At 42.1% G+C, this 57671-nt stretch carries 52 protein-coding genes, 4 tRNA genes and 1 riboswitch (1 of these 57 running past the window's edge); of the genes, 30 read left to right on the forward strand and 26 right to left on the reverse strand.

Annotated elements, in window-relative coordinates:
* Positions 1 to 274: 274 nt before the first annotated feature.
* The 3 genes from BMX50_RS25575 to BMX50_RS25585 all read left to right on the forward strand — a co-directional run bounded on the left by BMX50_RS25575 (position 275) and on the right by BMX50_RS25585 (position 1806).
* Complete coding sequence (locus BMX50_RS25575) at positions 275 to 850, forward strand: Crp/Fnr family transcriptional regulator (RefSeq protein ID WP_091216695.1); 576 nt, start codon at positions 275 to 277, stop codon at positions 848 to 850.
* Positions 851 to 915: 65 nt separating this feature from the next.
* Positions 916 to 1320 (forward strand): DUF4267 domain-containing protein, encoded by a 405-nt coding sequence (locus BMX50_RS25580; RefSeq protein WP_091216699.1) that lies wholly within the window; start codon positions 916 to 918, stop codon positions 1318 to 1320.
* A gap of 69 nt (positions 1321 to 1389) precedes the next feature.
* Positions 1390 to 1806 (forward strand): hypothetical protein, encoded by a 417-nt coding sequence (locus BMX50_RS25585; RefSeq protein ID WP_167668115.1) that lies wholly within the window; start codon positions 1390 to 1392, stop codon positions 1804 to 1806.
* Between the two features lie 214 nt (positions 1807 to 2020).
* Here the strand turns inward: BMX50_RS25585 and BMX50_RS25590 are convergent, their stop codons facing one another.
* The 5 genes from BMX50_RS25590 to BMX50_RS25610 all read right to left on the reverse strand — a co-directional run bounded on the left by BMX50_RS25590 (position 2021) and on the right by BMX50_RS25610 (position 7217).
* On the reverse strand, positions 2021 to 4471 hold the full coding sequence (locus BMX50_RS25590) for an FtsX-like permease family protein (RefSeq protein ID WP_091216709.1): 2451 nt from the start codon (positions 4469 to 4471) through the stop codon (positions 2021 to 2023).
* 586 nt (positions 4472 to 5057) lie between these two features.
* Positions 5058 to 5705 (reverse strand): HAD family hydrolase, encoded by a 648-nt coding sequence (locus BMX50_RS25595; protein WP_091216713.1) that lies wholly within the window; start codon positions 5703 to 5705, stop codon positions 5058 to 5060.
* On the reverse strand, positions 5698 to 6333 hold the full coding sequence (locus BMX50_RS25600) for a sugar O-acetyltransferase (RefSeq protein WP_091216715.1): 636 nt from the start codon (positions 6331 to 6333) through the stop codon (positions 5698 to 5700). The genes BMX50_RS25595 and BMX50_RS25600 overlap by 8 nt, the downstream gene beginning before the upstream one ends.
* A gap of 57 nt (positions 6334 to 6390) precedes the next feature.
* The gene (locus tag BMX50_RS25605) at positions 6391 to 6921 is read right to left on the reverse strand and encodes a Crp/Fnr family transcriptional regulator (protein WP_208864797.1); all 531 of its coding nucleotides are present in this window, start codon (positions 6919 to 6921) and stop codon (positions 6391 to 6393) included.
* A gap of 223 nt (positions 6922 to 7144) precedes the next feature.
* Positions 7145 to 7217, reverse strand: a tRNA-Met gene (locus BMX50_RS25610).
* Positions 7218 to 7437: 220 nt separating this feature from the next.
* On the opposite strand from BMX50_RS25610, the gene BMX50_RS25615 reads away from it, so the two are divergent.
* Positions 7438 to 7854 carry a nuclear transport factor 2 family protein gene (locus BMX50_RS25615; RefSeq protein ID WP_091216720.1) on the forward strand — a complete coding sequence of 139 codons (417 nt, stop codon included), beginning with the start codon at positions 7438 to 7440 and terminating at the stop codon, positions 7852 to 7854.
* A gap of 52 nt (positions 7855 to 7906) precedes the next feature.
* Here the strand turns inward: BMX50_RS25615 and BMX50_RS25620 are convergent, their stop codons facing one another.
* The 3 genes from BMX50_RS25620 to BMX50_RS25630 all read right to left on the reverse strand — a co-directional run bounded on the left by BMX50_RS25620 (position 7907) and on the right by BMX50_RS25630 (position 11981).
* Entirely contained in the window at positions 7907 to 8932 is a 1026-nt protein-coding gene (locus BMX50_RS25620; RefSeq protein ID WP_091216724.1) for a hypothetical protein, read from the reverse strand.
* 169 nt (positions 8933 to 9101) lie between these two features.
* On the reverse strand, positions 9102 to 11525 hold the full coding sequence (locus BMX50_RS25625) for an outer membrane beta-barrel family protein (protein WP_091216729.1): 2424 nt from the start codon (positions 11523 to 11525) through the stop codon (positions 9102 to 9104).
* Positions 11526 to 11648: 123 nt separating this feature from the next.
* Positions 11649 to 11981, reverse strand: a complete 333-nt coding sequence (locus tag BMX50_RS25630; RefSeq protein ID WP_091216734.1) for a DUF6249 domain-containing protein — start codon at positions 11979 to 11981, stop codon at positions 11649 to 11651.
* 124 nt (positions 11982 to 12105) lie between these two features.
* On the opposite strand from BMX50_RS25630, the gene BMX50_RS25635 reads away from it, so the two are divergent.
* Genes BMX50_RS25635 through BMX50_RS25645 form a run of 3 tightly spaced genes read left to right on the forward strand, consistent with a single transcriptional unit; the run spans position 12106 to position 13985 of the window.
* Positions 12106 to 12663, forward strand: a complete 558-nt coding sequence (locus BMX50_RS25635; protein WP_091216737.1) for an RNA polymerase sigma factor — start codon at positions 12106 to 12108, stop codon at positions 12661 to 12663.
* Complete coding sequence (locus BMX50_RS25640; RefSeq protein WP_091216740.1) at positions 12660 to 13073, forward strand: hypothetical protein; 414 nt, start codon at positions 12660 to 12662, stop codon at positions 13071 to 13073. Before BMX50_RS25635 ends, BMX50_RS25640 begins: the two co-directional genes overlap by 4 nt.
* 9 nt (positions 13074 to 13082) lie before the next feature.
* Positions 13083 to 13985 carry a hypothetical protein gene (locus BMX50_RS25645; RefSeq protein ID WP_091216744.1) on the forward strand — a complete coding sequence of 301 codons (903 nt, stop codon included), beginning with the start codon at positions 13083 to 13085 and terminating at the stop codon, positions 13983 to 13985.
* Here BMX50_RS25645 and BMX50_RS25650 read toward each other — a convergent pair.
* Positions 13982 to 14572 (reverse strand): C40 family peptidase, encoded by a 591-nt coding sequence (locus BMX50_RS25650; protein WP_167668116.1) that lies wholly within the window; start codon positions 14570 to 14572, stop codon positions 13982 to 13984. The two genes, BMX50_RS25645 and BMX50_RS25650, sit on opposite strands and share 4 nt — an antisense overlap.
* 226 nt (positions 14573 to 14798) lie before the next feature.
* Between BMX50_RS25650 and BMX50_RS25655 the strand changes: the two genes are divergently transcribed.
* Complete coding sequence (locus tag BMX50_RS25655) at positions 14799 to 16745, forward strand: glycoside hydrolase family 127 protein (protein ID WP_091216751.1); 1947 nt, start codon at positions 14799 to 14801, stop codon at positions 16743 to 16745.
* 45 nt (positions 16746 to 16790) lie between these two features.
* On the opposite strand, the gene BMX50_RS25660 is transcribed toward BMX50_RS25655, so the two are convergent.
* Complete coding sequence (locus BMX50_RS25660) at positions 16791 to 17654, reverse strand: LysR substrate-binding domain-containing protein (protein ID WP_091216754.1); 864 nt, start codon at positions 17652 to 17654, stop codon at positions 16791 to 16793.
* Positions 17655 to 17725: 71 nt separating this feature from the next.
* Between BMX50_RS25660 and BMX50_RS25665 the strand changes: the two genes are divergently transcribed.
* The 3 genes from BMX50_RS25665 (at position 17726) to BMX50_RS25675 (ending at position 20651) form a co-directional block, all read left to right on the forward strand.
* Complete coding sequence (locus tag BMX50_RS25665; RefSeq protein WP_091216757.1) at positions 17726 to 18253, forward strand: GNAT family N-acetyltransferase; 528 nt, start codon at positions 17726 to 17728, stop codon at positions 18251 to 18253.
* 1 nt (position 18254) lies between these two features.
* Complete coding sequence (locus BMX50_RS25670) at positions 18255 to 19148, forward strand: DMT family transporter (RefSeq protein ID WP_091216760.1); 894 nt, start codon at positions 18255 to 18257, stop codon at positions 19146 to 19148.
* Between the two features lie 66 nt (positions 19149 to 19214).
* Entirely contained in the window at positions 19215 to 20651 is a 1437-nt protein-coding gene (locus tag BMX50_RS25675; RefSeq protein WP_091216764.1) for a DUF3863 domain-containing protein, read from the forward strand.
* A gap of 48 nt (positions 20652 to 20699) precedes the next feature.
* Here BMX50_RS25675 and BMX50_RS25680 read toward each other — a convergent pair whose 3' ends face one another.
* Positions 20700 to 21227, reverse strand: a complete 528-nt coding sequence (locus tag BMX50_RS25680) for a VOC family protein (RefSeq protein ID WP_208864798.1) — start codon at positions 21225 to 21227, stop codon at positions 20700 to 20702.
* Positions 21228 to 21397: 170 nt separating this feature from the next.
* Entirely contained in the window at positions 21398 to 22681 is a 1284-nt protein-coding gene (locus BMX50_RS25685) for an MFS transporter (RefSeq protein ID WP_091217010.1), read from the reverse strand.
* A 284-nt stretch (positions 22682 to 22965) separates the two neighbouring features.
* Between BMX50_RS25685 and BMX50_RS25690 the strand changes: the two genes are divergently transcribed.
* Entirely contained in the window at positions 22966 to 24477 is a 1512-nt protein-coding gene (locus BMX50_RS25690) for a WG repeat-containing protein (protein WP_167668117.1), read from the forward strand.
* A gap of 77 nt (positions 24478 to 24554) precedes the next feature.
* Here BMX50_RS25690 and BMX50_RS25695 read toward each other — a convergent pair.
* Positions 24555 to 24627: transfer RNA gene (locus BMX50_RS25695), tRNA-Met, on the reverse strand.
* Positions 24628 to 24775: 148 nt separating this feature from the next.
* Here BMX50_RS25695 and era point away from each other — a divergent pair.
* The 4 genes from era (at position 24776) to BMX50_RS25715 (ending at position 29095) form a co-directional block, all read left to right on the forward strand.
* On the forward strand, positions 24776 to 25651 hold the full coding sequence (gene era, locus BMX50_RS25700) for a GTPase Era (RefSeq protein ID WP_091216770.1): 876 nt from the start codon (positions 24776 to 24778) through the stop codon (positions 25649 to 25651).
* 165 nt (positions 25652 to 25816) lie between these two features.
* Positions 25817 to 27118, forward strand: coding sequence for a ribosome biogenesis GTPase Der (gene der / locus BMX50_RS25705; protein ID WP_091216773.1), 1302 nt, complete (start codon positions 25817 to 25819; stop codon positions 27116 to 27118).
* Between the two features lie 237 nt (positions 27119 to 27355).
* Entirely contained in the window at positions 27356 to 28039 is a 684-nt protein-coding gene (locus tag BMX50_RS25710; protein WP_091216777.1) for a hypothetical protein, read from the forward strand.
* 144 nt (positions 28040 to 28183) lie between these two features.
* Positions 28184 to 29095 (forward strand): NAD(P)/FAD-dependent oxidoreductase, encoded by a 912-nt coding sequence (locus BMX50_RS25715; RefSeq protein ID WP_091216785.1) that lies wholly within the window; start codon positions 28184 to 28186, stop codon positions 29093 to 29095.
* A 51-nt stretch (positions 29096 to 29146) separates the two neighbouring features.
* Here the strand turns inward: BMX50_RS25715 and BMX50_RS25720 are convergent, their stop codons facing one another.
* On the reverse strand, positions 29147 to 29383 hold the full coding sequence (locus BMX50_RS25720) for a DUF7660 family protein (protein ID WP_091216788.1): 237 nt from the start codon (positions 29381 to 29383) through the stop codon (positions 29147 to 29149).
* Between the two features lie 64 nt (positions 29384 to 29447).
* Entirely contained in the window at positions 29448 to 31034 is a 1587-nt protein-coding gene (locus BMX50_RS25725) for a S41 family peptidase (protein ID WP_091216791.1), read from the reverse strand.
* 106 nt (positions 31035 to 31140) lie between these two features.
* Here BMX50_RS25725 and murQ point away from each other — a divergent pair, with 106 nt between their 5' ends.
* The 6 genes from murQ to BMX50_RS25755 all read left to right on the forward strand — a co-directional run bounded on the left by murQ (position 31141) and on the right by BMX50_RS25755 (position 39726).
* Entirely contained in the window at positions 31141 to 31950 is an 810-nt protein-coding gene (gene murQ / locus BMX50_RS25730; RefSeq protein WP_091216795.1) for an N-acetylmuramic acid 6-phosphate etherase, read from the forward strand.
* Between the two features lie 107 nt (positions 31951 to 32057).
* Positions 32058 to 32624 carry a hypothetical protein gene (locus BMX50_RS25735; protein WP_091216799.1) on the forward strand — a complete coding sequence of 189 codons (567 nt, stop codon included), beginning with the start codon at positions 32058 to 32060 and terminating at the stop codon, positions 32622 to 32624.
* Positions 32625 to 32776: 152 nt separating this feature from the next.
* Positions 32777 to 33508 (forward strand): Bax inhibitor-1/YccA family protein, encoded by a 732-nt coding sequence (locus tag BMX50_RS25740; protein WP_091216802.1) that lies wholly within the window; start codon positions 32777 to 32779, stop codon positions 33506 to 33508.
* A gap of 134 nt (positions 33509 to 33642) precedes the next feature.
* Positions 33643 to 33753: riboswitch (SAM riboswitch) on the forward strand.
* A 172-nt stretch (positions 33754 to 33925) separates the two neighbouring features.
* Positions 33926 to 37630, forward strand: coding sequence for a methionine synthase (gene metH / locus BMX50_RS25745; RefSeq protein WP_091217015.1), 3705 nt, complete (start codon positions 33926 to 33928; stop codon positions 37628 to 37630).
* A 383-nt stretch (positions 37631 to 38013) separates the two neighbouring features.
* Positions 38014 to 38970, forward strand: a complete 957-nt coding sequence (locus tag BMX50_RS25750) for a methylenetetrahydrofolate reductase (protein ID WP_091216806.1) — start codon at positions 38014 to 38016, stop codon at positions 38968 to 38970.
* A 198-nt stretch (positions 38971 to 39168) separates the two neighbouring features.
* A complete protein-coding gene (locus BMX50_RS25755; protein WP_091216811.1) occupies positions 39169 to 39726 on the forward strand; it encodes a hypothetical protein in 558 nt (185 codons plus the stop codon).
* Between the two features lie 59 nt (positions 39727 to 39785).
* Here the strand turns inward: BMX50_RS25755 and BMX50_RS25760 are convergent, their stop codons facing one another.
* Positions 39786 to 41624 carry a hypothetical protein gene (locus tag BMX50_RS25760; RefSeq protein WP_091216813.1) on the reverse strand — a complete coding sequence of 613 codons (1839 nt, stop codon included), beginning with the start codon at positions 41622 to 41624 and terminating at the stop codon, positions 39786 to 39788.
* Between the two features lie 285 nt (positions 41625 to 41909).
* Positions 41910 to 42851, reverse strand: coding sequence for a hypothetical protein (locus tag BMX50_RS25765; protein ID WP_143065267.1), 942 nt, complete (start codon positions 42849 to 42851; stop codon positions 41910 to 41912).
* A gap of 354 nt (positions 42852 to 43205) precedes the next feature.
* Between BMX50_RS25765 and BMX50_RS25770 the strand changes: the two genes are divergently transcribed.
* The 3 genes from BMX50_RS25770 (at position 43206) to BMX50_RS25785 (ending at position 45884) form a co-directional block, all read left to right on the forward strand.
* Positions 43206 to 43697 (forward strand): hypothetical protein, encoded by a 492-nt coding sequence (locus BMX50_RS25770; protein WP_091216821.1) that lies wholly within the window; start codon positions 43206 to 43208, stop codon positions 43695 to 43697.
* A gap of 678 nt (positions 43698 to 44375) precedes the next feature.
* The gene (locus tag BMX50_RS25780) at positions 44376 to 45176 is read left to right on the forward strand and encodes a sensor histidine kinase (RefSeq protein WP_091216829.1); all 801 of its coding nucleotides are present in this window, start codon (positions 44376 to 44378) and stop codon (positions 45174 to 45176) included.
* 51 nt (positions 45177 to 45227) lie between these two features.
* Entirely contained in the window at positions 45228 to 45884 is a 657-nt protein-coding gene (locus BMX50_RS25785; RefSeq protein WP_091216833.1) for a response regulator transcription factor, read from the forward strand.
* Between the two features lie 94 nt (positions 45885 to 45978).
* Here the strand turns inward: BMX50_RS25785 and BMX50_RS25790 are convergent, their stop codons facing one another.
* Positions 45979 to 46872 (reverse strand): AraC family transcriptional regulator, encoded by an 894-nt coding sequence (locus tag BMX50_RS25790; RefSeq protein WP_091216837.1) that lies wholly within the window; start codon positions 46870 to 46872, stop codon positions 45979 to 45981.
* Positions 46873 to 46996: 124 nt separating this feature from the next.
* Here BMX50_RS25790 and BMX50_RS25795 point away from each other — a divergent pair, with 124 nt between their 5' ends.
* Positions 46997 to 47818 (forward strand): phytanoyl-CoA dioxygenase family protein, encoded by an 822-nt coding sequence (locus BMX50_RS25795; RefSeq protein ID WP_091216841.1) that lies wholly within the window; start codon positions 46997 to 46999, stop codon positions 47816 to 47818.
* A 93-nt stretch (positions 47819 to 47911) separates the two neighbouring features.
* Here BMX50_RS25795 and BMX50_RS25800 read toward each other — a convergent pair whose 3' ends face one another.
* Genes BMX50_RS25800 through BMX50_RS25825 form a run of 6 tightly spaced genes read right to left on the reverse strand, consistent with a single transcriptional unit; the run spans position 47912 to position 54311 of the window.
* Complete coding sequence (locus BMX50_RS25800) at positions 47912 to 48901, reverse strand: L-histidine N(alpha)-methyltransferase (RefSeq protein ID WP_091216846.1); 990 nt, start codon at positions 48899 to 48901, stop codon at positions 47912 to 47914.
* 28 nt (positions 48902 to 48929) lie between these two features.
* Complete coding sequence (egtB, locus tag BMX50_RS25805) at positions 48930 to 50081, reverse strand: ergothioneine biosynthesis protein EgtB (protein WP_091216851.1); 1152 nt, start codon at positions 50079 to 50081, stop codon at positions 48930 to 48932.
* A gap of 5 nt (positions 50082 to 50086) precedes the next feature.
* Positions 50087 to 51658 (reverse strand): ABC transporter permease/substrate-binding protein, encoded by a 1572-nt coding sequence (locus BMX50_RS25810; RefSeq protein WP_091216854.1) that lies wholly within the window; start codon positions 51656 to 51658, stop codon positions 50087 to 50089.
* Positions 51651 to 52625, reverse strand: coding sequence for an ABC transporter ATP-binding protein (locus tag BMX50_RS25815; RefSeq protein ID WP_091216857.1), 975 nt, complete (start codon positions 52623 to 52625; stop codon positions 51651 to 51653). Before BMX50_RS25815 ends, BMX50_RS25810 begins: the two co-directional genes overlap by 8 nt.
* A gap of 11 nt (positions 52626 to 52636) precedes the next feature.
* The gene (locus tag BMX50_RS25820; RefSeq protein WP_091216859.1) at positions 52637 to 54022 is read right to left on the reverse strand and encodes a mercuric reductase; all 1386 of its coding nucleotides are present in this window, start codon (positions 54020 to 54022) and stop codon (positions 52637 to 52639) included.
* A gap of 7 nt (positions 54023 to 54029) precedes the next feature.
* On the reverse strand, positions 54030 to 54311 hold the full coding sequence (locus BMX50_RS25825; RefSeq protein ID WP_091216863.1) for a DUF427 domain-containing protein: 282 nt from the start codon (positions 54309 to 54311) through the stop codon (positions 54030 to 54032).
* A gap of 196 nt (positions 54312 to 54507) precedes the next feature.
* Here BMX50_RS25825 and BMX50_RS25830 point away from each other — a divergent pair.
* The 3 genes from BMX50_RS25830 to BMX50_RS25840 all read left to right on the forward strand — a co-directional run bounded on the left by BMX50_RS25830 (position 54508) and on the right by BMX50_RS25840 (position 55338).
* A tRNA-Glu gene (locus BMX50_RS25830) sits at positions 54508 to 54582 on the forward strand.
* A gap of 119 nt (positions 54583 to 54701) precedes the next feature.
* A tRNA-Glu gene (locus BMX50_RS25835) sits at positions 54702 to 54773 on the forward strand.
* Positions 54774 to 54849: 76 nt separating this feature from the next.
* Positions 54850 to 55338: a hypothetical protein gene (locus BMX50_RS25840; protein ID WP_091216866.1), complete on the forward strand. Its 489-nt coding sequence runs from the start codon at positions 54850 to 54852 to the stop codon at positions 55336 to 55338.
* Positions 55339 to 55434: 96 nt separating this feature from the next.
* Here BMX50_RS25840 and BMX50_RS25845 read toward each other — a convergent pair whose 3' ends face one another.
* Positions 55435 to 56415: a hypothetical protein gene (locus tag BMX50_RS25845; RefSeq protein ID WP_091216869.1), complete on the reverse strand. Its 981-nt coding sequence runs from the start codon at positions 56413 to 56415 to the stop codon at positions 55435 to 55437.
* Positions 56416 to 56561: 146 nt separating this feature from the next.
* Positions 56562 to 57452 carry a winged helix-turn-helix domain-containing protein gene (locus tag BMX50_RS25850; protein ID WP_091216871.1) on the reverse strand — a complete coding sequence of 297 codons (891 nt, stop codon included), beginning with the start codon at positions 57450 to 57452 and terminating at the stop codon, positions 56562 to 56564.
* A gap of 138 nt (positions 57453 to 57590) precedes the next feature.
* Here BMX50_RS25850 and BMX50_RS25855 point away from each other — a divergent pair, with 138 nt between their 5' ends.
* On the forward strand, positions 57591 to 57671 hold the 5' end (the start) of the coding sequence (locus tag BMX50_RS25855; RefSeq protein WP_244281103.1) for a ligand-binding sensor domain-containing protein. The gene runs 1068 nt beyond the window's last position; the window shows 81 of its 1149 coding nt (coding positions 1-81); it begins with the start codon at positions 57591 to 57593; its stop codon lies off the right edge, out of view.

Here is a 57671-nt window from a genome sequence, read left to right on the forward strand (position 1 = left end):
CCGTTTAAGGTTTTTTTATTTGAATGATGTTATCGCCTCATCAAAAGAGCTTGGAATTTAAGCCCAGTGGGACTAAAATTTATCCTGAAGCTTTATCTTGATGGAAACTCCGATCTTCCCGTGCGAATTAGTAACACTGTACAGCACGTGCAATATATTTTAAAACAAAACACCTTAAATCAAAAAATTTAGAATGTTTAGCAGGATGGCTTGGGCTTGACCATCAGGACAATACAAGTTTGGGTTTAACAATACGGTAATTTAATTTAGCGCAATGGAGTTGTTAATAGAAAAGATCAAGACTTATGTGCCGCTCTCTGTTGATGATGAAAGCATAGCGCGTACTTTATTTCACAAGAAAGCGCTAAAAAAGGGCGAACATCTACTAAAAGCGGGCGATGTTTGCCGTTACATTTTTTTTATCGAAACCGGGCTTGTGAGATATTATATCAACAATGATGGAGTAGAACAAACCAATTATTTTAACAAAGAAAACGAGTTTGTTTGTGACTATATGAGTTTTCTGCCCCAAACTCCCTCATACGTTAATATACAGACCTTAGAGGATACCACTATCTGGGTGATCAGTTACGTTGGTATACAGCAGTTTTATAAAGAGGTAACAGCAGGCGAAAGATTTGGCCGCCTGGCAATTGAACAGGTGTTTGTAAGTGTAATCAGCCAGATAGGTTCTTTATATACGGACCTGCCTGAAACCAGGTACACGAAATTTTTAAGTGATTATGCCGATATTGCACAGCGTATTCCTCAGTACTATATAGCCTCCTATGTTGGTATTAAACCACAATCGCTAAGCCGTATCCGTAAGCGGATCTCGGGCAAGCATTAATTAACCTGGGTGAATGAATGGAAGATTTCCATTGCCCAGTTTTGTACTGTTAAAAATAACAGTACATGAAAACAACACACGAAACACAACAATGGGGCATCCGGTCGGCATCCTTTTGGATGACCCTCTTCGTCGCAACGGGCATCATTTTTATCGGTGTCCGCTTTATAATAAACCCCGGTGCCGGCGCTATAGGCTATGGCATTCCCCTCATTAGCAACGATGATTTACCATTTGGAAGAATAAAAGGCATCCGCGACATTTTTTCGGGAGCCGTGCTACTGCCCCTCTTATTGTTACGTATGCGCAAGGCAACAGCCTGGGTATTTACATCGGCAATCATCGTTCCGGCAGCCGATTTCCTGATTGTGCTTTCAGCAAACGGACCTTCAGATATTTCTCATTTAATGATCCATGGGTTAACTGTAGCCTACATGACTATCACCAGTTTTTTATTATTTAAATCTTAATTAATTTTTATGAATTCCTACACACTTTTCCAAATATGCCTCCTTATGCACCTTTCTGGTCTCACGCTAATGGCAGGAACCGATATTGTTGAGTTCGTCGCTTTCAGGAATATTTTAAAAAACTATCAAACTAATAAAGATGCCGCAGTGCACCAAATTGGCATACTATCAAAGCTTTCCGTTTTACTACTTATCGGGGGTATACTATTAGTGCTTTCAGGCACAGGTTTTCTGATTATTACGCATAATGCCTTTGGAAGTCAGCTATGGTTTAAAATTAAGATCATATTTGTACTTGGGCTTGTACTTAACGGCATCCTAATGGGGCAAAAGAGCGAGAACCGGCTCAAACAAAGTTTGATGACAGGCAACATTGCGAAAACCCAGCAGACAGAAGATGCAATCCGTGCTATGATCAGGTTTCATTTCATTCAGCTTTGCATCTTCTTTATTGTGGTGTTAATGGCCGTTTTTAAGTTTAATTAAGTGGAAAACACGCAAAAACAAAAGCCACAAATTTTTCAATTTGTGGCTTTAACTTGCAGCCCCGATCAGGACTAAAATCGAACCGCCTGGCCGCAAGTATCGGACTTCTATCCGCAATAAATTAAACCTCTCAAGCCTGATCTATCAGCAGAGAATCTTAAAAATCGGGAACTTCTTAAAGATTATATCTTCCCTGTTAACCTTAACGGGTGCCCTAATTATTTCTTAAACTTTTAACCGGATTTGCTAAAGCAGCTCTTCCGGTTTGAAAAGCAGATGTCAAAAGAGCGGTGAAAAACATGATTGCTCCGCTCAACGCAAATATCCACCAGCTTATTGGGGTACGGTCGGCAAAGCTTTGCAGCCATTTGTTCATAGCAAACCACGCCAACGGCATAACCACAACAAAAGAAACTACAACAAGCCAGGTTATTTCTGATGATAACAGTTTTACAATTTGCATAGCAGATGCTCCAAGCACTTTACGTATACCTATTTCTTTTGTGCGCCTGTTGGTATTGAAAATAGTTAAGCCTACTAAACCAAGGCAACTGATCAGTATGGAAAGCCCTGTAGCCCATGAAAGCAGTTTAGAGGTACGTTGCTCATTTTCATAAAACCGGGCAACTTCATCATCAAAAAAATGATAGTCAAATGCTATGTCGGGATAAACTTCTTTCCAGGCGCTTTTCATACTATTGATGGCTTTATTCCAATCATCGCTTCCGGCAGCCTGTGGTTTTAAAAGTATATGGAAAAAGTTGTCATTAAAACGATAGTGAGGGGCTTGCATTGACATTGGCAAAATAGCATCCCGCAATGATTTTTGATAAAAATCGGCTACCACTCCCACAATAATCCTTTTATTACCTTCATAATCAAAAGCCTTGCCTATAGCGTCTGCCGGATCTTCCAAGCCTAAAATATGTATATATTTTTCATTTACCAGTACTGCGGTCATCGAATCGGCAGCAATAAGATTACGTCCTGCCAATAGTTTTATATGATAAACCTTAATATAGTTTTCATCCCCGTTTCTTTGTTGCAGGGAAGTTTTTATTTCCTTTTTTTCGTCTTTGTAGCTTACTTCCCAAGCCCTTATATTTTCGGCTGCCGGGGCTTCACTGCCTATGCTCATCATTTCAATTTGAGGGATGCGGCTTATTTTATCTTTAAATAACTGTTGCTTATTTGAGTTTATAGTACTGTGTGGTGTTTCAATATTGATGATAGCATCTTTATTAAACCCGAGGTCTTTATTTAGCGCATAAAAAATCTGTTTATTAACAAGTAACGTTGTCATTATAAAAAACTGCGCGATAACAAATTGTGTAACGGATAATGCTTTGCGTAACGCAATGCCGCTGCCGTTTCCGAAATCATTACCCGCCGGTTTGTTTAATACCACTATAGGCTTGTAACCTGAAAGTATTATAGCCGGGTATAAACCCGCCAGCAAGGTTACGACTATCAACAATGCCAATAAAAACGATAACAGACTGCCATCTAAATAATTAAGAGATAAACCAGGTGGTATAAAATCGGCAAACAATTGCAGAATTAGCGGAGTTAAAGCTACCCCTATACAGATGGCAAAAAATGTAACAATAAAAGTTTCGCTCAAAAATTGTACAACAAGCTGCCATCTGCTACTTCCCATTGTTTTTCGGATGCCTATTTCTTTGGCCCTTTGCGTAGCCTGGGCGGTAGAAAGATTGATGAAATTGATACATCCCAACAGTAAAAGGAAACCGGCAATAGCCAACAGGCTATAAATAGTTGTTTTGTTTGCCCTTCTCCCCTTGTTAAAATTGGCGTAATCCTGGTTAAAATGTAAATCTTTTAATGGCTGCAAGTGCTCCGTTTGGCCATCGCCTGGTCTAAATCCTTTGTTATATTTATTTACCAGTATATTGATTTGCTTTTCAACATTATGCATATTGGCCTGCTCATCAATCTTTATAAACAACTGCCAAACTACATTTGGCCATTCGGTTAACCGGGTCATATTTTTTAAATCGGCATTATTCAGGCATGTATTGTAGGATATGAAATCTTTAAAATAAAAATCAGTGTTATGGGCCGGTGCTTGAATTATGCCTGAAATTGCAGTTTTAATGCTGTCATATATCACTGTTCTACCCAATAACTCGCTGTAAGAAATGTTAGGAAAATATTTCTGTGCCTGATCTGAAGTCAGCACAACCTGGTAAGGTTTTTCAAGTGCTGTCTGCGATGACCCAGCTAACCACTTGTAATTAAACAGCGCGAAATATTCTTTATTGGCTAATACAATGTTACTTTCCTTTTTGAATTTTACAGGTAAATCCGTACTACCCGGAATCAATACATCTGTTTCTTTTATTTCAAGAAATGGAGCTACATTTTTTATCCCTGGAACCTCTGCTTTAATAGTTGCGGGCAGCGGACCATTAACAAGTCCAACACGGGCAACAACTTTGTCCATATAAGAAAGATCTGTTACCACCCGGTAAATTCTCTCGCTATCATGATGAAATTTATCGAAACTGAGATCAAAATTTACAATAACAAAAATTGCAAGGGCTGCGCTGATTCCGACAGACAGGCCAACGATGTTAATAAAAGTAAAAAATTTACGTATCCTCAAATTACGCAGCGCGATTTTGAAGTAATTTTTATTCATGGCTTTTCGGATAGGTGATTTGTGATAGATATGATTAGAAATAATAACGCCAGTAAGTTACAATATTAAATTCTACAATTTTGAACAAGGCGAAATTATATTTTATTTATCGTATAAAATCAATAGAATATATTGCAATGAGTATTGAAAATTATACCCAATAACGATTATCGGTATTTTTCATTTGCCCTCAGTTATTCTGCTTGCCCCCCAATTCTGTCAAAAAGATAAAAGTTTGAAACAAAAAAACCTCAAATCTTCCGACTTGAGGCTTTTAGCTTTTGAGGCAGCGGCAACTGGGGTAATATCGAACCGTCGGATTACAAGCATCTGGATTTTATCCATTAATATTTAGTTGATTTGAGCCCCGTCTCAGGGCGAATCAATGGTGTTCCCTGACTGGGTAGAATTCGAACTAATCACTTGAAAGCCTTAAATTACCTGGTGGCCTTGTTTACGATATGTAACCAGCTGTTAATTATTCTCCTGTCTTTGACAGGTATTCCAAAAGTTCGTAAGCCCCTTGTTCAAAACTTTAAAACATCCTGCCCGCCTTATCATCGTTCAATATTGTCGCAAAATAAACTTAACACATGGATAATATCCATTTGGAAAAATCTTGAACAGTGCAAAATATTTGGTCGGGTTTAAGTTCTTTTAATTCTTCCGGATCCGCAGTCTCTGCCCATGCTGCAGCAATTGCTTTGATACCTGCTTTCCGGCTGGCGGTAATATCACCTGGTGCATCACCCACATAAATTATTTCGTTACTCTTTATATTATCCAAACGGTTCAGAACTTGTTGTATGCCTTCCGCTTTTCTCGGCCCCTCTTTCGAACCGGTTTCAACAGCTTCAAAAAAACCGCTGAGCCCCAGGTAACTTAACGATATCGCAGCACTATGCTCACCTTTGCCGGTAACCATTGCTATATGAATGCCTTTGCTTTTTAAAATGTCTAAAAGGTTTGTAATGCCAGGGAAGGGAGCCGGGCACATGTCATGCAAAGCTTTATAATGCTTTAGGTATGCGGCGATACCTTGCTCATAATGATTTGGCGCCAGTGCCATTATGGTGCCTTCCTCAGAAGGCCCGAATGTAGCTATAATTTCCGCATCGGAAAGCGACTTGCCGATAAGCGGTTCAATGGATTGACGGAAGGCGCTGATGCATAATGGAAGCGTATCAGCGAGCGTACCATCAAGATCAAAAATGACTGTTTTTATTTTAGACATTGTGATTTAAAGGCTTTAATTCAACACCGGTAGCTTCCTTATTGATTTTGCGTACAACACGGCATGGATTACCAACAGCCACGCTATTTTCAGGAATAGAACGAGTGACGACACTGCCCGCACCAATAACAGCGTTTTTTCCGATAGTTACTCCGGGTAGAATTATAACGCCACCGCCAATCCAAACGTTATCTTCTATTTTCACAGGTAAAGCATAAGTGCGAAAATATGGCAAGTCCGATTCTTCATGCCAATCGGCAACTAATCGTTCTGCCGCATTTACCGGATGTGTAGCCGTATAAATCTGAACATTAGAGGCAATGAGTACGTTATTTCCAATCTCGATTTTATTACAATCAACTAATGTGCAGTTGATATTAATGATCACATTATTACCTATAGTAATGTGCCTGCCGTAATCACAATAGAACGGCGTATCAATATTAACGTTGTTGCCAATTTTCCCTAACAATGCAGTTAATATTTTTCCTCGTTCTTCTAAATTTGTACTGTCTGTTTGGTTGTAGGCTTTGGTAAATTTTCTTGCACTATGTATAATGCCTTGAATTTCAAGATCAGAAGTATTGAAAATTTCACCGTCCAGGCACTTTTGTATTTCCGATTTCATGAGTTACTAATAAAAAGCAAAGGTACTCGCAAAATCAAAATGAAATTTTCATCTATCTTAAATTCGTATTTCGGCCCGTAAACTACTCAGGTGTTGTTGGGTCATCCCCAGGTAAGAAGCGACATAGCCTAAGTTTACACGATTGATGAGATCAGGATTTTCGGCATTAAACTTATCATACCTTTCTTTAGCAGAAAGTGACAACCTGTCGAGTCGTAAAGTCTGCATTTTCAATAGTACTTCCTGATGAATAATCCGGGACCAGTTTACAACTTCGATGTTCGTTTCGTATAGTCTGTTAAGTGCATCAATAGGCATCAGGTAAACTGTGGCATCTTCTAAAAGCTGCACATATTCCGTAGCAGGAGCGCCGTGATATAAGGCGTTTGAAGAAAAAGTGATATCGCCCTGTCTGCTAAACCAGTTAGTTACCTCATTACCATCTAAAAAGAAGTAAGTTCGGGCACAACCTTTTTCTATAAAATATACATAATTGTTCCTTACACCGGCTTCGGCCAATAAATGATTTTTAGGTAGGCGCCTCATGGTGAAGTGCCTGGATAGTTCAGTGATAGCAGCATCTGACATCGGATAGCAATGTCGTATGCCCCTAATGATGTTTTCAATCTCGTTTAGTTCCACGTGCGCTATAGCTATATTGTAAGTGCGATATAACTGTTAGTACCTTTAAACCTGATCTGAAGCAGGGACTTGAATTTGTAAGTACTGATAAATATACCCAATACTTTGAAAACATAATTTAAACCCAACAAAAAAGCCTCAGTTTTAAAATCTGAGGCTTCTTACTTTGTAGCGGGAACAGGACTCGAACCTATGACCTTCGGGTTATGAGCCCGACGAGCTACCAACTGCTCCATCCCGCACTGTTTTGATAGTGCAAATGTACAATAAGTTATCACATCTGTATGTCACAAATTAGCCCAGGGTGTTAATAATAACTTAAACATCTCTTAACTAACCCATTAAATTCATTGACAAATATCAATTTCTTTTTTATGATACATCAATGTGAGGATTTAGGGCGCTTTGCACTTTTGTAATGTCCTGACAGATGAACACACAGGATCATAAAAACATAAGAAAATGAAAACCGCTAAACAATTATTGCTCGCATATCTTGAAAATATCAACAACCCCGATATAGCCATTGAACTTTTTGCCGATGACGCCGTTTTTGAGCTCCCCTACCTGGCAAGTTTAGGTTTACCCTGGCAATGGAAAGGCCGGGACGTGATCTACAATTTCCTTAAAAACCTACCAAAAACATTCAGCAACTTCAGGTTTCAAAACATCAGGATTCATATTGACACACCCGATCAGGCCTTTGGCGAATATGACGTAAACGCCATTGTTAACTCAACAGGCAGGGTTTACCCGCAAACCTATATGGGTCGCGTGGTTGCCGAAAACGGTAAAATCAAACTGATCCGTGAAGCGCTGGATATGGCTATAGTTGCAAAAGGGATGTTTCCCAACGGATTGGCTGATTTAACCAAATAACTCACAATCAATTAAAGCAAGAGAGCCGTTTCAAACACGGCTCTCTTGCTTTTTATATGTGCTTTTTGTCAGTTAAAACCTCTATAAACGCATCTCTTTCATCAATACTCAGCACCATTTGGCTGGTTTTTGCAGGTTTGCGGTAGAGGCGCTCAACAGTTACAGGCTCGCGAAAAGTGATCAATACATTAAAAGTGCTTTTCATTACCCCGCCTTTAAAGCAATGTTCACCTGGTTCAAAGCCCCCTCCAACTTTTTCTACGGAAGCCATGTTATCCAACTCAACCAATGCCCGCCAGCGTAATCCGGCGCGTAACAGCAACTTGTTTTCCAATAGCAGCACAGGGCTCTTTGTTAAGGCCGAAAAATCTCCGGTAATAAAAAGGCAGCCGTAAATACTTAATATAGTTATTATAGTAGCCGCTATCGGACTATAGCGATTTAAAAACAAATGGAAAGCCACCATCTCAATAACAGAGACAGCCATGATCACCCCAAATAAAGCTGCATAGCCCGACTCTTTATAAATGCTAAAGCGTTTGATCTCCGGCGCAATTTGTTTTTCCCGTTTAAAACAGAGCAGGCCAAACCGCACGATAGTTATTTCCGAAGCCATGATCTTTACCGCTATCCCATCGCCCAATACCATAGCCATACTTTTATGCAGATTAAAGGCAACATCCGGAAATTCGGCTTGCAACCTGTTATATGCCTTTTTGATATGCCTGATCTTACTGATACAATATATAAGCATCCCCAACTCCAGGCAGGCAGTTAATTTTCTTAGCTGAATGATATAGCCCCGCTGTTCTGCCGGCAAAATCAAATAGGCAACACCGCAGCAGCAGGTAACAATCAGCATGATGCGCCATAGTTTTTGCTTAAACGGCTTGATGATCAAAAAATAATAAGCTACCGGAAAAGTAACCACCAGATCTACCATAAAACCGGTTGCAGCAGCGCCGCCTTTTTGCGGATTAACATGATGCATTAAAAACAGGCCTGCTCCCAAAATGGCAAAAGCAGTTAAAATTATTAACCAGATATTTTTGTGGACGGAGGATAAAGATAAGGTCATGACAAAGAAGAGTTAAACAGAACGATCATCAAATATAGCTATATTGGGACCTAATAATGAACTCTTATTACCCTTTCTGACTTAAGTAAACTACCTTCGTTTTACATAGTTAAGGCTGAGACAGGAGGTGGATATAATCTCCTTTTGTTTAGTTATGTCAATGATGCCATTAGTTAGCCACATCATTATTCTCAATCCCCACCCTGTTTTTGCTGATCCGGTCTTTCAGGCCACCAAAGTTATAATTAAGGCTAATGCTGAATGACCTGTAATAGTTCATGCTTTGATAGGTTTGATTAAACTGCGGGCCAAAAGTTTTACTTACACTGTTGCGGTATTTGGTAAACGGATTTTTGATACCACCAGAAATACTGAACTTGTTTTTCACGATATCCTTATTGAAGTTAAAAGCGCTGTAAAAAAAACCGTTGGTATATCCCTGCAAACCTGTGGGATTACGACTGTTAACACCCAAGTCAGCATTCAGTGCCCAACCGTGAGCAAGGCGTACCACATTTGACAGGGTAACGCCATACATCAGCATGTTGTTGTTTACTGCTTTTCCGTCGGCCTGGCCTTGCAGCCATAGGTACATCGCGTTACCATTCAGGCTGGCATTGTATATGGAGGTAATCGGGTAGCTCAGGTTAAAATTTACACCAGCGCTTTGAGCTTTACCGGTGTTGGCATAAGTTACTTGTGTAATTTGGGTTGCCTTGTTAAAGTTTACTACCTGTACATCAAGGTTATTCATAAATGAGTAATCGAGCCCGATATTTACTGATAGTTTTTTATTACTGCTATAACCAAACTGGATATCATTCAACAAAACAGGCCCTAGGTTTGGGTTACCTGTAACTTCAATATTGGGGTTTGAAGTGTCGACAAAAGGGTTAAGCCTGTTGATACCCGGTCTTCTGATCCTTTGTGAAAACCCGAAGTTGATGCTGCTTTCGTCTTTAAACCTTTTACTCACCGCGATAGAAGGAACCACATTAAGATAATTCTGATCAGCTAAAGATGCAGTGTTCTTAAAATTGGCACGGATCACGGTTTCTTCAACCCGGACACCGGCATTGATGTTCCAGCTGTTTAAAGCAATTTGATATGAATTGTAGGCACTTAACACATTTTGCGTATTGGTAAAAACGTTTGACTGTGCCGCGTCATACTCATATAAACCGGTGCTACCATTAAATGTGTTGTAGCTGAAATCGCTGCTGTTATTCCTGAATATCGCTTTCAAACCGGCTTCAACAGTTACTTTGTTCACCGGTGTAACAAAATCAACCTGGGCAGTATGCTCTTTAAATTTTTGCCTGTCTATTTGCTGAAAATTGGGCGTAGTAAAATTTACGCGGTCAAAAAATTCCACATTGCCATTTTTATTATTTGTGTTGTTGCTGTACATGTATGAAAATATAAGCAACCTGTTTTTAACCCCTTTAAAACCTAATTCGTAATTGATACCTGCATCAATACCGAAGCCGGTAGCCTTGCTATTGTTTTGAAAACTATATTGCTCAAACTGGTTATCGCCGTTTAGCAGGGAGTTTTGTACGGCATAATCATTTCCGCGGCTGCCATTATAATTAAACTGGGCTGTTAATAAATTCAGGGTATCTATCTGCAGGCTCAATTCACTTCCGAAATAAGCAGTTTTATTATTTGAGTGTTGGTAACCGTTTTGCGCCAGTACTGTACCGGCAGTATCAACACGTTTATTGTTATTATAAGTTTGCGGCGAATTATTGATACTGCCACCACCAAAAGCAGAAACACCAAACTTCCCTTTTTTAGCGGTAAATGACCCGCCAACACCAGGACCGCCAGTGGGCAAACTTTCATTGATATTTACGGAACCGTTGATACCATCATTGATTTTTTTGCTGGTGATGATATTGATAATGCCAGCCAAACCTTCAGCATCATATTTTGACGGCGGATTAGTGATCACTTCTATCCGCTCAATAGTTGAAGCAGGAATGCTTTTCAAAACAGCTTTCAGGTTATTTTCTAAACTATTTGATGGTTTTCCATTAATGAACACCCTGAAGCTCGAATTGCCTTTGAGCAACAAGTTATCATTACCATCTAATGACAGGTAAGGAATCTTCCTCATCATACTTAATACGTTGTTTCCTTTACTTTCGGGGTCAGCTTTCAGGTCGTAAATAATCCTATCGGCCTTTTGCCTGATGATCGGTTTTTCGGCGGTGATGATAACCTCTTTCAAATTGGTCATCACATCGCTTAAATAAACCGGTTTAAGCTCCATTGTTTTTTGCTGATGAGTAAGATCAAGAATTATAGCTTTTGAGCTGTAGCCAATTGCATTCACCTGCAACGTATAATTGGCCGGTTGTACAGCAACAAAACTGTAAGAACCATCTTCTTGGGTAGCGGCAACCATTACAGTTTCATTGGCTGCATTTTTTAGCCTCACGGTTATCAGTGGCAGCGGTGCTTTACTTACCGAATCGGCAACAATGCCTTTTAATTGTATTGTGCTTTGAGCGTAAGTGTTTAGGTTATGCGCGATAAATACGGCTATCATCATGATGAAGCGTATTATTGATTGTTTAGTTTTCATATGTGTAAGGGTGTTAGATTTTTTAGGCAAAGGGATTCCATGAGAGAGCAATTTCTCTCTTAAAAATTGGGGGGGTGCGGGTAGCTAAACCGCCCGCTTAGTAAAATAAATTAAGCTGATGGTTTAATCCTTGCGGCGGCGTAGCAATAGGTAATAGATCAGGAAGCCCGCGGCAATAAAGATCATTTCAACGCCGTAAGGAACAGGCGAATCTTCGGCGCTGTAAGGGATAAATTGCATTACTATAAAACCGATGCCGGCGCAAAGCAGGATAAGTCCCCATTTTAAAGCTTCGTTGCCTGAATTTAACTCGGCCAGAAACTTAACACTGTTCTCATCCAGCGGGCCCGCTTTAATGATGCGTTTTTTCAGCATGTAGTTGTAAAGGGCAAGTATGAATATGGCGATCAGTATAAAGAATACTATGATGACGATGAATGGCATTAACTGTTTCATGATATTGTTTGTTTAAGTATTTGCTACAGTAGTCAACACTCGCTACAGTCCGGTTGCAATTATTTTAAAATATTTTTTATTTCTTTTTTGCAACCGATAAACCTTATATATTGACTACTGTAATATGTTTAATGAACACGAGGTTGTATCCAGGATATTAAATAAAGATCTCCGGGCATTTGAACTGCTGGTAAAGCAGTATGAAAAGCTGGTTTTCTTTGTGATAAACCGCCTGGTGAAAGACCAGCAAAGCAAAGAAGATATTTGCCAGGACGTTTTCATTAAGGTTCACCAAAGCCTGCACCGGTTTGAGTTTCAGTCAAAGCTATCAACCTGGATAGCCCGTATTGCCTATTTAACCGCTGTAAACTATTTAAAAAAGCACAAGAACAATTCCCCTTCCGAATATCCTGAAAATATTGATAATTATCATTTTACAGACGAAACACCGGAACAGGAACTGATAAAGAAGAATACTGCCGCCTACGTTAACCTCCTTATTGACCAAATGCCGCATCAATACAAAACAGTATTGACGCTGTACCACCTTAATGAGTTTTCATGTGCTGAGATTGAGGAGATCACCGGCATACCTGAGGGAACGGTAAAAAGTTATCTTTTCAGGGCGCGTAAACTATTGAAAGAAAAAATTGAAAAAGACCTTAAGAAAGAAAACATATGAAAGAGCTGGATGACGACGAATTACAGGAGCTGTTGAACAATGGCCTGGTTCCGGATAACAAAACACTTTCGGAAGAAGATAAGGACGATCTGCTTGCTTATCAAAACCTGTTTACTGTGTTAAGCACTGAACCGGAACAGGGTTTACCCATGAGCTTCGCAGCAAACGTTAGGCGCAAACTACAGGAACAGGCCAACCGCAAAAGCAATCTGCAATTTAACCTGCTGGCGCTGGGGATCTTTGCTGTGGGCTTAGCACTGGCCTATGGCCTGCTTACGGTGATGAGCCCCGAAAGCGGCGATATGTTTTTAAACGCTGTAGTCGGCTTTAAATGGATATTGTTAACATTAATTGCAGGCTTTGTAGGATACCTGTTTATCGACCAGCGATTGGTGAAGAGGAGTTATTAAATTGCATTTGTGAAAAAATTGATCCCGATCCTTTTTGTGGCAATTTCAAACCTTGTCATGGCGCAGCAACATCTAAACAGCTGGCGTTTAACCATTATAGACAGCGCTACACTAAAGGGTATTGACAGGGCGACTGCTACAGTTGATGATAAAGTATACATTACCGGAGCCCAGGGAATTGTTTTTATAAATAAGATACCGAAACTACAATCAACTGGTATCAAGATAACTTGTGTAGGTTACCGGGCGCTTGAATATAAAATAAAGGATAAATGCCCCGACACACTCAGATTATCTGCATCGATAAACAATTTGAAAGAAATATCAATCAATTCAGTTGTTAGAAAAGTGATTTTGGCCGATGTAGATAAAGTTTACGAAGGTGGATATTATCCTGGCCCAAATGAAGAAGTAGTTCAGTTTATTCCCAACGCCGATAAAATATCCGGCATTATAGCAAGTATTGAATGTAAATCGCTTCATAATAATGATAGTCGCGGGAAGGCTTTCAAAATAAACATTTACGCTAAAAGCGATGGCGATGTATATCCGGAAGGCGAGCTGATAAAAGATAGCATCATCGTTTATAACAATGCGAAGCTACCGGTTATTGAAGTTGATATTACTAAGTACAATATTCAGCTACCTGCAACCGGTTTCTTTATAGGTTTTGAAACTTTATCGCGCAACTGGTATGATACGCGATTGCTTAAGTCAAAAGGAATTGACCAGTATAGGATACCCGGTCTGCAGGGAACTTTTAAAAATAAAAAATGGACATCTTTATCTGATGCGTGGATCCCTCCTTCAAATACAACCTACGTTTTAACAAGAAAAACATCGGATTACAACACCTGGGTTATACAGAAGGATGTAAATTTTGCGTTAGGTGCTACAATAATTAAAGATTAACGGGCTTCTTCCAACGTATCAGGAACGGCATCTTCATCCTCTTCCTGTGATTGAGGATCTTCTTTAAACACCCGGATAGTTTTGATATACCTGCGCTGATAACGTTCGTTCATGGCAGTTTCTGTAACGCCATTTTCATCGCCGGATGTAGAGTGGATAAACACCAGCGGCTCTCCGGGTTGTGATATTACAATACCGATATGGCCTGCGCTGCGATAATTGTGGCTGCGGGTTCCGGTAAACAATATCAGATCGCCAAATTTGGCGTCTTTAATATCAATACCCTTAACCGGTGCAAAATCTGATGAACTGCGGGGGATAGAAATATTGAAATGGGTAAATACATAATTGACAAAGCCCGAGCAATCAAAGCCCCTTTCGGGGTTGCTTGATCCATACCGGTACCTGATACCTTTAAGGGTTTGGGCAAATTCAACCAGTTCGTCGGGCGTGGTTTCTCCTGTTTCATAATTGGCCTCAACCTCGGCATAATGATGCCTTAACCTTGTATGGCTGTGCGATTTTACCGTTCTGTTTGCCTTATGTTTTTTTGCTGCGTGAAGTACGGCAGGCTTCGCCGGCTTCATAAGTGATAAACAAGCTACAAGGAGGAGTTTGGAACCAATTACAAAATGCATGTTGTAATGATAGGCAAAAATTTCTACGGATAGCAATCAAATTGTAAAAAAGATAGTTGAGCACTGATACTATTATCTCATTTGCTTGATCAAAAAAATCAAAATGTGTGTTAAAATAACAATTATAAAAAACGTTGCTTATTTTAGTGCTGCTAACCAGATGTAGTACCCAACCATGACAATCAGGAAAATAACACGTCGTTGTTTAACGCTGTTTTCGATATTAGTTTGCTTTTATGTTCCTTTTTATACGCAGGCACAAACTGCGCTGCACTCATTTAAGCTGCAACAGGTTACACTGCTTCCCGGAGTGTTTAAAAACGCGCAATTAACAGACAAGGCATACATACTGGCTTTAGACCCCGACCGCTTGCTGGCGCCCTATCTTACCGAAGCTGGGATCAAACCTAAAAAGAAGAATTATGCAAACTGGGAAAACACCGGGTTGGACGGCCACATTGGCGGGCATTATTTATCGGCCTTGTCATTTATGTATGCCTCCACTCATGACCCTGAATTAAACCGCCGGCTTGATTATATGCTGGCCGAATTAAAACGCGCCCAGGATAAAACAGGAAGCGGCTACCTTGGCGGTACGCCAGGAGGCACGGCTATGTGGAAAGATATTGCCGCCGGTAAAATTGAAGCCGATACTTTCGCCCTTAATAAAAAATGGGTACCTCTTTATAACATCCATAAACTTTTTGCCGGTTTAAGGGACGCCTACACCATTGCCGGAAAAAATCAGGCAAAAGAAATACTGGTACGGTTAACAGATTATATCTATGGCGTTTCGCTCAAATTAACTGATGAGCAGATCCAAACCATGCTCATATCAGAACAAGGAGGACTAAACGAAGTATTTGCGGATGTATCAGTTATAACCGGCCAAAGTAAATATCTAACATTAGCCAAAAGGTTCTCGCATAAAGAAATACTAAACCCATTGATGCAGGGGCACGATGAGCTTAACGGTCTGCATGCCAATATGCAGATCCCGAAGGCGGTGGGTTTCCAACGCATTTCAGAAGTTGGCGGCGATGCCGATTATGGCAGGGCTGCGCAGTTTTTCTGGGAAACAGTGGTCAATAACCGCTCGGTTGTGATAGGCGGGAATAGCGTGAATGAGCACTTTAACCCAACAGGCAACTTCACTAAAATGATCACTGATATTGCCGGGCCCGAAACCTGTAACTCCTACAATATGCTTAAACTAACCCGTCACCTTTTTGAAAAAGGGGCCGATGTTAAGTATATGGATTTTTATGAGCGGGTTTTGTATAACCATATCCTTTCGAGCCAGCATCCAGGCCATGGCGGCTTTGTTTATTATACCTCCATGCGCCCGCGCCATTACCGGGTTTACTCGCAGCCCCAGGTTGATATGTGGTGCTGTGTAGGCTCAGGTATGGAAAACCATGGTAAATATGGCGAGCTGATTTACAGCTATCAGCAAAAAAACCTGTATGTAAACCTGTTCATTGCTTCGCGCTTAAACTGGGCGGCGCAAGGACTTATACTTTCGCAACAAACCAAATTTCCGGATACAGAAACTACCAAACTTTTAGTCGAATCGGTGAAGCCTGGTAAATTTGATATCAATATCCGCTATCCTCACTGGGTAAAGGCCGGCAAACTGCAAATCAGGATCAACGGCACCAATATACCTGTTGATGCGCAGCCCGGATCTTATGTAAAGCTTAACCGCGCCTGGAAAAAAGGTGATGAAATAGAAGTACGTTTGCCAATGGAGCTGAGCACCGAATCATTGCCGGATAGCTCGCACTACGTAGCATTTTTGAACGGGCCGATAGTATTAGCTGCCAAAACAGATACTACCGATCTTGACAACCTACTTGCCGATGGCGACCAGTTTGGCGGCTACCGTGCACGCGGCAAAATGTACCCGCTAAATGAAGCTCCTGTGCTGGCCAGCAACCAGGCCAATCTTCAAAATTACTTGAAACCTGTAGCCGGGAAGCCTCAAACCTTCGTAGCGCCGGAATTGATCAGTCCGGCAAAATTTAAAAACCTGCAACTGATCCCGTTTTACAAATTACACGATGCGCGATATATGATCTATTGGCACCAGGGTAGCCTGGATAGTACCGGAGGCAAATAAAAGTTATTGACTACCATTCGTAGCTAAATGTTACTCAAACAAACATCACTGCAGCACCAGTTTTAACACATTTGAAAGCACGGGATTATGGTCATCTGCCCGCCAGTTGATGTATAGGTCGGTTTTGAAAGGGAGCCGGATAAACCGGATCCCCGGGCTTTCATGATACATGTATGAGTCCGGCAATATCGCTATGCCCAGCCCTTTCTTAACCAGGGCAATAATGGTCGATCCAAATTCAGAATACAGGTAGTCGTCCGGAACAATATCGAACGACCTGAACATCTGCTGAATGATATCGCTGTAACTGCTTCCCTCATCCCTTATCGGCAGTATAAATTTTTGCCGGGAAAGGCTTTCTTTAGACAGGTCTTCGATAGTATGGAAAATGTGATCCTCAGGAACTACGATTGCCAAATAATCGCTGTAAATTTTTTCCGATTTAATTCCCTGGGCGGTATTAACATCCCTTGTAACAGAAAGATCTATCTTATAATTCCTCAAAAACTCCTGCTGGTTTTCATAGCGTAGTTGTACCAGCTCAACCTGGAGTTTTGGAAATGCGCTGGAAATACGGGCAATCATATCCGGCATTAACGAACCTGATATGGAATCGGGATGGGCGATTCTTATCGTACCGCTTTCGCCTAAATGGATTTGCCGGGCAAACTGATGAATAAATTCAAGCTCGCTCAACTCCATCTCCCACTTTTCCTTCAAAAACTTACCTGCAGGGGTCAGCTTCACATTACGCTTATTCCGCTCAAACAGCAGCAGCCCCAATTCGCTCTCTAATGATTGAATGTGCCTGCTGAGGGCCGATTGCGTAATGTTCATTTTTCCGGCCGTATTCCAAAAATGAAGCTCTTTCGCCAGGGCTAAAAAGTATTTGATCTGCTGCAAATCCATTAATGCAATATATGCATTAATGGATGATAAAATAGCATTTTACCGCATTTAACAGATAGATAAATTTGTATATGGATAACGTAAAGATTGTTGATGCAACACCTAACGATGTAGCACAACTTCAAAATATAAGCATACAAACTTTTTCCGAAACTTTTTCGGCAGTTAACACGCCCGAAGACATGACACAATACCTCAATGAAAGCCTTTCATTAAATAAGCTGAGGGATGAACTGAACAATAAATTATCGCAGTTCTATTTTGCTATACATAACGAAGAGGTTATCGGCTACCTGAAGCTGAACACGGGGCAGGCGCAAACAGATGTTAAAGACAATGATGCTCTTGAAATTGAGCGTATCTACGTATCACAGGCATTTCTTGGGAAAAACATCGGAAAGCTGCTATACGAAAAAGCAGTTCAGATAGCCCGGAAAACTGGTGCCAGGTACATATGGCTTGGTGTATGGGAAAAGAATTCCAGGGCAATCAGTTTCTACAAGAAAAACGGCTTCGTAGAGTTTGACCAGCATGTATTTATGTTAGGAACAGACAGGCAGATAGATATCATGATGAAAAAAGATTTAATGAACGACTGAGATGGAGAAAAAGAACGTTTTCCTTGTATTACTGATATTAGGCACAGCCTTTTGGGGCATATCATTTTCAATAACCAAACTGGCTATCGGTCACAACTCCCCGCTCATCTTTTTATGTTATCGTTTTTTGGCCGCGGCGGTGGTTTTGTCGGTCATCTTCTCAAAACATTTAAGGCAGATAAACCGGGATGCTGTTAAAACAGGCATAAGTTTGGCTGTACCACTTACGCTCGGAATTTATTTGCAAACCCTGGGCCTCAAACATAGTTCTGCTTCACAATGCTCGTTTGTTGCGGGCACCTGTGTGATTATCATTCCCATGTTAAAAGCAATTTTTTATAACACAGTTGCCCCTGCAAAAATTTGGCTGGCGGCAGTGATTGCTTTGGCTGGCTTATCAATTATTTCTATCAATGCTAATTTTTCGGTTAGTCTTGGCGATTTGTACACCATTGCCGGAGCGGTAGCCTTTGCTGTTTATCTGATCAAGGTTGAAAAACTATCCAAAGTACAGCATATTGCACACACTGTTGTTCCGATGTTTGCTGCGTGTGCAGTAATTACTTTTTGTTTAGCCTTAGGCGATAATACCAGCACAAACTGGCTGCCGCAAAACAATGAATTTTGGATGGGCGTTGTTTATTGCTCGCTGTTTTCTACCGCTTACGTGTACACCATTTCCAACATCACTCAGCGTTACCTGAGTGCCGAAAGGGTAGCCATCATTTACCTCTTTGAACCTGTGTTTGGCGCAATTGCAGCATGTTTCATTTTACATGAGCAGCTTACATGGCGATTATTGGTAGGCGGAAGCCTCATTTTTGTAGCCACGCTTATCTCCGAATTGAAATTTGATCGAAAAACAATGGCTCTTGAGGCAAACATAATTGAGTAGTTTTTATGCCCCCGCTGCCGGAAAAGAAACAAACTTGTTTTTACATTTGGGCAAAATGTAAACCTAATGGAAAGACGGGCTTTTTGTAAAAACTCCTTACTGGGCGGTGCCGCCGTATTGGCAAATCCTTTAATCGGCAAAGCCACTGCGCTGGATCTTTTTTCGGTTAACAAGCCTTTGCAGCTAATGGGCAATCGTTTTGTTACCTTTTGCATCATGATCCGTACTTCACCGTGGGAAGTATCGCGTGATGTAAAACTGATTAACAGGGACGAAGGCTTTGCCCACACTTTAGAAGTGGTACAGCGCTTAAGGGAAATTTTTGCAAAAAACGTACCGGGAGGCAAACTAACCTGGGGCTTTACCTTAAATGCGCTTGAAGATAAGCGCCCTAATTATGTTGACATCCGCAAATACGCGGCAGAATGCCAGCTCAAATATGGCGACGAGGTTTCTTATTTTCCGGGATATTTTCCGGCCATGTATCTCCCGCGCAAAAGGGTAAACCAGGAAATGACCGAGGCCTTGCAGCGCATAACCGCCATGGTTGGTAATGGCTACCGGCCTAAAGCTGTTATGGGAGGATTTTTATCGGCCGATAACCTGGCCTATTTAGCCGAAAAGGAAAACATTCATGTAGCACATGCTGTGATCTGGAGCCAGCATGAAACAGATGGTGGCGGGGCCGACGGCTCACCCTCCTATCCTTTTTATCCATCAAAACAACATTTTTGTAAACCAGCCCAGGGCAAAAGCGACTTTATTGACTGTGTGAACCTGGATGGCTGGAGTGTGGATTTTTTGTGCGCACTTCAAAGCGGGAATGTGTGGGGCACAACGCCTTTTAACGGGGCAGCAAGCCGCCGTGGTGTAGGCCCTATTGAAACCTATGGTGATTGGGGACTGGATATAGGCCATTATTCGGTGATGCATACACAGGCTATTCATTTTGACCGTGGTTTTGAATTGAACGGTTTTGGCTGGATCCCCAATATTTGGGAAGCCGCCCTGGTTAAAATAGCTGAGCGGAAAAACTGGGATGATACCCTCGCCTACCGGGCATTGGATAAATGGACTGGCGATACCGTAAAACGATGGCCGGATGTTAAATTCGTCACTTTTGGCGAGTATGGCGAGGCCTGGCGCAGTCACTATCGTGATAATAGCCAATGGAATTACCGTTTTGAAGAAAAGGGGCTCGGCATAGGTAACTCATGGGGCAATGAGGAGATCAAATGGTACATGAACAAGGAATTTCGTTTGGCTACCTTACGAAACTGGCACAAAAAAGGCCCGGAAATGGTGGTGGATTTTACACGCTATGACCTTCCCGCCCAGGAGCCTGCCGATCCATCGCCCGATAAACCGGTAAAAGACTGGAGCCTCATGAACCGCATCAATCAAAAAGGAGTAAGGCCACAGGATACCCCGGTATTATTGAGCGCACTCAACAATGATGACAAGGACCTGATAGCACGCCATTATTCCGAATTGCTTAAATAGAGATTGGGGCGACAACTGATTGTGATCTTCAATCAGCTTGATTATGCATTATTTGGTGGTCTGCGCGCCCATTTTTATACCTAATTTTTCATACGCGATATCGTTGGGTTCCCATAACTCAATTTTGTTACCCTCAATATCCATGATATGAACAAATTTGCCATAGTCAACGGTTTCTATCGTATCAACTATAGCTACACCTTCTTTTTTGAGCTGTGTTACAAGTGCGGTTAAATCTGCAACACGATAGTTGACCATAAAATCTTTATCAGAAGGTACAAAGTATTTGGTTTTTTCGTTAAAAGGGCTCCATTGGGTAAATCCCTTTTTTAGCGTATCGGCACCTTGCCTCCATTCAAACACAGCACCGTACTGGTTTGTCTGTAAACCCAGGTGCTCCTTATACCAGGCCCTAACCTTAGCAGGTTCTTTACATTTAAAAAAGATACCGCCAATGCCGGTTACCCTTTTGAGCCCGGCAGGTTGGTGGATTGATGCAGTCAGGGCAGCCTTAAAGGCAAACCCGGAGCCAAATGAGACAGCAATGAGCAGCAGGATAAGGATAGTTTTTTTCATGACCGATTATAGTTAAGCTTGTTTGCGTTTGCTTTAATTAGTTAATGAAATTTAAAGCATTTGAAAGGCAAAACAAAACGATAAATGAGAAAGCCCCTAAATCTTCCGATTTGAGGCTTTTCCAAAGTACTTGTCTTTAATAAGATTTAAAGTATCAGCATGCTCTCTACCTATTCAACTTGCTGTTTCATCAGTTTTTTAGCTCCAACTAAAGCTAACAACGTAACTATTGAAGCCGCTGTTAAATAGTAGCCCACATAGGCAAGTCCATAGTTATGCGCCAGCATAGTTGCCATGTATGGCGTAAGCGACGCGCCTAAAATACCGGCCAGTGTAAAGGCCAGCGAAGCGCCGGTATAACGTACTGCCGGTGGAAAGATACCGGCAAGCGCCGTACCTATCGGCCCGTAGGTGAGCCCCATCAAAAACATTCCTATCGACAAAAAGATTGCTGTTATACCTAAACTGCCTGTAGTAAATAATGGTGCGAAAACAAGACCAAACAACACGATGCATACTGTAGCCACAATCAACATACTGTTGCGTCCATACTTATCAGCCCATATGGCCGATAGCGGGATGCCTAAGCCAAATGCCAGCATCGATATCATCTGTATGATTAGGAACGAGCTTTTAGTATAATGCAGCGCTGTAGTACCCCAGCTTAGTGTAAACACCGTCATCAAATAAAACAGCAGGAAAGTGGTAACAGTTGCCAGCGTGCCTAAGGTAATGGCTGCAGTATGTTTTACAAAAACATCTGCAAACGGAACTTTTGAGCGCTCTTCTTTACTAACCATCTTCATAAATTCAGGAGTTTCGGATATTTTCAACCTCACAAAAAGCCCCACCCAAACCAGCAGCGCACTCGCAATAAACGGGATGCGCCAGCCATAGGTTATAAAGTTATCTTCACTCATGGTTTTGCTGAGGATAAAAAACGTACCGCTCGATAGCAGGAACCCGATAGGTGCTCCCAACTGCGGAAACATGCCATACCAGGCTTTTTTATGTGCGGGGGCATTTTCTGTAGCCAGTAATACGGCACCGCCCCACTCGCCACCCAGTCCAAGCCCTTGCCCAAAACGAAACAGGGCAAGCAATATCGGCGCTGCAATACCTATGGAAGCATAGCCCGGCAAAAGCCCGATAGCAACGGTTGATGGACCCATAGTTAACAATGCGGCAACCAGCGTAGCTTTGCGCCCTTTACGGTCGCCAAAGTGCCCGAATATTGCAGCACCCAATGGCCGCGCAAAAAAGGCCAATGCAAAAGTTGCCAGTGATTCGAGCGTAGCCGATGTTGGATCGGCAGCGGGGAAAAATAACTTCGGGAATACCAGCACCGCGGCAGTGGCATAAATATAAAAGTCAAAAAATTCGATGGTAGTTCCGATGAGGCTTGCAGTGAGGATCCGGCTAACCGGGTTTGCTGCGGAAGGTTGCTGATTCATAGCCTCAAACATATTAAATTTGAGGGAATGTGCAAACGCGATGTACAGGAACATCCTTCACTAAAATTGAGATTGAAAGAAATATTAACCGGCAAGCATTATATTAGCGATATAAATTTAATCCCCTTTTTTCTTTCAATTGATATATTTGGGGAATTTATAACCTAAACAGCGGCATTATGAAATTTTGTACCTTTTCAATAATTATCATAGTCCCGAAATCCTCCCTTTGCTGTAATAATTTTATGATCAACAAATTTATTATTAGTTGCTTTTTAACGGCCATGTTAACAATTAGTAGCATACCGTCTTTCGCTCAAAAGTTTAAAGCAGACAAGTATGGTTACGTGGCTGCTCCCGAATTTCATGAGTTGATAAAGCAAAGAAACTACCAGCTTGTTTCTGCATTTGATACCTTATCTTTTCAACAAAAAAATAAACCGGTTGCTGTTGTTGTAAAAAATGATAAGCCTTATTGGCTCGACCTGGATGGCAACGAGTTTCCCTACAACGATTTTACAGACATAATAAAGGCACGCGAAAAATGGCTACGAAAGCCTTACCAGGATTCAGAAAGAAAATATCACGAACTAATCCGCAACACAGATAGCCAATATCAAAAAAACAGGGATGGCGATCTGTATGGCCTGATCAGAAAATCAGACAGCAAAGTTATATTACAGCCACAGTATCAATGGATCCAAAGCTCTTCTGCCAATTTTATCCTCTTAAAAAAAGAAAATAAATATGGTGTCGCTGATACTTTAGGGCATGTTTTTATAACCCCTAAATACGATTATATTGAAGCCTGTATGGTGGATAGCAGCGGGATAGATTTTTTTATTGCAAATAATAACGGCGGTGTAACCCTTGTGAACAGGAAAGGAAAAGAGATGTTTGCCCCAAGGCGTGGTAAGATTTATCCATTTATGGTTGATGGGGTATTAAACATCCTGTCGTCTGAAAACGGTGAACCCCGATTTGGATTGGTAAGTAAAGAGGGTAAAATTATTCTTGAACCGTATTGCCGTGATTTTTATAATATAACTAACACTAATTATTTAAGAACAGAAACCGACCCGGCAAATAAAATGGGATTGGTTAATAAACAAGGAAACATTATTCTTGAGCCAGTTTATGACAATGTGGATATTTCTATTTCTAACGGATTTATCTCTTTCCGTAAGGATGGTATGCAGGGATTGGTGGATTGCCAGACGAATAGGATTAATGTGCCGCTTTTTTATAACAAACTCGAAGTTGACGCGGCCAACCGTGTTATTATATGCAGTTTGAAACAAAAAAGTGATAAACCCTTTAGCGTATACAAGTACGGACTTATTGACTACAACAACAAGATAAAGATAGCGGTTCAGTACGATGATTTTATTAAGGTAGAGAAATACTATCTGGCAAAAAAAGATAGTGAATATTTTTTATTAGAAAAATCGGGCAAGGTATTACGACAGTTTAAATATAGCCACATGCTATATGTGAACAACTATTTTATTGCCGTGAATAAAGATGGCCTTTACGGCGTGGTAGACATAAGCGATAAAATAAAAATACCTTTTGATCATTCGAGAATTGAACCAACCGGCGACTATTATTTTGCTACCGAAAACGGCATATACAATTCAGAAAATGAATTGGTAGCAAAAGGCAATGCATCAGATGTATCCTTTACCAATAACCTACCGTTAAGAAAAGCTGGGATCATTGTTCTTCGTCAACATTTTACAGAATTATTTAAAGACAGGTATGGCAGTACTTACATCCCTAAAAAAGACAAATAAGTGGGCTTTACAACGCACGACATTTTTATCAACAAAAAAAGCCTCAAATTTTTCAACTTGAGGCTTTTCATTCTTCGTAGCGGGAGCAGGACTCGAACCTACGACCTTCGGGTTATGAGCCCGACGAGCTACCAACTGCTCCATCCCGCACTGTATTGTGCTATATATTTGAGATCCGGCCATAACCCCGGAAAGGTCCTTCCAATTAATCAAATGCAAATTTGCACTCTGTTTTAATTGGACTGCAAAGATATAATTCGTTTCTTTGCAGTCCAAATATATTTTTAATTATTTTTCTATGGCTCATCAGGCAGGTTTTGTAAGTATAATAGGTAAACCCAACGCAGGGAAATCAACCCTTATGAACGCGCTGGTGGGCGAAAAAATGTCCATCATTACCCCTAAAGCGCAAACCACCCGTCACCGTATTTTGGGTATTGTGAATGATGAAAACTACCAGATTGTATTTTCGGATACTCCTGGTGTTATAAAGCCGCACTATGCCCTGCACGAAAGTATGATGCACCAGGTTGATGGCTCTATTGTTGACGCCGACCTTATTTTGCTGGTTACCGATATTTATGAGGAATACGATGAAGCAGACGTTCTTAAAAAACTGGAACGTTCATCGGCCCCGCTTGCTATCCTGATCAACAAAATTGACCAGAGCGATGAGGAAACTGTAAAAAAGAAAGTTGATTTTTGGATGGAAAAACTAAATCCGAAAGCCATTTTCGCGATATCGGCATTACATGGGCATAACATCAAAGCCATTATGGATTTCGTGATCGAAAACTTACCTGAGCATCCTGCTTATTACGAAAAAGATGCCCTTACAGATCGTAATGACCGTTTCTTTGCCTCAGAGATGATCCGCGAGCAGGTGTTTAAACAATATAAAAAAGAAATCCCTTATAGCACCGAGGTTATTGTAACAGCATTTATCGAGGGTGAAAAACTTTATCGCATCAGCGCCGAGATCATTGTTGAGCGCGAATCGCAGAAAAACATCATTATTGGCAAAGGCGGCGAAATGCTTAAGATTACCGGCACCTATGCCCGTCGTGCTATGGAAGACTTTTTTCAGCGTAAGATTTTCCTGGAGATGTTTGTAAAAGTGATCCCCGACTGGCGCACTAAGAAAAATTATCTGAAGCAATTCGGGTACGAATAGGAAAAAGATACAGGACATTGAGAAGCAGGATGCAAGACACCCTCCTTTCCTATCCTGTTTCATTCAATAAAAATTTAATTTTCATAGAACCGGATTGTTAAGTTAGATAGATTTGCATAGTTCTTGCATCTTGACCCCTTACATCCCGACTCTTAATATAATAATATGAGTAACATAGTAGCCATTGTGGGCAGGCCCAACGTAGGCAAATCAACATTATATAACCGCTTAACCGAAAGCCGCAAGGCCATTGTCGACGACTTTAGCGGTGTCACGCGCGACAGGCATTACGGTGTTGCCGAATGGCTTAACCATAACTTTACTGTTATTGATACCGGCGGTTACGTTGCCAACTCTGATGATGTTTTCGAAACAGCCATCCGCGAGCAGGTTGATATTGCCATCGAAGAAGCTTCGGTTATTTTATTTGTTGTTGATGTTACTACCGGCATTACCGACCTTGACGACGAGATTGCCAATCGCTTGCGTAAAAGCAAAAAGCCTGTTTTCGTGGTTGTAAACAAACTGGACAACAATAACCAGGTTGCCGACGCCATGGTATTTTACAGCTTTGGCCTTGGCGAAATTTACAGCATTTCGTCAATGACCGGCTCCGGTACCGGCGAGCTGCTTGACGAAGTGGTAAAACACTTTGAAGATGAAGAGCTGGAAGAAAACACCCGCCCTAAATATGCTATTGTTGGCCGGCCTAACGTAGGTAAGTCGTCTATTATCAATGCCCTTATAGGTAAAGACCGTAACATTGTTACCCCTATTGCCGGCACCACCCGCGATTCTATCCATATTCACTATAACCAATATGGTCATGATTTTATGCTGATAGATACCGCAGGATTACGCAAAAAAACCAAGGTTAAAGAAAATATCGAGTTTTATTCGGTAATGCGTACCATTAAGGCTTTAGAAGAAGCAGACGTGATCATCCTGATGATCGATGCTGTTGAAGGTTTTGAATCACAGGACATCAATATCTTCCACCTGGCCGAAAAGAACAAAAAAGGCGTGGTGATAGTGGTAAATAAATGGGATTTGATTGAAAAGAACAGCAAAACCATCAAGGTATTTGAAGAGCAGATCCGCGATAAGATAGCCCCTTTTACCGATGTGCCTATTGTATTCACCTCGGTTACCGAAAAACAAAGGGTATTAAAAGTAATTGATGTAGCTAACCAGGTTTACCAGAACCGTGCGCGCAAAATACCAACTTCAAAACTGAACGAGGTAATGTTACCTATTATCGAAAACTATCCGCCTCCGGCAATAAAAGGCAAATACGTTAAAATAAAATACATTACCCAAATTGCAGGCACGTCGCCCATGTTTGCGTTTTTCTGCAATTTGCCGCAATACGTTAAAGAGCCCTACTACCGCTTTATTGAGAATAAGCTCCGCGAAAACTTTGATTTTTCGGGTGCTCCGATACAGGTTTGGTTCAGGCAGAAGTAATCTGAACCTTGTTTTTTAGGATTTGAGGATTACCTTGAGATTTGTCCTTATAAAATCCAGACTTATGAAGTTTCACTACCGCGTCATTGCGAGGAACGAAGCAATCCCCTATTTGCAGGTACGCCCTGCATAGTCCGCGATTGCTTCGTTCCTCGCAATGACGTTTTTTATTTCCCCCATTGTTACGTTTCTCTCCCCCGCTCCGTAATATTACTAAACCTCAATACTTTACACTTCATGAAAAAGTTTTATTGTTTAGTACTCGTAGTACTGGTGGCTTTTGCTGCATGTAAAAAAGGCCAACTTTCATCCGGCGATGGAGAGGACAATGGTTGTATCAGTCGCGTTAAGCGCGATTATAGCGACAGCAATAAAGTTGAACTGGCAACAGCCATTAAACTCCTGCAAAAAAACAACATCCCAACAAATGGCCTGGTCATATACCGGGTTATTTTAAATGATAGTATAACTACCAATGGTCCGCTCAGGGTTTACCAGCATGTTATGGCCTATGAAGAAAGCAATGGCCTCCCGATATTTAATTCTGGTATAGGATATCATTTCAAAAACGAAGTCTTTGAAACGTCCATAGGTCAGCGCCACGGTACACTTAACCTGAGTACTAATGCCGGGGCTACATTACCGCAAATACGCAAAGTTTTTATCGATGCTTTCAACAAAGACGGCTATACCATTGGTAACACTGTTGACGATTCATCATGCCTGAATGCAGAATTTGGATATTTTAACCTGAACCAGGATGCGCCCGATCATCCCAATTTTATTAAAGTATGGAAAGTGACTTTCGCTAAATATAACGAATACCCGGTAGCCTACATTCAAGACAGCGACAGGAAACTCATCTATTATTTCAACGGATTACTGACGTTAAATAAAGCCACCAAACAAAATATAAAGTAACACCTATAACTTTTTCGAAAATCGGATAGCACCTCCCTCTATTTATACCTGCTTTACTTTGTCACTTAAAAAACACAAAATGCAACATGGTTGCATTTTGTGTTTTGGGCACTTATCTTTACCGATAACTAACCACAATACCATATGAAGGATTTTGATGTGATCATTATCGGCGGAAGCAGCGCCGGTTTATCGGCAGGTATGGCTTTAGGCCGGGCTATGCGCAAAGTATTAATTATAGACAGCGGCAAGCCTTGTAACCGTCAAACGCCCCATTCACACAACTTTTTTACCCGTGACGGTCAAACCCCGCATGAGATTTTGACTATTGCCCGCGAACAGACCTTAAAATACCCAACCATCACGCTGCTCCATGATGAGGCCATTCAATATACACCGGTAACCAATGGTTTTGAGGTTAGCACAATATCTGGCAAAACTTTCAGCGCAAAGAAAATTATCCTTGCTGCCGGTATCAAAGACCAAATGCCCGATATTCCCGGCTTTGCTGAGTGCTGGGGCATATCGGCTATCCACTGCCCCTACTGCCACGGCTATGAATACGGACATCAGCACACCGGAATAATTGCTAATGGCGAGATGGCCTTTGAACTGGCCAAACTTATTTCAAACTGGACAAAGGAGCTAACCGTGTTCACAAATGGCAAATCAACTTTAACCGATGCCCAGCAAACCATCATCCTAAATAACAATATCCGGCTTGTTGAGGACAAAATAGAAGCGCTTGATCATCATAACGGCCAGGTCACCGCTATCAGGCTACAAAATGGTGCCGAAATAAAATTAATGGCTTTATACGCAAGACTCCCCTTTGTACAACACAGTGATGGTGCATTGCAGCTGGGTTGCCAGTTTACTGAAGTGGGTTATATTCAGGTTGACGCTAAACAAAAGACAACCATTCCCGGAGTTTACGCCGCCGGCGACAGCACTTCGCCCATCCGTGCAATAGCAAATGCAGTTAACAGTGGCACAATGGCTGGCATTATGGCTAATCTGGAATTGATTGATGAGGCTTTCCTACCGAGCAGATAGCATCAATCTAATAACATTGAAGACTTCGCAAGTCTGAAAGAAGTTAAATACTTATTCATAAATTCTTGCAGCAGTCAGGATATCAGCAAAAACATTCCAGTTCATATTTTTTGGAACAGGGAGATTATTGTTCACATAGTAGCCTTCCATATCGTCAGTCCAACTTTGGATTGCCTCAAGATATGCTAACAAAGATTTGTTTTCCCATTTTTCAGGGTTAACTTTCAAATCGTTGATTAACGACGACATGAATTTTACAAAGTCTTCCTTCGAATTTAAATTTGTCATATATCAGACTGTGAAGATGTATTTTCTTGCTTTGTCAGATTTATAAAGAGTTCTCTTTAGCCCCTTACTGCTCCAACCCTTTTTTAAAGGCTACATCATCAGCATTGATCACTTTAAAGTAGGCATTATCACCCCATTTAAAGCGGGCCGCCTGGGCTTTAAGAATAGTTTTAATGGGCTCCCTGGAATTCCTTATCTCGTTGGAGTCCATTTCTTTAATGGTTTGCGAAGCGTACAGGATAAATTTATCAACGTCATCATTACTAACGGCGTATTGTTTTAAAAACTCAGCTTCTGTAGGATATTTTTTCAGCAATTGTTGCTGGCGATCAATAACGTATGCGGTAAACAATTGCTGCTGGCTCAAATCCTGAATAAGCGGTGTGAACTTGCTGGTATCAGCAGGAACAAACACATCAGGCATAATACCGCCACCACTAAAAACTTTGCGCCCGCTTGAGGTATGATATGATGGTGTTCCTTTAAAAATGCTATCGTTCAGATTGCTTTGTTCTGAAAAAAGTTCGCCTTTTTGCATACGCTGGGCCAATTCATTTCGATAGCTATCTACCCCGTTCCTGTATGACTTTTGGATAGAACGACCCGACGGAGTATAATATCTTGCTACTGTTAAGTTTACTGCCGAACCATCATCAAATGCAAACTGCTGTTGTACCAGACCTTTTCCAAACGACCGGCGACCAACAATAGTGGCCCGATCCAAATCCTGCAGGGCACCCGCTAAAATTTCGCTTGCCGAGGCCGAATATTCGTCAATAAGTACGGTTACTTTTCCTTTCTGAAACATGCCCGAATCTGTAGCAAAGTAATCAGTACGGGGTTCGTGAATGCCTTTGGTATACACTATCAGTTTACCTTCAGTTAAAAATTCATCGGCCAGTGAGGTTGCCGCGTTAAGGTAGCCGCCACCGTTGCCTCTCAAATCGAGCAGCAATTTATTCATACCATCTGTTTTCAAAACGGTTAGGGCCTTTCTGAAATCAACATCAGTTGTTGCCGAAAATTTACTGATCTTGATATAACCTGTTGTGGCATCGGCCATGTAAGCGGCATCAACACTACTTAGGTCAACATGGCCTCGCTTAACAGTAAGTATTTTTAAATCTTTGTCCAGTGGAGGTATTACAGTCAATTTTATTTCGGCATCCTTTTCGCCCCTGAAAACGCCATTTATACGGATAGCTGTCAGTTTACTGCCCGAAAACTTTTTATCATCAACATTAATCACTTTACTGCCCACCAGCAAGCCTGCTTTTTCGGCCGGACCACCGGCATAAACCTGCGTAATGATCAGGGTATCGCGCAGCAACTGGTATTCGATACCGATGCCATTGAAGCCGCCGTCTAAGCGCTCATTGATAGACTGCGCTTGTTGTTTGGGTAAATAAAGCGAATGTGGATCGAGGTTTTGAAGCAGGTTATTTACCGAAACTCCTTCAATGCTGTCAATGTTAACGCTGTCAACATAGTTGCGGTCAACTAATTGCAGCACTTTGGCTATTTTACTGTTGGCCGTAAACGAAAGGCCGAGGTTATGGGTCGCAAAATCCCTGTTAAGCAGTAAGCCTATCATTATCCCCAAAAATAGCAGGATCATTGTCCGGAAAATTACACCCGCGGTCCTCTTCATAACTTATAACACAAAGTTAACAATTGCAGGGCCAATAATTTTTACCTGCGCCCTTGCATTTGATGATTTTTACCGAATTTTGTTATAAATTATTTAAAAATAGGCTATGGAAACCACCACCGAAAGGGAATCGCACTATAAAAACCTCGAAAAACAGACCGTAAGGGAAATTTTAGAAAACATTAACAACGAGGATAAAACCGTTCCCCTGGCAGTGGAAAAGGCCTTACCGCAAATAGAAGCATTGGCAACTATCACTGCCGAGAGGATGAAAAATGGCGGCCGTTTGTTTTATATAGGTGCCGGTACCAGCGGTAGGTTGGGTGTGGTTGATGCTTCAGAATGCCCGCCAACATTCGGCGTTCCGTTTGATATGGTAGTGGGATTAATAGCAGGTGGCGATGGTGCTATCCGTAAAGCGGTTGAGTTTGCCGAAGATGATGCAGTACAAGCCTGGATCGATCTGCAGGCATTTAATATAAATGATAAAGACGTGGTTGTTGGTATAGCAGCTTCCGGTACTACTCCATATGTTATCGGCGGTTTAAAAACGGCTAATGAACATAATATAGTTACCGGCTGTATAGTTTGCAATAGTGGAAGCCCGGTGGCGGCAGTGGCAAAGTACCCGGTTGAAGTGGTAACAGGGCCTGAGTTTTTAACCGGCTCAACCCGTATGAAAGCCGGCACCGCGCAAAAATTAGTTTTGAATATGCTAAGCACAAGCGTGATGATACAGCTTGGCCACGTACAAGGAAACAGGATGGTTGATATGCAATTGAGCAACCATAAATTGGTGAACAGGGGCACCCACATGGTAATGGAAGCAACCGGGCTGAGCGAAGAAGAAGCAGCCAGGTTACTCAAACAATACGGCAGCGTACGGAGCGCTGTTGATCATTATTTTAAAAAATAAACTGGATTTGAAGATGTACTGATTTGAAGATTTGAAAATGCAAAGCGGCATTCGATAAATTCCTCAATTCAAAAAATTCGGGTTCAGACAAATTTGGAATTAACACAATGCACGATATTGAACCATATTACCGCTGGAGAGATGACTACGTAGCATCTGAAGATGAGTTTTCGCCTTTTTATGCAACAGAATACAGCGAGTTTGAATTTGATAAGCAGGTATACAATTACCTGTTGCACCCACAATGGGATTCGTTCGGCTCTAATACACTTTACCTTAAAGTGCTTTTTGCCGATTATGATAAAGGCTACACCATTATTGAGCTTATAGGCGAATGGAACGATGCCATCAATAACGACATCATGCTGCTAAAGCGTGAACTGCTCGATTTGATGATAGATAATGGCATCAGCCATTTTATCCTGATAGGCGAAAATGTACTCAACTTTCACTCAAGCGATGACTGTTATTACGAAGAGTGGTTCCAGGATGTAGAGGATGGCTGGATAGCAGGCATCAACTTCCGCGAGCATGTAATAGAGGAGTTTAAAAGCAACAACATCGACTATTACATCAACTTCGGCGGCGAGCTGGATAACCTTGGCTGGCGGGCGTTGAAACCTGTACAGGTTTTCAAAAAGGTAGAAGAGCAGTTGATGAAGCGGTTGAATTAGATTTAAGAGACAAGAGATCAAGAATCAAGAGACAAGACGTTTACAAAAACTTTCTTGGTTCTTGACTCTTGAAGTCTTGCTTCTTTCCTCTCCTTTCTTCACTCTACATTCACTTTTTATTCATAAATTCGTACTATAATTTTTAACACAAAATGGAATTTAAAGAATCTAAATACAGCTACGATAATATTATCGAAGTTAGGGATCAATCAGAAGTTTCTTCACGCAGGTTTATGGCCGGCGTATTCAGTTGGATGTTCGTGGCGCTTGGCGTTTCGGCAATAACAGTATTTTTGTTTTTAAACATGGGACTGCTTAGCCTTATTGTTGCTCCAGTCGGTGGTCTTACAGGCTTTGGCTATTTCGCCTTATTTTCGCCTTTGGCATTTTCATTAGTAATGCAATTTGGCTATAACCGTATCTCTTACCCGGTACTGGTGCTGCTTTTTGTAGCTTACGCTACGCTTATTGGTATAAGCTTAAGCCTGATATTTCTGATCTATACGTCTGCATCAATATTAGGTGTTTTCATTACCGCATCGGTAACTTTCGGTATCATGGCCGTAGCGGGTTACACTACCCAAATGGATTTAACCAAGTTTGGCTCAATCATGTACATTCTGTTCATCGGTATATTTGTAGCTTCATTGGCTAACTTCTTTATGCATAGTGAGCAAATGAGCTACATTATCAGTTACATTGGTATAGCTGTTTTTACTGGTTTAACTGCCTATTATATGCAAATGCTTAAACGCATTGGTGCAGGCATTGAATATGGCGATGCCAGTTCGAAAAAACTTGCTCTGATGGGCGCGTTAACGCTGTACATCACCCTGATCAACCTGTTTTTCATGATCCTCCGTTTATTCGGCAGAAGAAGATAATCATCCCAAAGAAATCAAATCAGAAAGCTGCCTCCGCAAAAGGCGGCTTTTTTTGTTTAACAATGTGGCTTAACGATGAGATTAGGGCTGTGTTATACACTTGCAAATGACAACTTTATTGCGCAACTTTGCGGTGCTTATGGAGAAAGACGGAGGGATTAGACCCTGCGATGTCTTAGCAACCTGTGCTTCACAAGGTGCTACATTCTACTCAGCAGCCCAATGGCAACTGAGACAGATAAGCGAAAGTCATATCAACACCCGACTTTTCGAGATAAGCCATCTTTTAGTTTGCAGTTTTAAGTTAGCAGTTTGCAGTTGTCGCTTTTTTATTTAAGCAACATCATTACATGCTTAACTGCCCACCGCAAACCGATAGCTGCAAATTGCAATACTGGCAACGGCCAACTGGAAAAAATGGACATTAGAAAAGAATTACAGAAACGCATCCTGGTGATTGACGGAGCAATGGGTACCATGATACAGCGGTATCAGCTCACGGAGAAGGATTTTCGTGGCGAGCGTTTTCACGATCATCATAGCGACCTGCAGGGCAATAACGACCTGCTCAATATTACGCGCCCCGATATTATCAAGGCCATTCATGCCGAATATTTAGACGCCGGGGCCGATATTATTGAAACTAATACGTTCAGTACGCAGGTAATTTCCCTTGCCGATTATCATCTGGAAGAACTGGCCTATGAGCTAAGCTACGAAGGTGCACGCATTGCCCGTGAAGTAGCCGACGAATATACCCTGCGTAACCCTGCCAAGCCGCGCTTTGTTGCCGGTGCCATCGGGCCAACAAACCGTACTGCTTCATTATCGCCTGATGTTAACGACCCTGGTTACCGCGCCGTTACGTTTGACGATCTGGCCGAGGCTTACTATGACCAGGTACGCGGTTTGGTTGACGGTGGTTCACATTTATTATTGGTTGAAACCATTTTTGACACCCTGAATGCCAAGGCGGCCCTGTTCGCCATAAAACGCTATGAGCAGGAATGCAAAGCAGCCGGTAAAGACTTCCCTGCTTTCAGAAATTCGGGTGGTATCATGATCTCTGGTACTATTACCGATGCTTCCGGTCGTACGCTTTCAGGCCAAACGGTCGAGGCTTTCTGGAACTCGATAAGTCATGCCAACCTGCTTTCGGTAGGTTTAAACTGCGCTTTAGGCGCAAGGGAAATGCGCCCCCACCTTGCCGAGCTTTCTGAAAAAGCAGGTGTTTATATCTCTGCTTATCCAAACGCCGGTTTACCAAACGAGTTTGGCCAGTACGACGAAACACCGCACGAAACTGCTCACCAGGTTGATGATTTCATCAAAGCCGGGCTGGTAAATATTGTAGGTGGATGCTGCGGCACTACTCCTGAACACATTAAATGTATTGCCAACAAAGCTGCCGCGTTTCCGCCACGCCCTATCCCACAAATTGAGCCGGATATGCGCCTGAGTGGTTTGGAATCGGTTACCATTAAACCCGAAAGTATTTTCGTGAACGTGGGCGAGCGTACCAATATTACCGGTTCGCCTAAGTTTTCTAAACTGATTTTGGCTGAGGATTACGAGGCGGCCCTGTCTGTTGCCTTACAACAGGTTGAAGGCGGCGCCCAGGTTATCGACATCAATATGGATGAGGGCATGATCGATTCGGAAGCGGTGATGGTGAAATTCCTGAACCTTGTTGCTTCTGAGCCTGATATTGCCAAGCTGCCTATCATGATCGATTCATCTAAATGGACAGTGATTGAGGCGGGTTTGAAATGTGTGCAGGGTAAAGGCATCGTGAACTCTATCTCCCTTAAAGAGGGCGAAGAGAAGTTCAAAGAACATGCCAGCAAGATCCTGAGCTATGGTGCTGCCACCGTAGTAATGGCCTTTGACGAAACCGGCCAGGCCGATTCATTAGAGCGCCGGATCGAGATCTGTAAACGATCATACGATATTTTGGTGAACGAAGTGGGCTTTCCGCCGCAGGATATCATTTTTGACCCTAACATCCTTACTGTGGCAACCGGTTTGGAAGAGCATAATAACTACGCGGTTGATTTTATTGAAGCCACCCGCTGGATCAAACAAAACCTGCCACACGCTAAAGTGAGCGGTGGTGTAAGTAATATTTCCTTCTCGTTCAGGGGTAATAACACCGTGCGCGAGGCCATGCACTCTGCTTTCCTTTATCACGCTATTAAAGCCGGTATGGATATGGGGATCGTAAATGCCGGGATGCTGGAGGTTTACGAGGAAATTCCGAAAAACCTTTTGGAACTGGTAGAAGATGTACTCCTTAACCGCCGCCCGGATGCTACCGAGCGCCTGGTTGAGTTTGCCGATACCATCAAGAGTAAAGGCAAGGAAGTAGTGCGTGATGAGGAATGGCGCAAAGGTACTGTTCAGGAACGCCTTTCCCACTCGCTGGTAAAAGGTATTGTTGAATATCTTGACGATGATGTGGAAGAAGCACGCCAGGCTTACAGCAAACCACTTGAGGTGATTGAAGGTCCGCTGATGGATGGCATGAACATCGTGGGGGATTTATTTGGTGCCGGTAAAATGTTTTTACCACAGGTAGTAAAATCGGCCCGTGTAATGAAAAAAGCGGTGGCCTACCTCCTGCCTTTCATCGAAGAAGAAAAAAAGAACAATGTAAATGCAGATCAGCGTGCCAATGCCGGTAAGGTTTTAATGGCCACCGTTAAAGGCGATGTGCATGATATCGGCAAAAATATAGTTGGCGTAGTATTAGCCTGTAACAACTTTGAGGTGATTGACCTTGGGGTGATGGTGCCCGCCCAACGCATTATTGAAGAAGCTAAAAAGCAAAACGTTGATATCATTGGCTTAAGCGGATTGATCACCCCTTCGCTTGACGAAATGGTGCATTTTGCGAAGGAAATGGAGCGCGAAGGCTTTACAATTCCGCTTATTATTGGCGGTGCTACTACGTCGCGGATCCATGCCGCCGTAAAGGTGGCGCCGCAATATTCAGGTGCTGCCATTCATGTGCTTGATGCATCACGCAGTGTTACCGTGTGCAGCAGTCTCATGAGCAAAGACAACCGGGATAGTTATATCCAGGGTATTAAGGATGAATATGCCAAAGCCCGCGAAGCACATGCCAACAAAAAATCAGATAAGCGCTTTGTAACTATCGAAGAGGCGCGTGCGGGTAAATTCCAGATCAGCCTTGATGGTGATGTAGCCCCCAAACCTGCGTTTACCGGGACTAAAACATTTGAGAATTTCCCGTTAGAGGAACTGCTCCCTTATATCGACTGGACTCCGTTTTTCCACACCTGGGAACTTCGTGGCAGCTACCCTAAAATATTTGATGATAAGTTTGTTGGCGTTGAAGCTAAAAAACTATTTGACGATGCACAGGTATTGATGAAACGCATTGTTGATGAGAAACTATTCACGGCAAAAGGCGTAATAGGCTTTTGGCCTGCCAATGCCGTAGGTGATGATATTGAATTGTATACCGATGAAAGCCGCACAACTGTTTTAAATCGCATACACACCTTACGCCAGCAGGCCGAAAAGGTAAAGAACGATCCGTATTATGCGCTGTCGGACTTCATCGCACCAAAAGAAAGCGGTGTACCTGATTATTTCGGAGGCTTTGCGGTAACAACCGGCTTAGGTTGCGACGAGCTGGTTGCCGAATTTGAGGCTGATCATGATGACTATAACAGCATCATGGCCAAAGCCCTTGCCGACCGCCTTGCCGAAGCTTTTGCCGAAAAAATGCACGAGCTGGTACGTAAAGATTACTGGGGATATGCCAGAGGCGAGCAGTTAAGCAACGTTGAGCTGATCAAGGAAGAGTATCAAGGTATCCGTCCGGCACCGGGCTATCCCGCCTGCCCGGACCACACCGAAAAAACCACGTTGTTTGAACTGCTTAAAGCTGAAGACAATGCAAACATGCACCTAACCGAAAGCCTGGCTATGTTGCCTGCCGCATCGGTAAGTGGTTTCTACTTCGCACATCCGCAGGCAAGGTATTTCGGTTTAGGAAAGATCAGCAAGGACCAGGTTGAGGATTACGCGGTCAGGAAAAATATGCCATTGGAGGATGTGGAGAGATGGTTGGGGCCGAATATTAATTATTAGCCTCCCCCGGCCCCCTAAAGGGTGAGTAAGGGTGAAATTTTAATTACATAAAATACACAAAATAAAAAACGCCGCCGCTCGGCTCCAGCCGAGTGGCAACTATTAAGCGGCCTCTGGCCGCCGAAGTAGGAATAGTAGGCCAGAGGCCTTGGGATAATTGCCACTCGGCTGGAGCCGAGCGGCAGCGCGGGGCAAAAAGCGCAGGAAAGTGCGATTCCCCTCTTGAGAGGGGTGGAGGGGTGTGTTAACAAAGCGATAATAAACAACGCATAACACACCCCTGCCAACACACATTTCCACAGCGCCCCCTCTCAAGAGGGGAATTAAAAAAGTATATTATAAAACTTAAATAAAAAATTCCCCTTTTAGGGGTTAGGGATCAAATGAAAATACCTGAACATATAGCAAACGCCAACGGCAAAACACTTTTTTCTTTTGAACTGATCCCGCCTTTAAAGGGGCAGAGTATCCAGGGCATTTATAATGCTATTGATCCGCTGATGGAGTTTAAACCTCCCTTTATTGATGTTACCACCCTGCGCGAGGATTTCATTTATAAGCAGCACCCAACCGGCTTGCTCGAAAAACTTTCGTACCGCAAACGCCCGGGTACCATTGCCATCTGCGCGGCAATCATGAACAAGTACAAGGTGGATACTGTACCCCACCTGCTTTGCGGTGGTTTCACTAAAGATGAAACCGAAAACGCCCTTATTGAGCTGGAGTTTTTAGGTATCGAAAACGTACTGGTATTGCGCGGCGATGCCCGCCTTGGAGATTCGTCGTTTGTACCTACACCTAACGGCCATTGCTACGCTACCGAGCTGCTGCAACAGGTTGTAAACCTCAATAATGGCATTTACCTGCATGAGGATCATGGCAATACCGTAAAGACAAATTTCTGCATTGGCGTTGCCGGTTATCCCGAAAAACATTTTGAGGCACCAAATCTCAAAACCGATTTCAAATACCTGAAACAAAAGGTAGAGATGGGTGCACAGTTCATTGTAACCCAGATGTTTTTTGACATTGATAAATACAAAGAGTTTGTGAACGGCTGCCGGGCCAATGGCATCAATGTGCCTATTATTCCGGGATTAAAACCAATCACCACATCAAAGCAACTGGTTACATTATCAAAAACCTTCCATATTGATATCCCTGAAGATTTGAGTGACGCCATCCATGCCTGCGCTACCGAAAAGGATGTTAAAGAAGTTGGCATTGAATGGATGATCAACCAATGTAAAGAGCTGATTGCTTTTGGTGCGCCGGTACTGCATTTTTATACCATGAGCAACGCCGGGCCAACTAAACGTATTGCTGAGGCGATATTTTAGGGGCTTATTATATATTGTCATTGCGAGCGATGGCGTGGCAATCGCACGGAAGTATAGCCGCCCTGTATAGCATGCGATTGCTTCGTCGTTCCTCCTCGCAATGACATGTTTTTATAACAATCGGCACCTAAACAATTGGCCCTGTTGTGATTGATAAATTAAAATATTTACTTTTAGTTATCAATCCAACTTCTGCCTATGGATACCTTTAGTCACATTAAGGCTGTTATCAGCATAACACTTGGCCTTAGCATTACCCACCTGCTTAAAGGAGCGGCCAAACAAATTCAGCATCCCGGCCGGGATAAACCTTATTGGGTGCATAACCTGTGGACACTTTACGTGTTTATCTTACTACTGCATTTTTGGTGGTGGGAGATCAGCCTGCATGAAATAAAGCACTGGCTTTTTACCGAGTATTTTTTCATTATCATATACATTGTAACTTATTACAGTGTTTGCGCCCTCCTATACCCCGACGATCTGAAGGATTATCAAGGTTATAAAGACTATTTTTACTCGCGCCGAAAGTGGATCTTCGGTATTTTGGGAACGAGCTACCTGCTTGATATTATTGATACCGAAATAAAAGGGCCTACTTATGTACACCATTACAATATCGAATATCCTATTCGCAATATCAGCCATTTCATATTGTGTATGATAGCTATCAAAGTAGAAAACCGGAAGTTCCATGCCGCCCTGGTGATCATCTTTATTCTTTACGAGGCTTCATACATCCTGAGATTATTTTAGCGGTTAAAATGAGAGGGCGCCGACATGCAACGGCACCCTCTTCCCCGTCCACATGCAGGTTACTTGCAAAAGATAACCTGGTTCGTTTTTGCCCAGTCATTACTTTCGCCTGTGGTTAATTTGCGATAGGTTGTCAGGGTTAGGCTATATGCACATGAGGGCCATGCGCTGAAAGGAGGCGTTAAAACAAATGGGGCCGGTGCGGCAAGGTTAAACTTTTTAGCATCGCCACGCGGCGTTGTTCCGCTGGGTAAGCCACTTACGGTACCTGTAGCGTTCGACCAAACGCCCAGCGACCAGCTGGCTATCAGTTCATGATCTACCGTGTAATCGGCATGTGCCACGCCGCTTACCGGGGTACAGCCGCTGCCCCCTCCGGCAAAAAGCTCTTCCAGTTTAAGCAGGCTCACTTCGTTCCAGTTGTTCACATAGATCTTACCTATAAGCGATTGTGTATTAAGATTTGGCGAAGCTGGGTTGGCAGGATCATCCGTAGTTTGAAACTGGATATATAACATTCTTCCGTTTTTTTGATCTGCAACGGGCACAGCTAAACCCGGCGTTAACCCAGCGCTGGCGTCACCGCCGCCAATAATGGTAGCAGTATTTAAATAAAATAGCGATCCATAAAAGCCATTATCAAGCGCAGGCTGATCAACCCGTACCCAGCCATTAGCATCAGGGTGCAGCACATGATCAGGGATCGGGTTAGGATAATTATCGGCAGGGATGTTATCAGGTATAGAAGCTGTTTGATTAATATCGATCACTACATCCTGAAATGCGGTAGTGCCGTTCCAGGTGATCTGCCGGGTGGCAACCTTTAAGGCAGTAGGTTCCATCTGGGCAGTGGTTACCGGGTTAAAGTTCACATTATCCGTGGAGAACAAAAAGCGATAATAAAGCGGGCTGGCAGGTGCGGTGGGCACCTTTTTGGTGGCGTAGCCTCCCAGCTTCACCGAACCGAAGAAACCATAGCCGGTGCCACCCGCTCCAAATTTGCTCATGAGGGTTTTACCGCTGCCGTCAATATCAGATGCAATGCTGAAATTACCTACCGATGTAAACCATGGCGTATCACTGGTAATGATGCCGCCGCCCTTAATACAAAGCTTTACACAGAAACAGTTGTTGGCATTATGCCTGTCGTTCTGGCGACCGCGGGTACGGTCTTCGGCAAGGAGCACGGTACCCGATGAGCTTTCGACCCTGAAATAATAATCCGGACCGGCAGGCCATTCCACATTAAGCCATGGTAATAGGGTTTTCCTGAAATTGTCGCCGGGATATACAATAGTGAATTTTCCGTTGTTATCTGTATAAGCGTTGCCCAAATAATCGTCTTGCAGCAGGTCGACATCGTAGGCAAAAACCTTAACGCCGGGGATTGGCTTTTGGGTTTCACAATCGTTTACATAACCGCAAACTACCCAGATATCCAACAGGGTAAGGATGCGGCAAAACCATTTGGAATCTATTTTATAATCAAATCTTGCATATTGAGCATTTTCCTGGCTGCTTTTATACAGCGGCTGCAGCGTAGTAATATGAAACTGCAGGGCCGGGCCTTTTTTAGGCAGCGGAATTTTGAAAGGGACGTTGCCGCAATACCAATCCACATCAATACTACCTCCCTCGTAACCAGATTTTCCTCCGTCAATTTCGATGGTGAAATCGCCGTTCTCCTGCACATCGGCCTGGGTAATGAACAGCCGTTCCTTTGCTTTCAATTCATCATCATTTACCTGGTGAAAGGTTTGTTTGGGATCGGCCACTGCAAGCCTGGTTTCGTTTTGCAGATCGGAAGGGCGGTAAACTTTTACCGATGTGCCCGCAACAGGCAGCTCGCAGTCTGAACATAATAAACCGCGAAGGTTCCCTTTAATAATGTAGTTCATAAGTTTTTGATTAGTATTTGTACCGGCTTACTCTTTAAACTGGATTTTCAGCATACTCCACCGCAAGCAAGCTGATGTGCAGCTCATTTGCTGAGTCAAAGTTTGGGCAAAACAGGTACGCAATCAACGTTGCCACTACGCTATTATAGCCTGTAGTGGTACGCGATATAAAAACGTATCATCAACATGAACAAGACGTAGAATTACGTTTTAATGAGGAAGATTGTATAAAAAGAAAGCGCCTTCCCAGGCAGGAAAGACGCTTTGCAATCACATTTTAGGTTGTTATTGATACAGATATGTTTCGGTGAGGTGCTGCATAGCTTCCTGGAACAGGACGAAAGCAGTTTCCTCATCGTTTTGGCTTATTGCGTTAAGCGAAGAAGCAATATATTTATCGTACAGGCCTTTAAATATTGCCTCTTTGTTTTGTGTTTTATCGATAGCTTCCAGTAAGGAAGCCGAAATAGTATAGTACTTTTCAACTTCTACACCACTAAACTTATCCGTTACTATTTTGTCGCGGAAAGTTCTTAACAGGTTGAGGCGGCTTTCGGCTTCATTACCCAACATGGTTGTTGTGATTTGGGTAAGGGCGCAGGGGTCGTTTGAAGTGGTGACGGCCGGGCAACCTGCACCACCGGGACAAGGAACAGACATCTCTCCAAACATCTTTATTCCATCGGCGGGTTGAATAATAAGTTTATATGGCAAGTTCTCTTCAACCAGGTATCCAAAATGATAAATTATGCTATCACATGTTGTAGCGGCCAAAAATTCCGTCAGCAATATTCTCCCCATGAATGCCCCGCGGTTAATTTGGGTATAGCTCATAGCCGGATCAAGTTTTTTGAAGTTCAATACATGATTAAACAATACTTGCCATGTTCTTTCCAATGAAATAATTTGACCTGTATTAGTCATAAAGCCATGCTGCTTGATAATGGAGTTAGGCAAACTGGCAGTTACTGTGTAATTACAAGGAATCAGCACCAACATTCTTGACGAAGGATCATTGGCATCTTCAAGGCCATTCATAAACTTGATGCCGGATACGTTTTCACCACTCAAAGCAGTTTCAACAGCTGCGCGGCTAAGCATTACCGACTTAACTTCTGTAGGGAATTTTTGCTGAAAATTTTCGGTTAACTCTTGATAAAAGCTTTCGCTGATGAACTCGCCTACCTGATCAGGGCTGATCTGTGTAATTAGCATTTCTTGTTTCATAAAATCGGGTTTTAGGTTTTTGTAATATATTATCAAAAGCAATTTAATAAACAATATCCATATTTAGATATTATATTAAAAACATTTTTACATCCTGAAAAACAGGGCGATTTAAGCACAATAGGCCTACATCAACAGGAATTTTAAGCCACGTAAGATTACAGTTTCTGATACGTAAAAATACGCATAATACGCGGGTGTTAAAACGCAACAACTATGTAATTAATTAACAATCAACTATATAGAATCAATCCAAAAGCTTACTATAGCTTATATGACCGGGGATATCATTGAATGGGATGCTTATTAGTATTAGTTTTATACAAACTAAATCCCTACACGCTATTATTTTTTATGGAAACACAAGAAAAAAGACCATCATCACCTATCACCGGCCACGAAGGCGCACCAATTGAACTTGATTTAGCTGCACAATGGACAGAAAACCATAGGCACCGCAATCCTAAAGATAATATATCACAATTTTTCGGTCGCGAAATATTAAATACCATCCTGAATCAGCCCGATTGCATGGGAATCCGTATTTATTATGCGAATGATCAAAGGCTCAACAGCTGGCAAAAATTCTGGATAGCAATAAGCAATTTTTTATTATCTGTAGTTGCCAACATTGGAGGACAGCAGCATTTTATCATAACCGGGGTTCTTGAAACAGGCGAAGATCAACTACCTGAAGAAAACGCGCCAAAAGCTAAATCAACTGAAAGTGTACAAACATTCTCATTGATGTCTGCTACCACATCCAATACACTTGGCGAACAATCAATGCCATGCCCTGGTTCATCGGGTTGTCCACAAAACAGACTTACCGGAAAAACTTCATAATTAAATTTTTCAAAATGTCTATCAGCTATACGCGACAATTGGAAATTATCTCGGTAATATCGGGTATTTTCCCTATTGCGGCAGCTTTATTGAATTTCCGGCACCTTAATGGTGTGTTGAAAATAATTTCAGCGCTATTCGTTTTTTCGTTCATCATCGATGTTGGATTATGGATTGCATTAGAAAACGGTACCAAGAATGATATGTATGTAATTCATATTTACATCATAATAAGCTTAATCTTTTATGCAATCATATACCATAAATTATTCGAAAAAATAATCTTAAAAAATCTCACTATAATACTATCATGTATAGTTGCCATTATAATGTTTATTTATAACCGCAATCTACAGCAATACCCATCAGTATCCAACACGTCATTAAGTGTACTTCTAATAATCCTATCGCTCTTATATTTTTATCAATTACTTAACCCTCAAAAATTTATACACATAGAAAAACTGGGGCTTTTTTGGATAAACGCAGGCATATTATTTTATTCGGCAGTTAACATCTTTCTGTTCATGCTCCTGGATCGCATTCCGAGAGCTGAGCAGCATAATTATTACATGATCCACAGTGTTACGAATATTATAGCTAATATATTATATTCGATAGGTTTACTATGCAAACAACAAAAAACGTCATAAATTTAGGTTTGCATATATAATAACTATGTACAACAGCCCAATCTTACAAGTATCCGAAAACGGCCTTATCCCTGTTCTGATCATCGGGACGCTTGTGGTTGTTGTGCTGATCATTTTTTTATTCTTCTTCGTGATTGTGTACCAGCGGAGAATGCTTAAAAACCAGGCGGAGTTACGCTCACTTCACGATGCACGTCAAACAGATTTGATGAATGCCGTTTTTGAAACCCAGGAAAGTGAGCGCAGGCGCCTTGCCGAAGACCTGCACGATAGTGTCGGCCAGGTACTTTCGGCTATCAAACTTAACCTGCACCGGCTGGACAAAAACTGCGTGAACGAAGTAACCCAGCCCCTGCTGATGGATACCCGCAAACTGGCCGATGAATGTATCCAGGAGATCAGGAATATCATCCAAAATGTATTGCCCCCTATCCTTACCGACTATGGCTTACTGGTTGCCGTGGAAGCGCTGTGCACCAAGGTTGAAAATAACACCCACATTAAAGTTAAGTTTTCGAAAAACTTTGCGGATAAACGCTTCCCCAATGAAATTGAACTGGCCATGTACCGCATAGCACAGGAACTGTTTGGCAATGCTATCAAACACTCGGAAGCTACTGTCATCAACCTTAATATGGCTTTAGATTCCGGCTACCTGGTTATGGAGTTTAAGGATAACGGCAAGGGGTTTAATATGGATGATGTTAAACAGGGCTTCGGCCTTAAAAATTTACAAAGCCGCGTGCAACTTATTAATGGTGAAATAAATACATATAGCAAACCGCTTAGCGGGGCAATCACTATCATTAAATTAAAAGTAGCATAGTTAAAACCATTAGCCTATATTTATTGATTATTTGACTTTTGAAAGCAACCAATGGGCCCAATTAAATTAGGTATAGTAGACGACCATAAAATTTTCAGAAATGGTTTAAAAGCTACCCTTGAAGATTGCGGGGATTTTGAGCTGATACTCGAAGCTTCAAACGGGAAAGAGCTGATAGGCTTATTAACCGATAAAACCCCTGATGTTATATTAATGGATATTAAAATGCCCGAGATGGACGGTATCCAAACGGCCACCTATGTACATCAGCATTTTAAAGACATCAAGATCCTGGCGTTATCCATGTTTAATGAAGACAAATATATTGTGGATATGATGAAAGCCGGAGCATCAGGCTACCTGCTAAAAAATGCCGAGCCGGAAGAGATCATCGAAGCAGTATCAACCGTCCATAACAAGGGCTTCTATTTTAACGAGCACCTGTCTATAACCCTCATCAAACAACTGGTAGGTAATGACCAGGCAGATAGCCTGCCCAATAATAAAACCGACCTTAACGAACGCGAAATTGAAGTGCTTAAATTGGTTTGCCAGGAATGCTCTAACCAGGAAATAGCAGATAAAATTTTCCTGAGCGTACGCACTGTTGAAGGTTATCGCGCCCGTTTGTTTGAAAAAACCGGATCGAAAAACTTAGTAGGATTAGTTATTTACGCTATTAAACGCGGCATTATTAATGTAACGTGATGTTAGTCTCAAGTCTTTAGTTCTAAGTATTAAGTCAGAATCGGGAAAAGCAACCATAACTCAGGACTTTTGACTTACGACTTCAGGCTCCCAACTATGCTGACAACTTTTTATCGCCTGCCAGGTTGTGCATAAACCTTTTGCGGTAATTAAGCGGGCTTAGGTTCATTTTGGCCTTAAACATTTTGTAAAAATGGGAAACATCGCCAAAGCCACTTTCAAATGAAATTTCTGAAATAGGTTTATCTGTTTGTACCAGTTGCTGTATGGCATAATTAAGACGGTACTCAATTATGGTTTCCATAAATGTTTTGCGGGTAACTTTTTTAAAATATTTACAAAACGCGTTGGGTGTCATGTTGGCAATACTGGCTGCTTTATCTAACGATACATGTTTTCTGAAATTTTCAACCAGATAAGCAAATACAGGATTGATCCTTTCGCGCTCGGTATTGGAACGCTCGCCGATAATACGATTTTGATCAAGCAGTACATACTCTTCTGATGAAGCCATGCGGTGCAAAACTTCCAGTAAGCCTATCAGCATCCTGAAATTGCTTTTCTCCTCAACCAGGTTAAGTAACAACTTTTTAACTTCTGCACTGGTTTCACCATAAAACGATATCCCGCAACCGCTTTGTTGAAAAAGCTTTTTGATTAGCTGAAGCTCAAATTTGTTAAAAAATTCCTCGCCCAAAAAAGCATCATTAAACTGGATCACTACAGCACTTGCCTCGCGGAGCACTGTTTCGTTGGGTTCAAGTTTCCAGCAGTGTGGCAGGTTGGGCCCAAGCAAAACCAAATCGCCAGACGCAAAATCCTCCATATGGCTGCCAACATAGCGCTTGCCATTGCCATTGATAATACACGTCAGCTCATATTCTTCGTGAAAATGGTAAGGGGCATCAAATGCCAGCTTATCAAATTTCCGCACAAGAAATGATTGCGTATTTGTAGGCTGAAGAACTTCGTACGACGCTTTTATCATTGCATATTTTAACGTAAATAAAATTATAACTCAAATTACGGATAAAATCACCCATAAATGTACCATTCATTTCATTTTTTTTCAACTAAAGTTAACCTTACTTTGAAAAATAAACCTAAAAACTATGAATACACAGATCGCTCACTTACCGTCACTTGATAATTTTATAAAACTATCCAACCACAATATTAATGAATTTCGCGAAAAAGGCCATACCCTTGTGCACGAAGTGCTTACAAAAGATGAGATTGCTGCTTACCGACCTGTAATTGTTGGTGCTGCCGACAGGTACAATACCGAAAAGCGCAAACTGGAAGAGCGCGACACCTACGGCAAGGCCTTTTTGCAAATCATGAACCTTTGGCAGGTTGACGAGGATGTTAAAACCTTTGTAATGGCCAAACGGCTGGCCAAAATTGCGGCCGACCTGATGGGCGTTGAAAACGTACGTATTTATCATGACCAGGCACTGTTTAAAGAACCCGGCGGTGGCCCTACCCCATGGCACCAGGACCAATACTACTGGCCTATTGATACCAACAATACGGTAACCTTGTGGATGCCGCTGGTTGATATTAATGTAGACATGGGCATGCTAACCTTTGCATCCGGCTCATATGTTGACGGCGCAGTGTTCAACACCGAAATTTCTGACGAATCGGAATCAGCCTTCGATGAGTACGTTAAAGAAAAAGGATTTGAAATAACCCGAGCCAAAACTATGAAGGCCGGTGATGCAACCTGGCACCGTGGTTTTACCATCCACAATGCCCCTGGCAATAACTCAAAAAAAATGCGCGAAGTAATGACCATCATTTACATGGCCGACGGCGCCCGCATCACCCCCTACAAAAACGAATGGCAAAAAAATGATCACCATAAATGGCTGATGAGTAAACCAATCGGCGAATTGATAGATTCGGAATTGAACCCGAAAGTATTATGAACCGTTGATGCTTATTGATTACACTGATTACGTTGATTTTCCTGAACTTATTAAAGTATCAGCAAAATCAACGTAATCACTCCTAATCAGCGGTTATGCCGCTACCCAAACCGCATCGATAAACCATTTTTTGGTATCGAAAAATTGCCCTACCGGCTGAAAGCCTGTGTTTATCGCAATCTGATCGGTTTGCATCAGGGTGAATTTTTGGGAAATCTCCATGTAGATGTATTCATCTTTTTTGAAATCTACTTTTTCATTGCCTATGGTTACCTGCTGATCCTCCAAACTGATAAGGTAGCTTTTGCAGGCTCCGGTTTCGGGATCATATGTTGGATAATGTTCAAACTTGCTTACATCAAAATCGGCATGCAGTTCTCGGTTGATACGGCGTAAGAGGTTGAGGTTAAACTCGCGGGTAATGCCGTCTTTGTCATTATAAGCGGCAAGAATAACCCGCGGATCTTTTTTGAGGTCCATGCCAATCAGTACCATATCCCCTGCCGACAGGTTATTTCTTAGCTCACGACAAAACTCAATAGCTCCATCAAGCGGCATATTCCCAATGTTTGAGCCTAAAAAGAGCACTACTTTACGCCTTGGCGAAATAGCGGCGGCCTTCTTCAGCATCTCAAAATATTCGCCGTTAAGTCCGGTGATCTTTAAGCCGGGCAAAGTTACGGGCAGGGTTATATTGAGATATGATATTACGTTATCAGATATATCTATTGGCAGGTAAGTAAAATCGGCCTGTTTATCCAGGAGGTACTTAAGCAGATAAGAGGATTTTGTGGCATCACCGGCACCAAGTTCTATCAGGTCAAAAGCATCTCCATCCGCAATCAGCGCGTCACAGATCTCGGCAGTTTTTTCTGAAAAGATTTCCAGCTCACAGTTGGTAGGATAGTATTCAGGGCAGTTCATGAGCTCCTGGAATAACTTATCACCATTTGCATCATAAAAATATTTGGAGTTAAGATGCTTGGGCTCCGCTTGCAACCCGGCGATAACATCAGTATAAAACTGCATGTTTTCGGCGCTTATGGTACAATTAACGGCTGTTGATGTAAAGACTTGGTTCATAAGTGATGGTGGTGGTTTTTGTGTCAATTTACTTCGCAAGTCTTATGCCAGTAAATTGCCATCGTAAATTTGTCTGAAAAAAATTGCGATATGTTGCACGGCTATGACCTGGCGGCGTAACTTCTGACGCGCCGCGCAAAACTTTCTGGTTAACCATAAATTTACCATTGTATTCGCCTATTGCGCCTGGCGCTTTGGCAAAACCAGGATAAGGCAAGTATGAACTTTCTGTCCACTCCCAGCGGCGGCCCCAGTTAAATTTCGAGGCTGCTGCTTCCCACTCAAATTCGGTTGGCAATCTAAGGCCTTTCCACGAAGCGTATGCATAAGCTTCAAAATAGCTGATATGTGTAACAGGACCTTTTAAATGCAGAGGCTCTAAGCCGTGATAGGTATAATTATGCCATTCATTATCTATCAGGTGCCAATACAAAGGCGCTTCAACTTTATTGGTTTTTACCCAATCCCAGCCTTCGGCATGCCAATGACGAAAATCATGATAACCGCCGCTATTTATAAATTCCAGGTATTCGGCATTGGTAACCAGCTTAGGGCTTATCTGGTAAGCATTCAGGTATACTTTATGGCGGTTAAGCTCATTATCAAAGCAAAAGCCATCACCGGTAAAGCCTATTTCATAAATGCCCTCATTCATGCTGACAAAAGCATCATTTACCCCTTCATCAATATGTGGAGCAGCGTAGTTTTTATTATAAGCCGGGAACAGCGGATTATGACCCAATATGAATTTAATATCGGTCATTAACAGCTCCTGGTGCTGCTCTTCGTGGTTAAAGCCAAGGATAAGCAGTTCTTTAACATCGTTACTTACCCCACCACTCAAAAAGCCTTCCATGGCCTCATCAACATATTTACGATAGCTGTAAATTTCAACAACTGTAGGGCGGCTCAGGTTACCACGATCGGTGCGGATCACCCGCGTGCCAACAGTTTCGTAGTAGCTGTTAAAAACGTAGTTATAATCAGGATTATATTCCTGGTAGCCCATAAAATAGGGCTTGAGAATAAACGTTTCAAAAAACCAGGTAACATGACCAATGTGCCATTTAGGCGGGCTAACATCCACCACGGGCTGCACTACATAGTCTTCTGTTTGAAGATAAAAGCAAATTTTTTCCGTACGCTGGCGTACCTCTTTGTACCGGTCTATTAAATCCATTGATGTTACTTCCTATCCAAAAACTGTTTTAAGTTTGAAATTGTTTTAATACGCAATTGCCTGGCCTGCTGCTGCCTCATCATTAAAGCATAGGCATTGTTAAATCCTATTGGTTTAAGCCATTTTATCTGATACTTACTTTCAAACTGGCGTTGTACATAATTGTATGTGCTATCCCTGTTTACTGTTACTTCATTAACTGTTTTTGGCGATGCCTGTAAAATGGCCAGCAAACCTGTACCCGTGTATTCAGGGTAAAAATCTATCTGGTTATTGGTTAGCGCGTCAAAACAAATTTTAGTGCCCCCGAGGCCCGTTTTTGTTGATACCTCATGATCGGTATAGCCTTTTATCAGCATACTGTACATATTGGCCAGGATGTATTGTTCGCCAAATATCTTCGAGCCTATACGCACAATGCCATCACTCCCACCCTTCTCCGGTCGCCACAATTTATTGGCAACCAAAAAATCCTTTGCAACGCGCTCGGGGCTTTGGTGAAGATAGTCGGTACGGTAATTTAAAACCGTCATGACTGAATCATTTATTTTATCTGCAAGCAGGTTCAATGTCGGCTCAAGGTCAGGAAATTTTTTCAGAACATCATCGCGCACTATTGGCGCTGCATAATACGGCGGGAAAATATGCTTATCGTCATCCAGCACAACCAAATCATAGGCTTTTAACCTGCCATCGGTTGAGTAACCGCTGATCACATCCAGATGCTTTTCAAATGCAGCTTTATACATTACCGCATCGCTGATCACGATTGTATGGATCTTTAAGCCGTATTTGCTCCGGAGACCGAGATCGCCATCCTGACGCCCCATAAACTCGGGTGTAAAACCAGCTACAAGCTTCCCCTCTGATTTTGCGGGAACGATGTAAAACAAGCATAAAACTATCAGCAGTATTGGAAATACATAAATAACCCTCTTTAACTTTTTAAAGCTGATCTTTTGCACCATCGATAACAACAGATCGAAGATAACAGCCAGCAGCGCAGACGGAATTGCCCCCGCCAATATCATATTGGTATTATTAAGCGAAATACCGCCGAAAATAAACTCGCCCAGGCCACCGGCGGCTATGAGGGAAGCCAGCGTTGCAACGCCCACGTTAATCACCGTAGCCGTGCGAATCCCGGCAAATATCACCGGCATAGCCAGCGGCAATTCAACCTTAAATAATATTTGCCATTTACTCATCCCCATGGCTAAAGCCGCTTCCTTAACCGCCGGGTCAACTCCCAAAATGCCGGTGTATGTATTGCGAATAATGGGTAATAACGCATATAGCAACAGGGCAACAATGGCCGGTTTGGGGCCGATACCCAAAAGTGGAATCATAAAACCAAGTAAAGCTATGCTTGGAATAGTTTGCAATACACCGGCAATACCCAACACCAAGCCTGCCAGTCGCTTTCGCCTAACAATGAGTATACCCAGCGGTAAGCCCACCAATACCGCTATGCACAGCGAAATAAAAGTAAGGCCGATATGCTGCAGGGTTTGCTCCTGCAGCTTGCCCGACTGCTGCTGTATAAACTGCCATAAAGTTTGCTGCTGCTCATTCATGGGCCTGATGGTTTTTATATTGATAAAAGGCCGCCATTAAAGATTCAAAAGATACAGTCTTCGCTTCCTTATTCTCCAGATCTACCATGTTAAGGCGTTTAGGTTTCAAAAATGTAGCTCTTTCTAAAACTGCCCATAAATTATCTTTATTATTAACCAGGATCCCAGATCCAACTTCTTTTATTTCTTCGTCTGAAGGAAGTAAATGCCAAAGTGATCTAACAGTAATTGTTTTAAACTCCAGCAGCAGTCTTTGCTCTTTCAGAAAATCTTTTACAAAATCATTAACAGGATCAAAGAGCAACTGGGCCGGTGTGCCGGATTGGATAATTTTCCCCTTATCCATCAGGCAAATGCGGTCGCCCAGTTCAAAAGCTTCCTGCACATCATGCGTTACCATGATAATGGTTTTACGCTTCAACTCGTCAAGAGCTTTAAATTCGGCATGAATTTTTGAGCGGGTAACATTATCCAGCGCACCAAAAGGCTCATCCATCAATAATACCGGCGGATCGGACACCAATGCCCTCGCCAAACCAATGCGCTGCTGCTGGCCGCCGCTCAGTTCATTAGGATAAACGCTTAAATACGAGGCATCAAGATGGAGCTTTTCCATCAGCTCGGCTGTACGCTTTTCTGTTTTCTGTTTATCCCATTTTAGCAGGTTAGGAACAACTGCTATATTTTGAGCAACGGTATAGTGCGGAAACAAGCCGTTATTTTGCAGTACATAGCCAATTCCACGACGCAGAATCTCTGGCTTCTGATCCATGATATTTTTGTCGTCTATGTAAATACTGCCGCTTGCTGGCTCAATAAGCCGGTTAATCATTTTTAGCGTGGTGGTTTTACCGCAGCCACTGGTACCTAACAGAATAAGGTTTTCCTGACTCTCCACCTCAAATGATACCCCATCAACTGCTTTAACCCCGCCAAAATGTTTGCTTACATTGTCAACCTTGATCATGCGCGGCGGTTTTAATCCCCAAGGGTCATGAAAAGGTTATTAAGCGATTCGGAATATAGCGGATGGGCAAAAACACAATAACGGATCCTGTCGTATGTAATGCCACCCTCCATGGCCATTTGCAGCACGGTCATGATCTCACCGCCTTCGGGGCCAAGCACGGTTGCCCCTAAGATCACCTTTGTATCCGGATCAACAATAGCTTTCATAAAGCCCCTGGTATCGCCGGTTTCAATAGCCCGGGCCACATGTGCCATAGGCAGTTTAGCAACTTTATATTTGATCCCCTGTTTTTTTGCCTGCGTTTCATCAATGCCAATGCGGCCCAGCTGCGGGTCGGTGAACATACAATATGGAACCGGGCGGTCTTTTATTGTATAATCCGTACCTTCAAAAAGGTTACGGTAAACAATAGTATAATCGTTATAGGAAATATGTGTAAAGGCCGGGCCGCCTTTTGCATCGCCAAGGGCATAAACACCGGCAGCAGTGGTTTCCAGTTTATCATTAACCTTGATATTGCCATGCTCGTCGGCCTCGATGCCTGCTGCAGGTAGGTTCAGTGCCTCTGTTTGCGGTTTACGGCCCACAGCCACCAATACGTGGGTGCACTTTATCTTATGCTCCTCTCCTTTTTGGGATACAGTTACGGTTATTTTGCCGCCCGATTTTTGTTTAAACTTAATAGCATGGGCATCGTTCAATACTTTAATTGATTCCAATTCAAGAATCTTTTGCATCTCCTCAGAAATATCCGGATCCTCATGCGATACTATCCGCTCTGATTTTTCCAGAATCGTAACCTTACTGCCAAAGCGACGGAACATCTGCCCAAACTCCAGGCCGATGTAATTGCCGCCAAGCACAAGCAGGTGTTCCGGCACCTTATCGAGGTCAAGGATTGTGGTTGAGTTGAGATATTGGATCTCATTCAATCCTTCAATCTCGGGGATCAAAGGCAATGCACCAGGGTTTAAAAAGATAAGGTCGGCCGTAATCGTTTGCTTTTTGCCGCTGTTGAGCCTAACCTCCACCGTTTTCTCACCGGCAAAAACAGCCTCACCAAATATCACATCCAGATTTTGCGTTTTCTCGGCGGCTTTTAATCCACCATTACGTGAACGCAGTACAATTTCGTCCTTCCGCTTTTTGATGGCAGCCAGATCAACCGAAAACTTTTTTACAGGTACGCCCAACTCATGGCTTTTAGTGGCCATATAAGCCGCCTTTGCCGAAGCAACCATGGTTTTGGTGGGCGTACAGCCATCGTTAACGCAGGTGCCGCCGTAAAATCGCTTCTCAATTAAAACAGTCTTTTTTCCGGCTTTAGCTAACCGTTTAGCTAAGGGGCCGCCGGCCTGACCGGCACCTATAACAATGGCATCGTAAGTTTTCATAGTTTTCTTATTCGGTAATTTTTACACCTTTCCAAAACGCCACATAGTTGGTAATGTTTTTTGCAGCCTCCTTAGGTTCGGGATAATACCAGGCAGCATCCTGGTTTTCTTTTCCATCAACTTCGAGCGAATAATATGATGCCAACCCTTTCCAGGGGCAGGTGGTATGTACATCAGAGGCTTTAAGATACTCGCCCTTAACACTTTCTTTAGGGAAATAATGATTATTTTCAACAACAATAGTGTCATTGCTTTCGGCAATGACCTGGTTATTCCAGATAGCTTTCATAAAAAGATGATTGATTTATGGAATAAAGATAGCCTTAACCCAACAAAGTTTGCAACCCTAATCTTGATTTTTTATTTTATCCAATTGATATACAATGTCTTTCATAAAAACTTCAGCTTTTTTTTACTATTTATTTTAATTTTATCATTTAAACTCTATCTTTGCAATCCCAAATCAAGGGAAATAAAATAAAGAAGGCCCGTTCGTCTAGGGGTTAGGACAGGAGATTTTCATTCTTCAAACAGGGGTTCGATTCCCCTACGGGCTACCAGGACACGAAACCTCAAATCGAAAGATCTGGGGTTTTTTAATATCTTAACCGTTGCTGACATTAACAAGCGTCCGGTTAAGCAACCATACGATCCCAGCCATGGGAAACAAAATAAAAATGGCCCGTTCGTCTAGGGGTTAGGACAGGAGATTTTCATTCTTCAAACAGGGGTTCGATTCCCCTACGGGCTACAGAATTTAAAGCCGCTTTGCTAATACAGAGCGGCTTTTTTATTTTTGGAACCGTTACCTTATTTCAGTAATCCACATGGAGAAGTTTCTTAAAACACCTGATCAAATATCGGCGTTGATGCAGCATTGGTTCCTTTCTTACCATGGTAAGGATAGAAATTTCTTTTCAGGGTCCGAAGTTTTCACTTTTTTTGATCTTATACCTGAAGGTCTTCAACGGGCACTTCTTCAGCGAGCAAGTTTAGATGAACATGAAAAGCCCGTATTCTTACTCAATTGCGGCAATGCCGGATTTGTATTGAATACCACTCATAGATTCATAAGGATCGGCGAATCTGATTTTGATTCTATTTTTTATACAGATTTTATATGGCATAGTGGTTACAAATCAATAAGGATAGAAGGGACGTCAACAGGAATTAAATCAGAAGGATATTTTGCCGAGTTTGGATTAGAAACCCAAACTCGTGAAATTGTATATTGGCTAATCCCATCCGGAAGGGCCGGGTTTGCTTTTTGGAATGTTACAAAAAAGTGTGAGCTTATAGGGCGAAAGTACCTTTAACAGGTTCACTGAAAGCATCGGGCTTTCCTACTTACTACATTTCTTCCATTTCGGGTAATGAATGTTATCGCCTTGCCAAAAGTCTTATTTTCTAAGCTATTTCCGCCGAAATAATCTATTGAAAAACCCTTTCTTATTATTGGAAAACTTCTCGCCATTTTCATCCTGCTTTGAGCCTGTTTGCTGTGAATTATTTTCCGTCGGGTGAAATTGAAATGGCCTTTCGTTGAACGCTTTATACCTGTAACTTTGTTGAGAGACTTCAAAGCCAAACTCAAGAGGCAATGTTCCAATCTTTTTTTGAAATGAGCCATCAAACAAATCAAATTGCACCTGATATTCAAGTCCCAATAAATTTTCTGAGATCGCGTTTTCCATATCAGCCAAATTTTCTGCAGAATCATCAAATATGGTACCTAAAACCTTCAGCCATTGATCATCAATTTTCATAAAGTAGAATTCAAAGAAATTCATTTTTTCTACTACCAGTTCATTTTTCGTAACTGCAATGTGATACGATGGATTTTTACCAAACTCCATATCAAAAGACATCCAAATTGCCGGTAATGTAAAGTTGACAATATCACCTACTATACCTCCTTTTACTCCGGCCTTGCGGGAATAAAAATTTCTGGTGAATGGATGAAAATGCCAGCCCGAATAATCTGCCGATATCTTTTTTAAAATATCCATGTGCGCAGAGTGACCACCGTCATTCTCGTATATTTTCTGCCCGTTTTTAACAACAAATCCATTTGATGAACATTTACCGCCAAAACAGTCTACATGGATAAATGCGATTTCAGCATCGGTAAAACTTTTTGAAAGTTCAATACTGTAATCTCTTAGTTGATTTTCAACTTTATAAATCTTATCTGCTTCGTTATTGAACTGCTCTTGTTTAAATTGAGTAAATGGAACTTCTCTCAGATTATCATTCGTTTGGCAGACAACGCCATGGAATGGAGTGAAAAATTCATGCACATATTGATATCTTAAGTTCTTTGTAAGGGCCTCTATTAAGGCGTCACGATTATTTTCAACTTTAGCAATCAGGTTATAGGTGATATAGCTCATAAAATAATTTCTTTGGGAAAGATTTAGCGCGATTAAGTTACACCTTTTGGCTGTTTAATTATCAAACACCTCGGTAAATATCTCTCCTGCATTATCGCAGATGTCCCGCGCGCGCACAAACAGATAACATAATGAACTCCTTCTACTTAAGCGCTAACTTCAAGCTTATATCCTTTTCCGCGTACAACAACAATCTGGCTATGAGGATCCAATTCCAGCTTTTTTCTGAGTTTTGATATAAACATATCCAGGCTGCGCCCTACAATAACGCCTTGATCTTCCCAAATCTCTTTCTGCAGCCGGTTTCGCTCTATAATTTGGTTGGGAGATAATGCAAAAATAAGCAGCAGGCGCGTTTCGGTACCGGTAAGATCTATAGTCTCCTTATTGATTATCAGCTGCCGCTGCTGCGGATCGAACGAAACCGAGCCAAAAGTGAATATCCCCGTAGACTGCCCTTTATCTGAAGCCCTCTGCGGTTTAACAGATCTCAAAAAGACAAATCCAACAAAGGCCAAAAATGGCAGGCCGCCTAAAAAATATCCGCTCTTTGCAGTAATGATATCCTTGGGTTCAAATTTAATATCAATACTGTAACACGCTGCAGGCTGTATCCTCCCCTTACATGGCACAATATCATTGTTTTTATTTTGAGATATAGCAAAGCCATAAACTATGCTTGCGCCGCCACAGTTCAAAACGCTAACAACATAATCGCTGGCGAGCGGGTCTTGAGCTAACAGCCGCCGGGTGGTGTTCACGAGGTAATCCGGCCGGAAAGTAAGATTCTTTTCAAACCTGATCCGGTATTCATTTTCTGCTATCTTTTCTACCGGGAGCACCCTCGATGTGCTATCGCCCGATTGCAGAAGCAGCTCATGGCCGATCTTGCGGAGCAAAACCTCCCTCCTGGCCATATTAAAATTGTTACTGCCGGCCATACTAAACGCGGCGCAGGTTGCACCGCCAAACAAAAGTAATATCAATCCGCAAAGGTATTTACGTTTCCCGGAGAGGAGGTTTCGGCTGTTCCACATACTATTGAGGTTTTATTTACAAAGTTTACATTTCTATTTACAATCCACATTCCTCAGACCGAAAAACATCAAAGTAGTTTTGGTGAATCAACATTGATATGATCTGAAAAAATTAAGGACACATTTATCACCTGTATTATGAACATAAAAGTAATGAAAAGAGAGATGAAGAACTACACATACGTTTACACCTTGTTCCTGGTGTTTGTTTTTAACACC

Origin of the sequence: Mucilaginibacter gossypiicola, assembly GCF_900110105.1 — a bacterium.
GTDB lineage: Bacteria > Bacteroidota > Bacteroidia > Sphingobacteriales > Sphingobacteriaceae > Mucilaginibacter > Mucilaginibacter gossypiicola.

Coding starts and splice junctions, on each gene's coding strand:
- der (WP_091216773.1), top strand. CDS start 25,817: ATGAGTAACATAGTAGCCATTGTGGGCAGGCCCAACGTAGGCAAATCA.
- BMX50_RS25825 (WP_091216863.1), bottom strand. CDS start 54,311: ATGAAAGCTATCTGGAATAACCAGGTCATTGCCGAAAGCAATGACACT.
- BMX50_RS25660 (WP_091216754.1), bottom strand. CDS start 17,654: ATGGATTTGCAGCAGATCAAATACTTTTTAGCCCTGGCGAAAGAGCTT.
- BMX50_RS25620 (WP_091216724.1), bottom strand. CDS start 8,932: ATGACCTTATCTTTATCCTCCGTCCACAAAAATATCTGGTTAATAATT.
- metH (WP_091217015.1), top strand. CDS start 33,926: ATGGACATTAGAAAAGAATTACAGAAACGCATCCTGGTGATTGACGGA.
- BMX50_RS25685 (WP_091217010.1), bottom strand. CDS start 22,681: ATGAATCAGCAACCTTCCGCAGCAAACCCGGTTAGCCGGATCCTCACT.
- BMX50_RS25590 (WP_091216709.1), bottom strand. CDS start 4,471: ATGAATAAAAATTACTTCAAAATCGCGCTGCGTAATTTGAGGATACGT.
- BMX50_RS25575 (WP_091216695.1), top strand. CDS start 275: ATGGAGTTGTTAATAGAAAAGATCAAGACTTATGTGCCGCTCTCTGTT.
- BMX50_RS25600 (WP_091216715.1), bottom strand. CDS start 6,333: ATGAAATCGGAAATACAAAAGTGCCTGGACGGTGAAATTTTCAATACT.
- BMX50_RS25785 (WP_091216833.1), top strand. CDS start 45,228: ATGGGCCCAATTAAATTAGGTATAGTAGACGACCATAAAATTTTCAGA.
- murQ (WP_091216795.1), top strand. CDS start 31,141: ATGGAAACCACCACCGAAAGGGAATCGCACTATAAAAACCTCGAAAAA.
- BMX50_RS25665 (WP_091216757.1), top strand. CDS start 17,726: ATGGATAACGTAAAGATTGTTGATGCAACACCTAACGATGTAGCACAA.
- BMX50_RS25640 (WP_091216740.1), top strand. CDS start 12,660: ATGAAAGAGCTGGATGACGACGAATTACAGGAGCTGTTGAACAATGGC.
- BMX50_RS25735 (WP_091216799.1), top strand. CDS start 32,058: ATGCACGATATTGAACCATATTACCGCTGGAGAGATGACTACGTAGCA.
- BMX50_RS25605 (WP_208864797.1), bottom strand. CDS start 6,921: ATGTCAGATGCTGCTATCACTGAACTATCCAGGCACTTCACCATGAGG.
- era (WP_091216770.1), top strand. CDS start 24,776: ATGGCTCATCAGGCAGGTTTTGTAAGTATAATAGGTAAACCCAACGCA.
- BMX50_RS25810 (WP_091216854.1), bottom strand. CDS start 51,658: ATGAATGAGCAGCAGCAAACTTTATGGCAGTTTATACAGCAGCAGTCG.
- BMX50_RS25585 (WP_167668115.1), top strand. CDS start 1,390: ATGGCAGGAACCGATATTGTTGAGTTCGTCGCTTTCAGGAATATTTTA.
- BMX50_RS25840 (WP_091216866.1), top strand. CDS start 54,850: ATGGAGAAGTTTCTTAAAACACCTGATCAAATATCGGCGTTGATGCAG.
- BMX50_RS25670 (WP_091216760.1), top strand. CDS start 18,255: ATGGAGAAAAAGAACGTTTTCCTTGTATTACTGATATTAGGCACAGCC.
- BMX50_RS25790 (WP_091216837.1), bottom strand. CDS start 46,872: ATGATAAAAGCGTCGTACGAAGTTCTTCAGCCTACAAATACGCAATCA.
- BMX50_RS25770 (WP_091216821.1), top strand. CDS start 43,206: ATGGAAACACAAGAAAAAAGACCATCATCACCTATCACCGGCCACGAA.
- BMX50_RS25630 (WP_091216734.1), bottom strand. CDS start 11,981: ATGAAACAGTTAATGCCATTCATCGTCATCATAGTATTCTTTATACTG.
- BMX50_RS25725 (WP_091216791.1), bottom strand. CDS start 31,034: ATGAAGAGGACCGCGGGTGTAATTTTCCGGACAATGATCCTGCTATTT.
- BMX50_RS25815 (WP_091216857.1), bottom strand. CDS start 52,625: ATGATCAAGGTTGACAATGTAAGCAAACATTTTGGCGGGGTTAAAGCA.
- BMX50_RS25845 (WP_091216869.1), bottom strand. CDS start 56,415: ATGAGCTATATCACCTATAACCTGATTGCTAAAGTTGAAAATAATCGT.
- BMX50_RS25740 (WP_091216802.1), top strand. CDS start 32,777: ATGGAATTTAAAGAATCTAAATACAGCTACGATAATATTATCGAAGTT.
- BMX50_RS25625 (WP_091216729.1), bottom strand. CDS start 11,525: ATGAAAACTAAACAATCAATAATACGCTTCATCATGATGATAGCCGTA.
- BMX50_RS25760 (WP_091216813.1), bottom strand. CDS start 41,624: ATGAACTACATTATTAAAGGGAACCTTCGCGGTTTATTATGTTCAGAC.
- BMX50_RS25635 (WP_091216737.1), top strand. CDS start 12,106: ATGTTTAATGAACACGAGGTTGTATCCAGGATATTAAATAAAGATCTC.
- BMX50_RS25615 (WP_091216720.1), top strand. CDS start 7,438: ATGAAAACCGCTAAACAATTATTGCTCGCATATCTTGAAAATATCAAC.
- BMX50_RS25655 (WP_091216751.1), top strand. CDS start 14,799: ATGACAATCAGGAAAATAACACGTCGTTGTTTAACGCTGTTTTCGATA.
- BMX50_RS25755 (WP_091216811.1), top strand. CDS start 39,169: ATGGATACCTTTAGTCACATTAAGGCTGTTATCAGCATAACACTTGGC.
- BMX50_RS25710 (WP_091216777.1), top strand. CDS start 27,356: ATGAAAAAGTTTTATTGTTTAGTACTCGTAGTACTGGTGGCTTTTGCT.
- BMX50_RS25800 (WP_091216846.1), bottom strand. CDS start 48,901: ATGAACCAAGTCTTTACATCAACAGCCGTTAATTGTACCATAAGCGCC.
- BMX50_RS25690 (WP_167668117.1), top strand. CDS start 22,966: ATGTTAACAATTAGTAGCATACCGTCTTTCGCTCAAAAGTTTAAAGCA.
- BMX50_RS25650 (WP_167668116.1), bottom strand. CDS start 14,572: ATGAAGCCGGCGAAGCCTGCCGTACTTCACGCAGCAAAAAAACATAAG.
- BMX50_RS25820 (WP_091216859.1), bottom strand. CDS start 54,022: ATGAAAACTTACGATGCCATTGTTATAGGTGCCGGTCAGGCCGGCGGC.
- BMX50_RS25715 (WP_091216785.1), top strand. CDS start 28,184: ATGAAGGATTTTGATGTGATCATTATCGGCGGAAGCAGCGCCGGTTTA.
- BMX50_RS25795 (WP_091216841.1), top strand. CDS start 46,997: ATGAATACACAGATCGCTCACTTACCGTCACTTGATAATTTTATAAAA.
- BMX50_RS25675 (WP_091216764.1), top strand. CDS start 19,215: ATGGAAAGACGGGCTTTTTGTAAAAACTCCTTACTGGGCGGTGCCGCC.
- BMX50_RS25780 (WP_091216829.1), top strand. CDS start 44,376: ATGTACAACAGCCCAATCTTACAAGTATCCGAAAACGGCCTTATCCCT.
- BMX50_RS25720 (WP_091216788.1), bottom strand. CDS start 29,383: ATGACAAATTTAAATTCGAAGGAAGACTTTGTAAAATTCATGTCGTCG.
- BMX50_RS25750 (WP_091216806.1), top strand. CDS start 38,014: ATGAAAATACCTGAACATATAGCAAACGCCAACGGCAAAACACTTTTT.
- BMX50_RS25680 (WP_208864798.1), bottom strand. CDS start 21,227: ATGAAAAAAACTATCCTTATCCTGCTGCTCATTGCTGTCTCATTTGGC.
- BMX50_RS25765 (WP_143065267.1), bottom strand. CDS start 42,851: ATGAAACAAGAAATGCTAATTACACAGATCAGCCCTGATCAGGTAGGC.
- BMX50_RS25595 (WP_091216713.1), bottom strand. CDS start 5,705: ATGTCTAAAATAAAAACAGTCATTTTTGATCTTGATGGTACGCTCGCT.
- BMX50_RS25850 (WP_091216871.1), bottom strand. CDS start 57,452: ATGTGGAACAGCCGAAACCTCCTCTCCGGGAAACGTAAATACCTTTGC.
- egtB (WP_091216851.1), bottom strand. CDS start 50,081: ATGGATTTAATAGACCGGTACAAAGAGGTACGCCAGCGTACGGAAAAA.
- BMX50_RS25580 (WP_091216699.1), top strand. CDS start 916: ATGAAAACAACACACGAAACACAACAATGGGGCATCCGGTCGGCATCC.